Raw genomic sequence first — 53964 nt, 5'->3', positions numbered from 1 at the left:
TTCCACAGTCGTTTTATCAATCCCGGATCTGGCAGGACGACTTTTCCTGTGTGGTGAGTCGAGAAAACCCCATATTGAATAACTTTACTCTGGACAGTTATCTTCAATCGCAGCATATCTGGGCCAGCAAAACCGGTATGGGTGTTGGTGTCGGGGTTAACCCTGAAGATGTACAGCGACTGGGCTGGGTGGATGAAGCACTGGCTTCTGTTGGCAAAAAACGTAAGATCAGCGTTTTTACACGCCACTACCAGGTGGCAATGCTCCTATCTGCCCAGAACGATCTGATCGCTACACTTCCCAGTCGGCTTGCAGACATTGAGCGCTTCAGTACGCAACTTGCTGTCGTCAGGCCCCCGTTTGACATTCCATCCTTTGATCTATCCATGGCCTGGAGCCCTTTGCTGCATCATGACTCTGCACATCAGTGGTTGAGACAGATTATTAAATCAGTGGCTGAAGAGTGATTATTTGGTTAACCTTCACTCAATCAAACAAATAACATCAAAAGATAACAATTAATACTGTTGTTCTCTGTTTTTGTGTGTTCTAATTTGATTGCTTTCTAGGACTTTCGCATTGACAGGCAGCTGTAAAAATTGCTAGATCAGCAAAAAATAGCGGATGTCGTCGTGCGTAGAAAGATAACAAGACCTACAACAGCTGGGTGTGATTTGCCGAAATATACAGGGTTTCTATTGTGTGAGCCGAAATCAGCAACCTGTACTCGCCTTAGTGAGATCGGAGATATGTCACACCACAGCGTTAACCGTTTTCTACAACGTGAAGACTTTGCTCCCAATGACCTTTTCATGGAAGTAGCCGCAAGGCTGATTCTTGATGGGGGCACGCTATCGGTTGATGATACGGTGCTGGATAAGCCGTACAGTAACTACACGGCATTCATCGGCTATCATTACTCGGGCAAGCATCATAAAGCCGTCAAGGGCATTAATCTCATAACGCTCTATTACACCGATATCAAAGGCTATAGCCTTCCTGTCAATTTCCGTATCTATGACTCTGCGGACGGAAAGTCCAAAAATGATTATTTTCTCGAGATGCTGAAAGAAGTACTTGTATGGGGCTTACGACCTGCATTTGTTACGGGGGATTCCTGGTATAGCAGTGCCGCAAACCTGAAGACTGTGAAAAACAACGGTCTGGGTTTTATGTTTGCCGTTAAAAGCAACCGTACTGTTTCTATCCAAAAGGGTGACTACCAACAAGTGCAGAGCCTGGAGATTCCTGAAGAGGGAATAACCGTTTGGCTACGTAATTTTGGTTCTGTGCGTTTGTACCGGACGCGGCTAAAAAACGAGCTGCGCCATTACGTCGTCTACACACCCCATGCTGGATCAGAGGTATCACCACAGGTAGGCTTTAATGAACTTCACCTGCACCATTGGGCGATCGAAGAGTATCACCGGGCGCTGAAACAACTCTGCAGTATTGAGCGCTTTCAGGTGAGAGGAAAGCAGCAGGTCAGGAACCATATTTTTGCCTCTATCTTTGGGTATGCCTGCCTTCAGGCCAAGAAAGTATCTGAATCTCTCAGTAGCATCTATCGCGTTAAGAATGATGCGCTCAAGGATGCTATTTGGGACTTCATTAAGAGCTTCTCTGATGGTAAAGACTGGCTGAGACCATCTTTTATCAGAGCTGTCAATGCGTAAGTTCTACTTTCGCTGATTTACGCGAAACAGAAGAGGAAATTAAGTCGTTATCCTCCGTTAAAGAAGTACAAAGTCAGTTGGATTACTGGAGAAGAAAATGGATTGGCTGAGTGACCTTGAAGCAGAGCATGCACTGTTTGATGTTGCCGAAGAGTGCAAGGAATTTATGGCCGAGTCATACTACTTGTTAATCTCTGAGCAGCAGCAGGGTGTTGTTCTGGACGACTGATTTGCCCCAGAAATCCCCATCTAAAAAGCCCTTTTCTTTTGGCTAAAAGAAAAGGGCTTTCTTTTATGTCACACAGCCTCTAAACCTTGACCGGGAATAACACTCTAATTTTGCACAATTGTTTTTGCCCACTAGATTTAACGAACACTCAGTGAATTTGGGCAGATAATATGTGTCCTACACTCTCAAAGCTTGAAAAAGTCTGCTCTATTCGCGATTTACAGGCTCTCGCCAGAAAACGTGTACCGAAAATGTTCTATGACTATGTAGACTCGGGGTCCTGGTCTGAAAGTACCTATAAAAGAAATGACTCTGACTTTAACGATCTGCTTTTTCGACAGCGGATTGGGATTGATGTGACCCAAAGGAACACCACCTCACTTATGGCAAAGACTCCAGTAACGATGCCGGTAGCCCTTGCACCTGTTGGTTTGGCAGGCATGCAGTATGCTGATGGTGAGATTCTTGCAGCCAGGGCTGCAGAAACATTTGGTATTCCCTTTACACTGTCTAGCTTGAGTATCTGTTCAATTGAAGATGTTGCTCGCCAGACCAGTCGGCCTTTCTGGTTTCAGTTGTATGTCTTTAAAGATCGTGATTTTACCCGGCAGCTGATGGAAAGAGCCAGAAATGCTGGTTGTAACACGCTGGTGGTAACCATGGATTTGCCCATAATGGGACAAAGGCATAAGGATGTAAAAAACAGGCTATCGGCACCACCCAGGCTGACAGTCTCATCGCTAATGCAGTTCCTTAACCGTCCTGGCTGGTGTTTCAAAATGGCCCGTACAACCCATCGAACTTTCGGGAATATTGTTGGCCATGCAAAGGGAGTCACAAACCTGCGTTCTCTTGCCGTGTGGACGTCAGAGCAGCTGGATGCCTCTTTAAACTGGAAGGACTTAGAGTGGATTCGTGATCAATGGGATGGGTATTTGATCATTAAAGGAGTACTGAACACTGAAGACTTAAATCGCACGATTGATGTGGGCGCTCAGGCCGTGGTTGTCTCTAATCATGGAGGGCGCCAACTGGATGGAGCTCCTTCAACCATCAGAACGCTGGCAGGAATCGTAGAAGCAGCCAATCAGCAAGTCTCAGTATTACTGGATAGTGGGATTCGCAGTGGTCAGGATGTACTTAAAGCAGTTGCGCTGGGCGCTCAGGGTGTTCTTATTGGGCGAGCCTTTGTTTATGGACTGGGTGCCGCAGGTCAGGCAGGTGTAGCAAAGGCCCTCGAGATCATTCATAAAGAGATTGAGTCGACCATGGCACTGGTCGGTGAAACAGAAATCCCCGGTCTGGGCACTCATAATTTGATTATTCCGGGCCATTTTTCGATTTAACAGTCAGAAAACATCATTCATAGAATAAATATCCGTCATTGCAGTAGTTAATTGGAAATACAACCTCGCTTCGATAACATGGAGGATGGAATGGTTGTGCTTGAGAGCGGTTTTATCCGTCTGTGAGGTAAATTCTGCCTGCCCACTCGTTGACTTTTCCCCGTACATAGCTGCAGCATAATGCATACGTCAGTTGTATAATAATGATAATCAGGAAGTGAGGTTAAAATGACTGAACGCGTCCAGAAAGGTGGCCTGCAAATAGCGCGGGTACTCCATGATTTACTGGTGAATGACATAGCTCCGGGAACCGGTGTGGACCCGGAGAAGTTCTGGCTGTCGCTTGAAGCGTTGGTTAATGACCTTGCCCCTGAAAACAAAGCACTTCTGGCTCGCCGGGATGAACTTCAACAGAAGATTGATGCGTGGCACCAGCAAAACCGCTATACCGAGGAGAGTAAGCCTGCGTACAGATCGTTTCTTGAGGATCTCGGATACCTCCTTCCGCAAGGTGACGACTTTTCTATCTCGACCACCAATGTCGACAGTGAAATAGCACGTCAGGCCGGGCCCCAGCTGGTAGTCCCTGTGATGAATGCACGTTTCGCCTTAAATGCAGCCAATGCCCGCTGGGGCAGCCTTTATGATGCGCTTTATGGAACGGATGCTATTTCGGAAAGCGAGGGTGCAGAAAAGGGGAAAGGGTATAACCCGATTCGTGGCAGGAAAGTGATTGAGTTTGGTCGTGAACTGTTGGATACATCGGCTCCATTGGTTTCTGGTAGCCATAAAGAAGCAACCAACTATCAGGTGCTTGAAAACAGTCTGGCCATTTCATTGAAGGATGGTTCAATCACATCCCTGAAAGAGCCTGGAAAGTTCTGTGGCTATACCGGAGCCCCCGAAAAACCTGACTCAATACTTTTGAAAAACAATGAATTACATATTGATATTCAAATTAACTCTGAAGGTGTAATTGGCAGAGACGATGCTGCTGATGTTCAGGATCTGATCGTTGAGGCTGCCATTACCACGATTATGGACTGCGAAGACTCCGTGGCGGCAGTGGATGCAGAAGACAAGACTCAGGTATATCGCAACTGGCTCGGGTTGATGAAAGGCGATCTTAAAGATACTTTCATTAAAGGTGACAAGCCGGTGACGCGAGAGCTGAGTTCTGACCGGGTTTACACGGCGCCAGACGGTGGTGAACTGGTCTTGCCCGGAAGAAGCCTGATGTTTGTACGAAATGTCGGTCACCTGATGACCAATGATGCCATTCTCGATGCCCAGGGTAATGAAATTCCAGAAGGTATTATGGATGGTATGTTCACCTCCCTGATCGCCATTCACGACCTGAAAAAAAAGGCGGGTAGCCAGCAGAACTCCCGAGAAGGCAGCATTTATATTGTGAAGCCGAAGATGCATGGGCCTGAAGAAGTCGCCTTTACCTGCAAACTGTTTTCCCGAATCGAAGCGGCTCTTGATCTTCCTGCCAATACAGTAAAGGTTGGCATTATGGATGAGGAACGCAGAACCTCCTTAAACCTGAAAGCGTGTATCCGCGAGGCCAGAGAACGCATTGTCTTTATCAACACTGGTTTCCTGGATCGTACCGGAGATGAAATACATACCAGCATGGAAGCCGGTCCAGTCATTCCAAAAGGGGAGATGAAACAATCTACCTGGATTCAGGCCTATGAAGATCAAAATGTTGATATTGGTCTGCACACTGGCCTGCCTGGCAAAGCCCAGATTGGTAAGGGTATGTGGGCGATGCCTGATGAAATGGCAAAAATGATGGAACAGAAGGTTGCCCATCCCCTGTCAGGAGCCAACACCGCGTGGGTACCTTCTCCAAATGGCGCTACACTTCACGCCGTTCATTATCACAGGGTCAATGTTCTTGCCCGGCAAGAAGCGTTGGTCAGTCGTCAAAAAGCCAGTGTTGATGACATCCTTCAAATTCCAGTAATGATTGATTCAGGCAAACTATCCGCAGAGTTGATCCAGAAAGAGCTGGATAATAATGCCCAGGGAATTCTTGGCTATGTGGTGCGCTGGATTGATCAGGGCGTTGGATGTTCCAAAGTTCCAGATATCAACGACATTGGCCTGATGGAAGACCGTGCCACGCTTCGAATTTCCAGTCAGCACATTGCCAACTGGCTTCGTCATGGCATCTCTTCAGAAGAGCAGGTAATGGAAACCATGAAGCGCATGGCTGTGATTGTAGATCGGCAGAATGCTGCTGATGCGGCTTATCAGCCCATGGCACCGGACTTTGATAAAAGCATTGCCTTTACTGCAGCCTGTGAGCTTGTATTCAAAGGCTGCGAGCAACCCAATGGCTATACCGAGCCTGTGCTCCATAAGCGCCGGAAAGAGTATAAAGCAGCCAATCCTGCTTAAAGACTGGTTCTGGATCGAGTTGTTCGTTCAAAAAAATACGCTCTCAATCAACCGGTTACAAAGTTGATTGAGAGTATTTCCTTAATTAGACCTACTCTTATCCCTATACTAATCTTCTTCAACATTGTCTTTTAAATCTCTTTGTCAACTATTCCTATCTGACGAAGAGAATCTCCTTTAACCACTTTCCTGGCCTCGAGAATGGATAATGCATCTCCTCATTCAGTGCGAAACTGGATAATCACTGTTGCTGTTCTGCTGATTTTGTTGATCGCCGCTTATTTCTATGTCGAGCACCAGAAAAAATACCCGAACACTAATGATGCTTACGTTCACGGCAATATTATCTATATAGCGCCACAGGTTGGTGGTCGTGTCAGTGTCGTCAATGTAGACAACTATGAGCAGGTGCATGCTGGTGAAATGCTGATTCAGATTGATCCAGCATCTTATGAATCACAACTCAATAAGGCAAAAGCCGCTTATCAGGTGGCTACAGAAGAAAACAAGGCCGCCAGTGAGGGTATATTGGCGGCCAGCAGTAATATTTCCACTGCGGCAGCAAACCTGCGAAAAGTGCAATTGAACTTCAGGCGGACCATGACACTGGTTGCTGAGGGGGTTCTTCCTGAGCAGGAAGCAGATACTGCCAGAGCGGCGCTGACTACCGCTCAGGATGCGCTGGCCGGTGCAAGAGCACACATGGCTCAGCTGGTCGCTGAACAGGGTGCGGAGGGAGAAGAGGCTCCAGCAGTTCAGGAAGCCGCAGCAGCCTTAATGCTGGCCACATTGAATCTCTCTTACACCAATATTTCAGCCCCGGCCGATGGCGAACTGGGTAAAGTCAACGTTCACCCGGGCAGCGTCGTTAATGAGGGGCAGGCCCTGATGCCTTTGGTGGTGGCAGAAAGTTACTGGATCCAGGCCAATTTCAAGGAGGACGATCTCGGTAGAATCCGGCCTGGCATGCCAGCCAGCGTTGAGTTGGATATGTATCCGGATACCACGTTTACAGGAACCGTTGAGTCAATTTCTCCTGCCAGTGGTTCAGCCTTTTCTCTACTTCCTCCCGAAAATGCGACGGGGAACTGGGTAAAGATCACCCAGCGATTTCCAGTAAGTATCCGTTTAAAGGATGCCGATAATCAGCGAGGCAAAGAGCCGCTGAGAGTGGGGGCCAGTGCCACGGTAACGGTGGATACGGTGGCCACTGCTGGTGAACATACCCATGATGAAAAATAGTGTCAGCCGGCAGGCAGTCACAGCAACCATCATTACTTCTTCCCTGATGGTTCTGATTGATATGACGGTGGCAAATGTCGCGCTGCCGGATATGATGGGCTCACTGGGAGCAACCTCGGATCAAATTACCTGGGTATTGACCAGTTTCAGCATGGCTGAAGCCATCTGCATCCCTCTGGCAGGTTTTCTGACTCTGCGCTTTGGTGAGCGCCAGTTACTGATGTACTCCATTGGTGGGTTTGTGGTGATGTCTGCACTTTGTGGACAGGCAGACTCGCTGATGGAGATGATATTCTTCCGGATATTTCAGGGAATATTCGGTGCTGCCGTGATTCCACTGAGCCAGTCAATTCTCATGCAGGTCTATCCTAGGGAAGAGCAGGGTCGTGCCATGGCATTGTTCTCCATCGGGGTCATGGTCGGGCCGGTTCTAGGACCGGTGATTGGTGGAATTCTTACCGAGCATTTGAACTGGCGCTGGGTGTTTTATATCAATCTACCGGTCGGTGCGGTCTGTCTGTTGCTGATCTTCAGAAATATTCAGATCAGTAACCGAGGCAAAACATCCATTGACTGGCTCTTGATATTTACCATGGCGCTGGGAATAGGCCTTCTTCAAATGGTCTTATCTCAGGGTAATGAGAAAAACTGGTTCAGTTCGAACTTTATCCTGTTTTCCACCATTGCCAGTGTGCTCCTTATCATCGCATTTGTTGTTCGCTCTTTTCTCACCAGGGGAGAGATTGCTCCGGTATGGATGCTCAGGGATCGAAATCTGGGAATTTCATGCCTGATCGTCAGCTGCTTTGCTGTTGGCACTTTTGGCGTACTGCAATTGCAACCCATGCTGCTTCAGGAGCTCCTTAATTATCCAGTAGAAACTTCCGGTTTTATCATGGCACCCAGAGGCATCGCCTCTGCCGTGGTTCTGATTATGGCTGCTCCATTGATGGATAAGCTGGATAGCCGGATTCTGATTTTTGTGGGGCTGGTTCTTAATGCATTGGGGTCTGGCAGATGAGCTTGTACTCGCTGGAGATTGATCCATTCTGGATTATTCTGCCTTCAGTGATTCAGGGAGCAGGGTTGGGGCTGGTTTTTGCACCGTTGTCAAAAATTGCATTTTCGACACTCAGTCCTGATCTTATTCCTGGAGGCACAGCAATGTTCAACCTCTGCCGAACCATAGGCTCTTCAATTGGTATCGCGGTCATCAATACCTATTTCAGCTATGTAAAACAGTTAGAGTGGCAGAGTCTGGGAGGGAGTTTATCGCCAGACAACAAGGTGTTGCAGGACTATGCTGAAGCAACCGGTGAGACCATAACAAACGCGGCCTTTATTGAGCAGATTGCGGGTTTGCTCAAGCAGCAATCGACGATGCTGGCATTTATCTATTGTTTCATGCTCATGGTCTTTATCTACCTGACCCTGATGCTGCTGCTTCCACTATTCAGGAAAAAAGAGCAAAGCAGCAGCTCGCCATGAAAGGGTTTAAATAGCCAGAGCCTGTTCTACTGCATTACCAACGTAAGTGGCAGGTGTCAGCGCTTTTAACTCGGCCTTCACATCAGCAGGAAGCTCAAGACCATCAATGAACGTTGCCAGCGTTTCTTTGGTAATGCCTTCCTGACCACGGGTCAATGCCTTGAGCTTTTCGTAAGGCTGTTCGATACCATAGCGGCGCATTACGGTTTGGATGGGCTCTGCCAGAACTTCCCAGGCGTTATCCAGGTCCTGCTCAAGACGGGCAGGGGAGGCCTCCAGCTTGCCGATGCCTTTTAAGGTCGCAGCATAGGCAATCAGGCTCTGCCCCAGTCCAACTCCCATATTACGCAGTACAGTGGAGTCTGTGAGGTCACGCTGCCAGCGAGAAACCGGCAGTTTGGAGGCTAAGTGCTGCATAATGGCGTTAGCTATGCCCAGGTTGCCTTCAGAGTTTTCAAAATCAATCGGATTTACTTTGTGAGGCATTGTTGAAGAGCCTACTTCACCGGCAACCGTCTTCTGTTTGAAATAGCCCAGAGAGATATAACCCCAGACATCCCGGTCAAAGTCGATCAGAATGGTATTGAAACGACAGATGGCATCATAAAGCTCTGCAATGTAGTCGTGAGGTTCGATTTGCGTGGTGTAGGGATTCCACTCCAGACCCAGACTGGTGACGAATTGCTCTGCATGTTCAGCCCAGTTCACCTCAGGGTAGGCCGACAGATGGGCATTGTAGTTACCGACAGCACCATTGATTTTCCCCATTGGGGTAATGCTTTCAATCTGTCTGAGTTGACGTTTCAGGCGGTAAGCCACATTAGCCATCTCTTTACCAAGCGTGGTAGGGGATGCAGTTTGGCCGTGGGTTCTGGATAACATGGGCTGGTGAGCATGTGTCTTGGCCAGACTTTCAATGGCGGAGATGATTTTCCGCATCTCTGGCAATACTGCCTCTTCCATGCCGGTTTTCAGCATCAAGCCATGAGAAAGGTTATTGATATCTTCCGATGTGCAGGCAAAGTGGACAAATTCACTGATCGCTGACAATTCATCATTACCCTGAAAGCGCTCCTTGATCAGGTATTCGACCGCTTTAACATCATGATTTGTGGTGCGTTCAATCTCTTTAACCCGCTCCGCCTCTGCTATCGAGAAACCACTGACCAGACTATCCAGCACCTGGTTAGCTTGTTCTGAAAGTGCAGGAACCTCTGTAACGGCAGAGTGATTGGCCAGAGATTGCAGCCAGCGAACCTCAACCGCAACCCGAAAACGGATCAGTCCATACTCACTGAAAATGGTTCTGAGGGATTGGGTCTTGTCACCATAACGTCCATCAATGGGGGAGACGGCGGTCAGTGCATTCAGCTCCATGTTTTATGCCTTAAGCTCGGGGAAAAGGGCGCATGATAACGGATACCTCTGTCAGATTCTAATCATTGACTGATTGGCCTGGATCAGAGTGTGGGTCACAGGTGGTATCACAGGCGATTTTCCAATGCGGTGGATAAGGGTGGCACCGGGAAGTGCCCTTTAAAATTCAGGTATTACAGTTTCTTGAGACCATCAAGTAGCTTGCTTCTGCTGATAAACAGGTGCCAGCGACTGCCACCACACTGACGCCAGAGGGTAGCAGAACGAATACCTGCCAGCAGAATCGCTCGAATCCGATTAGCATTAACCGGATTCTGAAGGTAGCGCATATCTCCAGCCACCTGTATTCGAGTTTTGAAGGTGCTGATCGTATCCAGGTAGATGCTGGCCAGATTTGAAATCACATTTTCGTGAAGCATGCCAAAATGCTCGACCTGCTCTTTGGTTCTATTGAGTCGCTCTCCTATGGTATTCAGCATTTTTGGGTTACGACTCAGCTTTTTCTCTATGTGAATCAGTGCCAGCGCATAGCGGATAACATCCCCCTGAATGGCCGAGCTGTCCCTGCTTAGTACGGACTCAAGGGTTTTTCTCCCCATGGCCAGACTGTCAAAACCACCATAAACCTCTGACACGTCATTGGGGGAGGTTACAAAAATACTGTGGATGGACGGGGTCAGAGCCTGTTCACTCAATTGCCCGGTCCTTGCCAGTTTATCTACCAACTCTGCGGCCTGGAACACACCAGATAATGCAGCCGCCTGATCCTTTGTAGAATATCGCACCAATCTTCTTCTCTGGGATTTCCGTTGTTGTTGATAAAGTTTCCAGTTTCGTTAAAGTCAAGCCTGGGCTTGCGTCCGTGTTTCAATAACCCCGCCGCCAAGGCACACCTTCTCGTTATGAAGGTCATCATAAAAGACCACCGACTGGCCCGGGGTAACGGCTCTCTGGGGCTGATCAAAGATAACCCGGTAATCACCATTGGCTTCACGGGTCAGGGTACAGCCCTGATCCTGCTGACGATATCGCACTTTCGCCTTGAGCTTGCAGGGCATCTCCGGCGCGTTTCCTGATACCCAGTCAATATGGGAACAGGTCAGCGTGTCTGAAAAGAGCAGGGGGTGATCCTTACCCTGGCCGGCAATCAGTACATTTCTTTCGAGGTCCTTATACAGGACATACCATGGGGCTTCGCCTGCATCTTTCAGTCCGCCAATTCCCAGACCCTGCCTCTGGCCAATGGTGTGGTACATCAATCCCGAGTGTTCACCAATCACCTGGCCATCTTCCGTTTCAATCGCGCCAGGTTGTGCAGGCAGGTACTGTTGTAAAAAGTCCTTGAATCGACGTTCACCGATAAAACAGATGCCCGTGCTGTCTTTTTTGTTGTGTGTGATAAGCCCGTGTTCTTCGGCAATGCGTCGGACCTCAGTTTTCTCCAGATCACCAACAGGAAAGAGGGTGCGGGCAATCTGATCTTCGCTTACCGCATGAAGGAAATAGGTTTGATCCTTATTATTATCAATCCCTTTAACCAGGTAGCTGTGACCAGCTCTATCGACGCGACGGCAGTAATGCCCCATGGCGATGTAATCACTGCCCAAGGTTAACGCATAATCCAGAAAGGCTTTAAATTTGATCTCTTTATTGCACAGGATATCCGGGTTTGGAGTTCTGCCATTTTTGTATTCATTGAGAAAATGTTCAAAGACATTGTCCCAGTACTCAGCCGCAAAGTTTGCTTTGTGTAAATGAATGCCAAGCTTGTCACAGACTGCCTGAGCATCGGCCAGGTCAGTCATTGCTGTGCAGTATTCAGACCCATCATCTTCCTCCCAGTTTTTCATAAAAAGGCCTTCCACCTGGTAGCCCTGCTGCTGCAGAAGTAAAGCGGATACGGACGAGTCAACACCGCCGGACATGCCAACAATCACTTTGGTTTGGGAAGGATGCTTTATCACTGAGGTATACTGCCACCTGTCAAAAAATAGCTGGGCATTTTACCTTTCCTGGAAAATAAGCGCCATACTGCTGGAAATTTATAGTGGTAAATCCAGATGGCTGTTTCGTTTTCGTAACAAAACTTCATTTATTCCTGGCTAAGGATGGTATATGGTATACGCGTTTTTGTGCGGGCAGCTACCCTGTTGTCGGCAAGGGTTTGATCTTGCTGGCATTGCTGTTGGACTTGGCTGCGTGCTTTAAATAACGACAAGAAGCGTTGAACCAGTCTTTCATCTGGCCAAACCGATGATTAGAGAACGGAGTTGATAATGGGATACCAAAAGATCAAGGTGCCTGCCAACGGTGACAAAATCACTGTCAACGAGGACCTCTCCCTGAATGTTCCCGATACCCCAGTTATTCCTTATATTGAAGGCGATGGTATTGGTGCTGACGTTTCACCAGCGATGCTGAAAGTTGTTGATGCTGCGGTAGAAAAAGCATACGAAGGGAAACGTAAAATTGAGTGGATGGAAGTCTTCTGTGGTGAGAAAGCTACTCAAGTCTATGACGAAAATACCTGGATGCCGGAAGAAACGCTTGAAGCTCTTAAAGAGTATGTTGTCAGTATTAAAGGACCACTGACTACACCCGTTGGTGGCGGTATCCGCTCACTGAATGTTGCGCTTCGTCAAGAGCTGGACCTGTTTGCCTGTATTCGTCCTGTTCGCTGGTTTAAAGGCGTGCCAAGCCCTGTTAAAGAGCCCGAAAAAACTGACATGGTTATCTTCCGTGAAAACTCGGAAGACATCTATGCGGGTATTGAGTGGCAGGCTGGCAGTGCAGAAGCCGATAAGTTGATCAGTTTCCTGCGCAATGAAATGGGCGTTACCAAAATCCGTTTTGAGAAAGACTGTGGCATTGGTGTCAAACCTGTATCAAAAGAAGGCACCGAGCGTTTGGTGAAGCAGGCGATTCAGTTTGCTATCGATAACAACCGTAAATCCGTAACCTTGGTTCACAAGGGAAACATCATGAAGTTTACGGAAGGGTCCTTCAAGGACTGGGGTTACCAGACAGCTGTTGAATACTTCGGTGGCCAGCCTCTTGACGGTGGCCCATGGCATACCGTCAAAAACCCGAATACCGGTGAAGAGATTGTCATCAAAGACGTTATTGCTGACGCTTTCCTGCAACAAATTCTTCTCCGTCCAGCAGAATATGATGTCATTGCGACCCTCAACCTGAATGGTGACTACATCTCTGATGCGCTTGCAGCTCAGGTTGGCGGTATTGGTATTGCTCCCGGTGCCAATATTGGTGCACCAACAGCTGTATTTGAAGCCACTCATGGAACGGCTCCAAAGTATGCAGGGCAGGATAAGGTCAACCCTGGCTCAGTTATTCTTTCTGCAGAGATGATGCTTCGCCATATGGGCTGGAATGAAGCGGCTGATCTCATCATTAAGGGCATGGATGGGGCCATTGGCGCCAAGACGGTTACTTATGACTTTGAGCGTCTGATGGATGGCGCAAAACTGGTTAAGTGCTCTGAGTTTGCTGATGAAATAATTAATCATATGTGATTTTTCAGTTAACTCTTAATAAGTTAAAGCCGGAAATTTATTCCGGCTTTAACTTAGCCCTCATTTTTTTCACAACCCTTCCTCTATTTTTGACCCGTAGCCCAGAGTTGTCTGGTCAATTTGTGATAGTGCATCATTGTGATTTGCTCAAGTATCTTTAGAATGAGAAGAGAAACCCTGACAGATTTGTCAATTTCTTAATATATGTGCACTAATTTATCTTCTGTTATCAAATGTCTGTAAACAGTGCCGATCAGTTATTTGTGCTCGTTGTATTTTATGATTGGCAGTGGTAGAAGCTTTCAGCACCCCGATTTTTGAAGTAGGTGCTGCTTACCAGACAGTTAAGTTGGAATTTGAAGGTTGGCAGTCATAAAACCATGAGTAATCTCGAACTGTTTCGTCTAAGCTTGGAAAAAGAGGGAGAGGAACAGGAAGGTGATCTGGACGTTGCAGTCGTTCCGGAAAAAACTAGACTGGCCCCCCCTCCCATGTATCAGGTCTTGCTCCTGAATGATGATTTTACACCAATGGATTTTGTTGTTGAGGTACTGGAGAAGTTTTTCAGTATGCCAGAGGGGAAGGCGACACAAATTATGCTGATGGTACATACCCAAGGAAAAGCCGTCTGTGGTGTATTCAGCAAGGATGTCGCGGAAACCAAGGCTCAGCAGGTAAATGAATATTCCAGAGAAAACGACCATCCCCTGCTGTGCAAGACAGAAAAGGCCGATTAGCGTTTTCAAGGTTACACCATATGCTCAACAAAGACCTCGAAGCAACACTGAATAATGCATTTAAAGATGCACGTGACAACCGCCATGAATTTATGACGGTGGAGCATCTATTACTTGCCTTGCTTGATAATGAGTCTGCAGCAAGAGTCCTGGTTTCTTGTGGCATTGACCTCAATAAACTTCGCCAGGATCTCACCGAGTTTGTCAGCTCTACAACACCTCTGATTCCTGATGATGACAGTGAGCGTGAAACCCAGCCAACGCTTGGGTTTCAGCGTGTTCTTCAGCGTGCTGTATTTCATGTTCAAAGCTCAGGGAAGAAAGAAGTTACGGGTGCTAATGTGCTTGTTGCCATCTTCAGTGAACAGGAAAGTCAGGCCGTATATTTCCTGAAGCAGCAGGATGTTGCCCGTATAGATGTTGTTAATTTTATTGCTCATGGTATATCCAAGACGCCAGGTCAAGAGCTTGAAGAGCTTGGTCATGATCTGGCCGATGATATGGAGCCGGAGAGCAGCAGTGGCGGCAGCAGTAAGAACCCCCTCAAACTGTATGCAACCGATCTGAATGATCAGGCGCGCCTGGGTAGAATTGACCCTCTCGTTGGCCGGGCTGAAGAAGTTGAACGTGTCTGCCAGATTCTCACTCGTCGCCGGAAGAACAACCCATTACTGGTTGGTGAGGCTGGGGTAGGGAAAACGGCGATTGCTGAAGGTCTTGCTCGACGAATTGTTGATGGTGACGTACCTGAGGTTTTATCCAAGGCTGTTGTTTACTCTCTGGACTTGGGATCACTTCTAGCTGGAACCAAGTATCGCGGCGATTTTGAGAAGCGATTCAAGCAGTTACTTGGCGAACTTAAGAAGCTAGATCATGCGATTCTCTTCATAGATGAAATTCATACCATCATCGGTGCAGGTGCTGCATCCGGTGGAGTCATGGATGCGTCAAACCTTCTGAAGCCGATGCTGACTTCCGGAGAACTGCGTTGCATTGGCTCTACTACGTTTCAGGAATTTCGTGGGATCTTTGAAAAAGATCGGGCGCTGGCAAGAAGATTCCAGAAAGTCGACATCATCGAACCTAACGTTGAAGATACCTTCCAGATCCTTCTCGGGTTGAAAAAGAAGTTCGAAGAGCATCATGCTATTGAATACCAGGATGAAGCCCTGAAAGCAGCAGCTGAGTTGGCAGATCGCTACATCAATGATCGTCATATGCCCGATAAGGCTATTGATGTTATTGATGAAGCCGGTGCGTATCAGAGACTTCAACCTGAGTCTGAACGAAAGAAAGTTATTGATGTCGATGATGTAGAAAGTATTGTCGCCAAGATGGCCAGGATTCCTCCAAAATCTGTCTCTTCCTCTGATAAGGAGCTGCTCGGTAAGCTTGAGCGTAATCTTAAGATGGTCGTGTTCGGACAGGATGAGGCGATCACATCACTCTCCACGGCTATCAAGCTTTCAAGAGCAGGCCTCAAAGCACCTGAAAAACCTGTTGGTTCCTTCCTGTTTTCAGGTCCTACTGGAGTAGGTAAGACAGAGGTCTGTCGCCAGCTGGCAAAAGCCCTGGGAATTGAGTTGGTCCGCTTTGACATGTCTGAGTACATGGAAGCTCATACTGTATCACGCCTGATAGGTGCACCTCCGGGTTATGTTGGGTTTGATCAGGGCGGACTTTTGACAGAGGCTATCAATAAGACTCCACACTGTGTGCTATTGCTTGATGAAATCGAGAAAGGGCATTCCGATGTATTTAACCTGTTATTGCAGGTTATGGATCATGGAACCCTGACCGACAACAATGGTCGTAAAGCTGATTTCCGTAATGTGATTCTGATCATGACCACCAACGCGGGTGCTGAAAATATGACCAGAAGTTCCATCGGCTTTCTTGAGCAGGATCATACGACAGACGGCAATGAGGCGATCAAGAAAACCTTTACGCCTGAGTTCAGAAATCGTCTGGATGCGATTATTCCCTTTGCCTCACTCAATGATGAGATTATCAAACATGTGGTTGATAAGTTCCTCACTGAGCTTCAGGCTCAGCTCGATGAAAAGCGTGTTCAGTTGGATGTTGATGATAAGGCTCGCAGCTGGCTGGCTGAAAAAGGATTTGACCGACAAATGGGTGCAAGGCCAATGGGTCGTGTTATTCAAGAGCACTTGAAAAAGCCCATGGCTGAGCAAATCTTGTTTGGAAAGCTTGCCGAGAGTGGCGGCAATGTAAAAGTTACGGTTCGCAAGGGTGAGTTGCACCTCAAGTTTGAGGCAACAAAAAGCAGAGCTTCGGATCTTGAGGCTGTTGATGGTGGGGCAGGCTAGAAGTTTGGAGGAGGTGCTCAGGAGTGAGCACCCCTGTTAGCGAGAACGGTAAGTAATACGGCCTTTAGTGAGGTCGTATGGAGTCAGTTCTACCTTTACCCGGTCGCCGGTCAGAATTCGGATGTAGTTTTTGCGCATCTTCCCGGAGATGTGCGCTGTAACAACATGGCCATTTTCCAGTTCTACACGAAACATAGTATTAGGAAGGGTGTCAATTACGACACCCTCCATTTCCAGACTCTCTTCTTTTGCCATTAAATAACTACCTCAGAGGGGTTGGTACGGCTTGGTTAAATTTGTTGGGCATTCTGCCTGAAAACAATTTGTAAAGCAAAGCACCCTTTACTGCCAGTCACATTATTTCAACTGTCTCCATTCCTGACTCATATAGAGTTCCACTGGTCGGTATTCAATTTTATAATTCATTTTCTGGCAATTTCGAATCCAGTATCCCAAGTGGAGATAGGATAATCCCAGTTTTTTGGCTTCTGCTATCAGCCATAAAATACAGTACCGGCCAAGACTTCGTTGCAAGTAATCTGGGTCGTAAAAGGTATAAATCGCAGACAGGCTGCTTTGCAAGTGATCTACAACCGATACTGCAAGCAGCTCCCCATGCAAACGAAATTCATAAAATGACGTAAATTCGGTGCTTTCAACCAGGAAAGAGGTGTACTGCTCAATGGTCGCAGGATACATATCACCATCCTGGTGGCATTGATTGATATACTTTGCATAAAGCAGGTAATGCTCATCTTGAAAATCTGCAGGCAGTCTGGAAACCATAACTGATGCATTTTTATTCCAGGTTTTTCTCTGCGTCCTTCTCATTTGGAATGAATCAACGGGTATTCTTGCCGGGATACAGGCCCGACATCGGCTACAGTGTGGACGATAAATATGTCGGCCGCTTCTTCGAAATCCGACTTCAGCAAGGTCACTGCACAATTGCTTATTCAGCAAAACTTCCGGATCCATAAATAATGTTGTTGCCTGCTCCTCTGGCAGATAGCTGCATTCATGGGGTTGGGTAGCATAAAACCTGAGGTTCTTGTACTGGCTCATTATCGAAGGTCATTCCATTGCCATTCCTGCTTCCAGTTTGCACAGGAAGAGGTCAGTGAGCAATACCGTTTAAGGTAATCATGAAACATGGCTCTTGAGATTTGCCGGGCTCCAAGAGAGTCCAGATGGTCTGAATAGACTTGGCAATCAATCAGTTTAAACTGCCAGGCCAAGAGTTGCTCTGAAAGGGCGGTCATGGCAATTTTAGAGGTATTACTTTCGCTGCTGAACATTGATTCCGCAAAAAAAACTCGTCCCTGGGCCACTCCGTAAAGCCCCCCAACCAGCTTACCCTCTCGCCAGACCTCGATGGAGTGTGCATATCCAGCATTGTGTAATGCAGTATATGCAGTAATCATCTCATCGGTGATCCAGGTTCCTTCTGAGCTCCTGCGACTGTTTGCGCAAGCATTTATTACCGCAGGAAAGTCATGATCAAAAGTAACCTGATAACGATTTTTACGAAGCAGCTTTTGTAATGAGCGGGACAAATGCAAATGGCCTGGCACCAATACCATTCTTGGGGATGGTGACCACCACAGAATGGGATCGCCTTCATTGAACCATGGAAAAATACCTCTTTGATAAGCCATCAGAAGGGTATCAACCTTAAGGTTGCCTCCAATAGCTAAAAGCCCATCTGGCTGTTCAAGTGCATGTTCGATAGGCGGGAACCCAGTAACATGGTCTGGCAAAAGTGTTATTGTGTCTGGCATTGTCTAAAGTGCTTTTTACCTAACTTTAAGTACTATGGTATATTTAATCTTAACTTATTGATTTTATCAGACTAACCCTGCAATCCGGTCTTGGTGTGTACCTCTGAACGTTAGACTGAATTTCGTGCAATTCAGGTAAACAAGATTCTTTAAACTTGACCGCTACCCGCTTATTTTTTCAGATAGTCCTTTCCTTATCCTTATTTATGTATTAGAATCCGCCACCTAGTCTACTGATATTCTGCTTTTTACCAGCCGCTTAATGAAGAATAACTCATATCTTCTTAATTTTTCTCTCGCTTCGGTGCGTAATTTTCGCGCTGGTAGAAGCTTTTTATTATTTCCTATCTTATAAAACTCCCCGGAGGTAATCGAATCTATGGGTACCCTGAGCATGGGCGGAAGCATTGATACAAGCAATGAAATGGATATCATTGAACAGCAACGCCTGGCAGCTCTTATTGAAATTACAGAGCAGCACAACCGGGAAGTAAGCCAGCTCAAATCTCGTCTGGAAACTGCTGAGAAGAAAGCTGAAAAAGCTGCTGCCCAGCTGAAAAACATGGAAAATGAACTGAAAGACCTGAGAGCCAGCAACCCTGATCGAATGAAGAAGCAGATCAAGCGTCTTCAGGAGCAAAATCGTACACTCACTGGTGAAAACAGCGGACTGAAGAGTAAGCAAAAGCAACTGACGCAGCAACTGAACACTGCAACACAAGAGCTTGAGCAACTGAAGTCAGAAGAAACTGAAGCAGAAACTGAGAAGGCGTGATACTAAACGCTGAATTACTAACCCCAAATCTTGACTCTTAGCAGTTCAGTAGGCATCCGGTGACTGCTCACCCCATGCATTGGGTTGTTACCGGTAAGCGAACTGCGGGGCATCTTTGGTTATTGATTGCCTTGTATGGATTAAATAATTTTATTTGAGCACGATCAGATATTCTCCATACCTGCATTTCTGATGCGATCTCCGTATATTTGAATTAGACTGAATTTCGGTTTTTATTTAACAGGAGTGCAAGTATGAATGATTGGGTATCCTGTCAATATGACAATATTGATCATATTGAAAAGTCCTTTTTATTTAAAAAATACTCTCGAGCATTAGCGTTCTGCAATGCTGTTGCATGCTTGGCCGAGGCGCATGTCCATCACCCCCGAATTGTCATTGAATGGGGAAAGGTTACTGTTGCCTGGGGAACTCACCAGTCAGACCAGGGAAGTGGTGTGTTAGCCATCGATCGAGCGCTGTCACAACGCTGTGATGCTTTGTATGAGCAGATTAATACACCAGTTTCCTGATATTTTCTGCAAACCGAAGCATGGCTTGCCTTGAGGTAAGCCCCTGATCATATTCAAGTCTCCGCACAAAATCCTTTCTCTGACTGACCTCTACGCTTGAAACCAGTCTTCCAGACCTCCCTTAGGGTAGAATTTTGTCTTTCTGCTTGAAATTATGCTTTGAGAAAAAGTGTGAATGATAAGGAGGGGGGCAAAATACACTTCTTTGAAATAGTCTTAATATTATAAAAATGTCTTAATATTCAATGGACGTATTCTGATTCTGAAGCATACTTATGATGCTGGTTTGATCGACTTCCCCCTACGATCAAATCAGCCTAGGTCAGTAATGGCCTTGGTACTTGGATTGTGTACCTATGTTTCACTCCTAATGGTCTTAGCCCGTGTATTCTTCCCCCAGAATCGCGGGTTTCTTTTTTTGTTCACCCAATTTTAACTCCCCTTACACCTCACCTTTTTTGGACTGCTTTGATGATTCTTTCGAAACCGTTAAGGCTGCGAATGGTATTTCAGAGGTGTCGGTTAATGGGTTGAAATAGAGCCGCTCTCATCGCTGTTTTTATCATCGGGCAACAAGAAATCTGGCTCTTCTAAAACCTCATGGTAAACAGAGCTTTCTTTCTGCAATTGTTGAATTTGCTGAGAAGACATATAAAAATCCGCTTCCCGACCTTCCAATACACCTTGGCCATGCCAGGGGAGTAAGCGGTAGTCAGCGTGATGACTGTAATCCAGAAATGGGTACTTGATAATTTGAAAGTAAGGGGAGTAGTCAAAGTCACTGGGGGTGCAAAGCTTTGGATTTCTCTGGAACAGTTGTACGCCAGAATCTCCATCGTGTTTAACCAGAGGTAGGATGGGAAAATGAATAAAGCTGAAAGCCTCTGCAATCATGGTAGAACAGACGGTTTTTGTTTCCTGGCCTGGGGAGTGCTGAAACAACGAAGAGCCAAGCCTTCTGGGAAGAAAAGAATAGGGAAAGAAAAACCTGGCCAGATCAAGAATCTGTCTTACGTTGTAATCCATGCCCAGCCGACTGACTGCATAATGTATGACCTTCTGACTGTCGCTATAACTCAACCCTTTAGGGCGACATATACGCAAATGCTCCCCTTCATAGTTTTTCAGCGGTTGTATGGCTGTGCCGATTCCTAATTCACTCTCAATAATCAGCTGCTCATCTGGGGAGCCGCCGTAGGATTTACTGACCACCTGACGAATTCTGTCATCCTCAATATCATGAAGTCGGCCGATGTAAAGCATCGCGTGCGACCAAGGGCTTTGAGTGGTTTGCTTAATGACTTGGCTAACCCTGGACCGACCTTCAACCAATAGAACATCACAGGGCTTAATCTCATGCCTGATGCGTTCAAAATCACACAGAGGGCTTTCTTTTTCCTGAATGTTGCGACTCAGCCAGTCAGTAAGGCATCCCGCTACCATTTTAAAGAGATCCATGCTCCAGTCCTGAGTCATTACTTATTTCTTTATGTTAGCATTTGTTATTTTTTAAATTATAAATAGAGATAAAATTGACATTTTTGCCATGAGATCATCCATTTGAATTCCAATACTCTAAGAAGCATCAAAAATTTGTTATTTCCGGAGAAGGCGGAATAATGGACTGAATAGCCAAAAAGCGTGGGAGAATAGCTTTGTGAGCAATCGATCTAGACCAGAAAATATCGCTTCAAATCTGGAGTTTTTGAAAAAAAAGAAGGGCTTGCCACCTGTGCATAATTGGAATCCGCCATTTTGTGGCGATATTGACATGCGAATCAGCCGGGATGGGCGTTGGCATTACAATGGTTCCCCCATTGGCAGGGAGTCGATGGTAAAACTATTTGCTTCAGTTCTAAGGCATGATGATGATGGTCATTACTATCTGGTCACTCCTGTAGAAAAAGTAAGAATTCAGGTTGATGACGCGCCGTTTGTTGCTATTTCTGCCGAGGTGCGCGATGGAGAGAATGGGCCTGAGTATGTATTCAGTACCAATGTGGGTGATGAAGTGGTGTTGGATAAAGAGCACCCTCTGGTAATAAAGAAGTATAAAGATACTGGTGAGTCTGTGCCGTACATCAGAGTCAGGGATCGATTGAATGCGTTAGTGAACCGAAATGTCTTTTATCAATTAGTTGAAGATGCTTCAGCAGTAGATGTGGAAGGTGGGGTTGAGCTAACAATCAGCAGCCAGGGAAGAGAATATTCGTTGGGAGTTGTAGAGGGCGATTGATCCGCCCTCACTCATGATGATTACATATTAGGGTAGTTCGGACCGCCAGCGCCTTCTGGCGCAACCCAGGTTATATTCTGGGCTGGATCTTTAATATCGCATGTCTTGCAATGAACGCAGTTCTGACTGTTTATCTGGAACCGGTTTTCACCGCTGTCTTCATCAACAACAATCTCATAAACCCCAGCAGGGCAGTACCTTTGCGCAGGCTCATCATAAAGCGGAAGGTTCTGCTTTAGTGGAATCGTTGCATCCGCAAGCTTCAGATGGCATGGCTGGTCTTCTTCGTGGTTGGTATTTGAGAGGAAGACAGAACTCAAACGATCAAAGGTGATAACCCCATCCGGTTTCGGATAGTTAATGGGACTAGACTCAGCAACTGGCTTAAGCTGTGCGTGATCCGGAGTTGTATCGTGCAGTGTGAATGGCAATTTGCCATTGAAAATATTGAGGTCTGCAAAGGCAAAGGCGGCACCAAAGATGTTGCCAAACTTATGCATGGCAGGACCAAAATTCCTCTGCTGATGCAGTTCTTTATAAAGCCAGGAAGCTTTGAATGCCTCATCAAACGATTCCAGCTTGTTGCCGCCTTCAGAACCTGCGCTGACCGCCCTGAAAACTTCTTCAGCCGCAATCATCCCTGACTTCATCGCAGTATGGGAGCCTTTTATTTTTGCCCCATTCATGGTTCCGGCATCACAACCAATCAATACCCCTCCTGGGAACGTCATTTCTGGTAATGACTGCGGACCACCTTTAGCCAGTGCTCTTGCTCCATAAGAAACCCGTTTTCCACCTTCCAGGTATTGTTTGATAACTGGACTCTTTTTGAATCGCTGGAACTCTTCAAAGGGGCTTAGGTGTGGATTTGAATAACTCAAATCGGTAATCAGGCCCAATACCACCTGGTTATTCTCGAGATGGTAGAGGAATCCGCCACCGGTAGAGCCGCTTTCAGCCAATGGCCAGCCAGCAGTATGAACGACCAGGCCCTGTTGGTGCTTGTCTGGTGCAATGTCCCACAGCTCTTTAATACCAATGCCGTAATGTTGAGGATCGCGACCCTCATCAAGGTTAAAGTGACTGATGAGCTCCTTGCCTAAATGCCCACGGCACCCTTCGGAAAAGAGGGTATATTTGGCATGTAGCTCCATACCAGGCATGAAACTGTCTTTCTCTTCACCGGAGGCTGAAATCCCCATGTCTCCAGTTGCTATACCCTTTACGCTGCCATCGTCATTAAAGAGTACTTCCTGAGCGGCAAATCCCGGAAAAATTTCCACCCCAAGAGACTCGGCCTGCTCAGCCAGCCAGCGGGTGAGATTACCAAGACTGATAATGTAATTACCTTCGTTGTGCATGGTTTTAGGCACAAAGAGGTTGGGTACTTTTATCGATTTTTCTTCAGAACGAAGCACATAGATATCATCGGATGATACTGGTGTATTTAATGGTGCGCCCAACTCTTTCCAGTTGGGAAACAGCTCATTAAGAGCAGTGGGTTCAAAAACTGCACCTGAGAGGATATGAGCTCCAACTTCAGAACCTTTCTCAACAACGCAGACGCTAAGCTCTTTATCCTGCTCCTGAGACAATTGCATCAGACGACAAGCGGCCGACAAACCGGAAGGGCCTGCACCCACGATAACGACATCAAATGCCATGGATTCGCGTTCCATGATGAGCTTCCTCCCTGTCGGAGTGTTATTTTTCAGAATGACATTCAAACAACTGTTTGAATTTGCTTGGCATTATACTCAGTGTTTCCCTGAATGGACAACACGTCATTAGTTATTAATACCTACGCACAGAAAATTTACGACTGCTAGGCAGCTGCTATCTTGTTCACACCACCTTCCTGCAGCCAGCAGAAATAGGTGTATTCCAAGTAGAGCATAGTAACAGACATGTGTCTTAAAGGAGATCGTTTGTATGAACTAGTTGGAACATACGTTTGAACCCTTATTGACGTGCTGGTAGACTGCGCTTGCGCAGATGTGTGAACACAGGTTGCTGAATGATAATAAAATCTGTCTGGTTCCCAAAAACCGGTTGTTCGTTATCTGTTCGATAATTCAAGATCAAGCCAATAACGAGAAGGGAAGGCTGCGAACTCATGAAAATATTAGTAGCCGTCAAAAGAGTCATTGACTATAACGTCAAGGTTCGAGTGAAGGCGGATAACACTGACGTCGACCTCACCAACGTCAAAATGGCAATCAACCCTTTCTGTGAAATTGCTGTTGAAGAAGCAGTAAGACTCAAAGAGAAAGGTGTCGCTACAGAAATCGTTGCAGTATCCCTTGGTGCCAAAGAGTGCCAGGAGCAGATACGAACAGCGCTGGCTCTTGGTGCAGACCGAGGTATTCAGGTTCAGACTGACCAACCCCTGGGTTCTCTGGCAGTTGCCAAGCTGCTAAAAGCCATTGTGGATGAAGAGAAGCCTGACCTTGTTCTTCTGGGTAAACAATCCATTGACAGTGACAACGGCCAGACTGGTCAGATGCTTGCTGCACTTGCTGGCATGTCTCAGGCAACTTATGCCTCAGAAGTCAATGTTGAGGGTGATAACGTTAATGTTACCCGTGAAGTGGATGGTGGTTTGCAGACATTAAGTCTAAAGCTCCCTGCAGTGATTACGACGGATCTGCGTCTTAACGAGCCACGCTATGCATCACTGCCCAATATTATGAAAGCCAAGCGTAAGCCTCTGGATGTTAAATCCCCAGAAGATCTGGGCGTAGCAGTGTCGTCTACTTTAACCACCATAAAAGTAGAGCCACCTGCGGAGCGACAGGCAGGTATCAAGGTGGCCAGCGTGGATGAGCTGGTAGAAAAATTAAAAAATGAGGCAAAGGTGATCTAATGGCCATACTAGTCGTTGCTGATCATGATAACAGCACTCTCGGAGCGGGAACTCTGAATACAGTAGCGGCTGCTACTGCGATCGGAGGAGAGATTCACCTGCTGGTTGCAGGTTCCGGGTGCAGTGCCGTTGCAGAGCAGGCTTCTGCAGTATCAGGGGTTTCAAAAGTTCTGTTAGCTGAAAATCCGGCACTGGAACACAGACTGGCTGAAAATGTGAGCTTGCTGGTCGCTGAGCTGGGAAAAGAGTATTCCCACATATTGGCTTCAACTTCAACGGATGCTAGAAACATGATGCCTCGTGTGGCCGCGATGCTTGATGTTGACCAGGTGTCAGACATTATCCGTGTTGAGAGCGAGGATACATTTGCTCGTCCTATTTATGCCGGTAATGCCATTGCTACGGTTCAATCCAGTGCTTCAATCAAAGTGATTACCGTTCGGGGCACAGGTTTTGACCCAGTTTCTCCTGAAGGTGGCTCTGCAACTGTTGAAACGGTTGCCAGTAGTCATGATGCGGGGATATCCAGTTTTGTCAGCGAGGAACTGGCTCAGTCTGACCGCCCAGAGCTGACAGCTGCCGATATTATCGTTTCTGGTGGCCGTGGCATGGGTAACGGTGAAAACTTCGAGCTGCTTTATAAGGTTGCAGATAAGCTGGGTGCAGCAGTTGGTGCTTCACGAGCTGCCGTTGATGCCGGTTATGTACCCAATGATATGCAGGTCGGTCAAACCGGTAAGATAGTAGCTCCTAACCTGTATGTTGCTGTCGGTATTTCTGGTGCTATTCAACACCTGGCTGGAATGAAGGACAGTAAAGTCATTGTTGCTATCAACAAAGATGAGGAAGCTCCTATATTCCAGGTTGCGGACTATGGCCTCGTAGCTGACCTGTTTGAAGCGGTTCCAGAGCTCGAAGGCAAACTCTGACCTAAAGAGACAGCGCCTGCTTAATGACAACGAGATACCACTTCCACGTGAAGTGGTTTTTTTTACGCCACAAAATAATGAGTTATTATTTACCCGTCTTCTGTCTTTTTTTTCATTTGGGGTTTCATGATTCATTAACTCTGTGCATAATCGTTCACAGTAAAACAATAAGAAACGTACCGGAGTAGATTGTGATACGAGTTCTGGTTGCGGATGATCATGATTTAGTGAGAACTGGAATCTCACGCATGTTGGCCGATGTGGATGGCATTGAGATTGTTGCTCAGGCTGTCAGCGGAGAAGAGGCCATTAATCTCTATCGTGAACATACTCCTGACGTTACATTGATGGATGTCAGAATGCCGGGCATCGGCGGTCTTGAAGCGACCCGGAAAATTTGTCAGATCAATCCTCACGCCAAAGTCATTGCTGTAACCGTCTGCATGGATGACCCATTTCCAACTAAGCTGATAGAAGCAGGAGCTTCTGGCTATGTCACCAAAAGTTCAAACATTACTGAAATGGTGACTGCTATTCGAACCGTCTTTACAGGGAAAAAATACATTTCCCCGGAAATTGCCCAGCAAATGGCATTGAAAGCCATTGAGCCTGATAGCGCTTCACCATTCAGCCAGCTCTCTCATCGGGAAATGCAAATAGCCTTGATGATTGTGAATTGTGAAAAAGTGCAGACAATATCGGACAAGCTCTGTCTCAGCCCCAAAACTGTAAACAGTTATCGCTACCGGATGTTCGAAAAACTGAATATCAACAGCGATGTTGAGCTGACACACCTTGCTATCCGGCATGATTTGATTGATACCGTTCAGTGATCTGCTGATTTTTAAAGGCTCATATGAGCCTCCCTTCATTTGTTTATTGCATTCATCATTGTTGTTCGTTTCTATTGCCATCAGCAGATATAATATTTTTACGACTAAATTGATCGCATTTGGTGGTACATGGCGGGCAGTGAAGAGAGTAATGAATTTGATCATAAGGCGTTTCTGGAAAAGGTTTCAACTCGACCGGGCGTCTATGACATGCGAGATCAGAAAGGTAAAACGCTTTATATTGGTAAAGCGAAAAACCTGAAAAACCGCCTGTCCAGCTACTTCAGAGCGACAGGCCTTACTACCAAAACCATGGCATTGGTGAGTAAGATTGCCGATATACAACTCACCATTACTCATACTGAAACTGAGGCCCTTCTGCTGGAGCAAAACCTCATTAAAGACAGGAGGCCTCCTTACAACATATTGCTGCGAGACGACAAGTCATATCCCTATATCTATATTTCTGGGGATGATGAATTCCCTAGAATGGATTCATGCCGCGGGCGAAAACGGCAGAAAGGCCATTATTATGGACCTTACCCAAGTAGCGGAGCTGTTAGAGAAAGTCTTCACCTTCTGCAGAAGATATTTAAAATACGCCAGTGTACTAATACCTATTTTAGAAACCGAACCAGACCTTGTCTCCAATATCAAATCAATCGCTGCAAGGCTCCTTGTGTTGGCCTGGTCTCAAAAGAAGAATATCTTCAGGATCTTGAGGACACACGACAATTCCTTGCAGGCAAAGACCAGCAGTTAATCCGCTCCTTGATAAAACGCATGGAGCTTGCTGCTGAATCACTGGATTTTGAGGAAGCGGCAGCAACAAGAGACAAAATCAACCATCTTAGGGCCGTTCAGGAGCAGCAGACGGTGACCAAGTCGGCTGGTGATATTGATGTGATTGGGTTTGCTCACATTGCCGGAAATACCTGTTTTGATGTTCTTTTTGTTCGTGCGGGGAGGGTACTGGGTCACAAGTATTATTTTCCTGATTTCAAGCTGGAAGCAGGGCAGGCTGATTATCTCGAAGATTTTATGGCTCAGTTCTATGTCAGACTGTTTGGCAGTCGTGATCTTCCCGAGGAGATCGTCGTTCCTTTTGAGCTATCTGGTGCTGAAACGATAGAGAATGCCATCAAATCCGTTTCCGGCAAGAGAGTCAAAATTAAGAGCAAGGTTCGCTCGGAACGACATGACTGGCTCAATCTGGCCAACAAAAATGCACTGCAAAATCTTGAGAGTTATCTGGCCAGTAAAAGTCATCTGAACCAAAGATACCTCCAACTTAAGGACTTATTGAGGATTGATAAACCTATTTTGCGTATGGAATGCTTCGATATCAGTCATACAATGGGGGAAGCTACCGTCGCATCCTGTGTGGTATTTGGCACAGAGGGGCCAATGAACAGTGAATACAGACGCTATAACATAACCGGGATAGAGCCCGGTGATGATTATGCCGCTATGGCGATTGCTCTTGATAAGCGCTACAAAAAGCTTGCCGAGACAAACAAAGGGGAGGGGGCAGAGCCAGACCTTATCATTATTGATGGAGGAAAAGGGCAGCTAGGAAAAGCCTCTGAAGTGATTAATGCTCTCAACCTCGAGATTCCATTACTTGGTGTCGCAAAGGGAGTGACTCGGAAGCCAGGACTTGAAACACTGATTTACAATGGCCAGGAGCTTAACCCTGAAGGCGCAGAAGCAGCGTTATTATTGATCCAGCAGATCAGGGATGAGGCACACCGTTTTGCCATCACTGGTCATAGACAGCGCAGACAAAAGGCAAGAAATCGCTCTGTCTTGGAAGATATTCCGGGTATTGGCAGCAAAAGACGATCCGCACTACTAAAGTTCTTTGGCGGTCGTGAGGGCGTGAGCAATGCAACCGTTGAGGAAATAAAGAAAGTCGAAGGCATTAGCCTGAGGCTGGCGCAGCAAATACACGATTATTTGCATAATGACTAGCACCGGGGGGCAGTACTGTGTACCGTATGCCCCTTAGAACTCCCTGCTTTGATTTCTGGCTTTATATGAACATCCCGAATTTTCTAACACTAACACGAATTGTTCTGGTTCCATTTCTCGTCATCATTTTTTATCTCCCATTTGAGTGGAGCTATCTTGCCTGTGCGGGTATTTTCGCCTTTGCTGCCGCGACTGACTGGTTTGACGGTTATCTCGCTCGTAGACTCAATCAGACGACCCCTTTTGGTGCATTTTTTGACCCGGTGGCAGACAAAATAATGGTTGCAACTGCGCTTTGCCTGTTGATTGATGAATTTCGAGCATTCTGGGTAACCGTACCTGCATTAATTATTATTGGCCGTGAGATCGTAATCTCTGCTCTTAGAGAATGGATGGCTGAACTGGGCAAGCGTACAAGTGTGGCGGTCAGTATGATTGGCAAGGCTAAAACCATGGCTCAAATGGCAGCAATTACTTTACTGCTACTATCTCCTGTGCCCGTGGACTCCTGGATTGGTTTTCTCGGTATTCTCCTGCTGTACTTGTCAGCCATTCTGACACTATGGTCTATGTATATTTACCTCAAGGCTGCCTGGCCAGACCTTTCTCCATTCAACAAGCCTGACTGATGTGACGGAAAGCGGTTGACATCAAAACAAAAAAACCTACAATACGCTTCGTGTTCGGGCGCTGACAGGCAGTTAGCCCAAGTCGTCTAGCACGAGATTGCGGGAATAGCTCAGTTGGTAGAGCGCAACCTTGCCAAGGTTGAGGTCGCGAGTTCGAACCTCGTTTCCCGCTCCAAATTCTGGCGAGTTAGCAAAGCGGTTATGCAGTGGACTGCAACTCCATTTAGACCGGTTCGACTCCGGTACTCGCCTCCAGAATAAAATTGCAGGCAAAAGCCTGTTTTTTTATGACTTGAATCTGTAGTATTCAAGTTATGCCCGAGTGGTGAAATTGGTAGACACAAGGGACTTAAAATCCCTCGATCGCAAGATCGTGCCGGTTCGAGTCCGGCCTCGGGCACCATCCTTTAAATTGAACTGTTTATCTAAAAACAGGGCGAGTTAGCAAAGCGGTTATGCAGTGGACTGCAACTCCATTTAGACCGGTTCGACTCCGGTACTCGCCTCCATTTTTTATAATCCTGCCTTTACAACTCAATCACCATCCCGTAGAAATGTCAGCCTCTAAAGACTAATTTGATCGTTACCATCGGTTTGGCATTCTGGTCATTGCAAGTCGCAATAAGGTAGAATGCTATCTGCGAAAAACAGGTTAATACCTATTGCTTGCACTAATTGTTTCGACACCAGTCAATAAAGGAAAATAATAATGCTTGACCTGGTTGCAATAGAAGAAATAAAACAGCTGAAGTCGCGTTATTTTCGCTTCCTGGATACCGCAGATATTGACGGACTAAAGACCGTTTTTACCGAGAACGCAGGGATACACTACAGAAGCCCCAGTTATGAATTTAAAAAAAATGGCTGGAATGAACTGGCCGATTTCTTCCTTGAATGTTTTACTAAAACTAAGTTTGGAATTCATACAGGACATCACCCGGAAATCTCTGTGGATGGCGATCGAGCCAGAGGAATCTGGTACCTTCATGATAAATTTGTGAACTTGGATGAAGGCATCACCTTTGAAGGGAGTGCTATCTATCAAGACCGGTATACTCGCGAAAATGGCGAATGGAAGATCTCTTTTTCAGAATATGATCGCCTTTTTGAGGAGGTTACCAAGCGAAATGAAAATATGATTATTACATCCAGGCCTATTAATAAAAAAATAAATATTGACTCATAAGTCGTATTGAGCTTTGCCGCTTAAAGTAGTGGAGTGCATATTGATGAGCTCCACTCAGTTTTTCTCTCTGAGTATTAGCCATAGAAGAAAAACGAGCTAAGCCGGTTCGGAAATTTTTTCTTTTCCTTGATGAATTCAAGTAGTGACTTTAAAGGCATATAATTCAGAGAATCTCTGGCCTCCCTGAATCCTTCGCCATAAATTGGATCCGGGCTGAGCTCTATTTGCTTGCGTCGATATTCCGCATCTTTGGTGTCAAGGTTTTTCAACCAAATATACTCCATGAGAACACACATGCCTTCTTCAACTTTTAATGGAAGATTTTCGAAGTAATTGTAAAAAAACCAGGCATGGGTGAGCTCATGAATCATTACTGTACGGAAATGCTCTTCTGGTAAGTTGATCTGGATTAAAATGCAGTCAAAGTTCCTTGCCAGTAATCGCCCTTTCTGGTGAGTTGTGGTGGTTCGAGTCACACCTAAAATAGGGTGATTATCATGAAAATTATGGTGACTGGCTCCATTGAGCTCATCTCTACCGCAGAGCCTAACTGGTGTTTGAGTGGAGTTAAGCTTCAATCCAACAGATGCCAATGCAGAACGCATTTCTTCAGATATTTTATCAGCTCTCTCTTGCGATGAAATACCATTCAGGCTGCATAAGTTGCATATCACAACCCCATCAGGGTACTGCATGCCACCATCCGTCAGATTGTCACAAACCAGTCTACCGCAGCTAGAGCACTCGGGGTGTCCTGAATGATTATTGCAAAATGAATTCCCCCAAAAATCGACAAAGTAATTTGCAGTTAATGGATTAAGGCAGACCGAACAGAGTGGCGCTGTCTGTTTTTCTGCGCATGCAGGATGCCAGGGCATCTCCTCATATTCAACATAACTTCCTCTTATAGGCTTTCTGCAACCCGGGCATTTCAAGCAGTCTGGATGAAATGCCTGGTTCCTGAAAACAACAAACGACTCACCGGCAAACGCTTCCTTACAGCCTTTACACCTAAAGCAGCTCTCATGCCATCTTGCTCCCATGGCTTTAACATAGCGCCCTTTAACAGCCTTTTTGCAACCTTGGCAACGGTTCATGATCTTCCCTGAAGTGTAAAAAATAAGACCCCATACCACTCTGTAATATTTCTCCTTTAACTGCGATCATAAACTTTCATGGGTACAAGGCCTTCTTTTTGATTTATCAGATATGATGATCGGCGGCCATCATTTTCAATCGAGCAGCCTCAGCATGGTAGTACTGACTTGTTGTATTAATCGAGTCATGGCCGGCAAAAATGGCAAGATCCTCAATATCCATTTTTTGGGCCAGATGTGTAAGTGCGGTATGGCGAACTGCATGAAAAGGTAGGCACTGCAGGCGATCCCTCATAGCTGGTTCAGCTTTTTCTTGGCAATATGTCATAAACGACTTCCACCAGTACCTGAGCCCACGGGAGGATAAAGTATCGATAGTGTTGCCTACCTTTCGTACCTTTGGGGCCAGGGGAAAATTATCACCGTAAAGGCCTGAGTATCCCAACGTTTGTCGATACTGAATGATCTTCTCCTGAATATTAGCATTTATCGGGATTTTTCTTCTTTTTCTCCCTTTTCCAAGAACATTTAAGTAGTAACCATTATCATTGTCAGGATGGATATCAGAACAACTGTGCCCAGTGAGCTCTGACTCTCTTAGCGCTAGCCCATAGCTTAATGAAAATATATATCGGGTTCTATTGGCTTCCAAACGTTCTTTCTTTGTGTCGCAAGGTAAATTGTCTAGGCATTCCCTGAGAAAAAGCCATTCATTCTCATAAAAATAGCGAATAATTGAATTACCTCTGGCAATTTTTTCTCCTGAACGAACCAAGGAGGATGCTGGGTTACCCAAGATATAGCGATTTTTATCAAGAAAGGAGAAAAAAGATGAAATGACATCGATGATTTGATCGGTGCTTTTGCCTGGGCTGATAGCTGAGCGAAACATTACTCTGTCTGGTTGACCTGGAAGTATGCCTTTACTTAACCAATGGTTAGGTAAATTTTGAACAAAGTGGAGATAGCTCTGAAGGTGCTTTAGTCTGACGTCTTTGTAGCCAACCCCTAGCTCAATGTATAGAAAGGCTGTTAAACGGGTAATTTCACGCTCGTAGCGTCTAAGAGTTTCCTCGGACCGAGCACCCGATTTATTCAGGAACAAGGTCATGGCATCACCGTCATTTCGGGCCCCCATTAAGTTGTCGTGTCTGCCGCCCACTTCGATGAAATATTGAGGTAGCATTTTTAAGCTGGCAGGAAGGGCTGACTGGCTCATATTTTGGATACCTCAACATTTCCAGATAACGTTTTTTCCAAAGCCTCTGCAATACCTCGCGCTCTTTCAAGTTCAAGTTCTATTTCACTGAATCTACTGACTCTTTTCTCCATCTCAGACAGTCGCGCCTCAAGCTTTTCATTGGTACTTCTTTCTGCTTGATATTGTTGGTTAATGATTAGAGCATCTTTTGAGTCCCCTTGAAGAGCGCGAACACTTTTCAGGATATCTTTTTGTTCGCAATCAAGCAGAATTTCAAGCTGCTGAGATAGCTCAATCGTCTTCACTGCCTTTTGACTTTCCAGTGAAAGCTGGTTTCTTTCCTCGCAAGCTTGAATGTAAGCCTTTGATTTGATGTCAAGGCGGCCCTGAATATCAATATTTACCCTCGCTAACTCTTCCTGCTTTTCCCTCAGTTTTGCTATATTCTTTTCCAATCCCTGCTTGAGCCGACGTTCATCATCAACAACGCTTAGCCAATGGTTCAATTGTTCCTGGTGTCGCTGGTCCAATTGCTTCTCAAGATTATTCATTGACTGCTGGTGAGCCTGCTTCTGTTCTTTCAAAGTAGCTTTAAGGAATACCACCTGCTTTTGCTCTGACTGCAAAAGTGACTCTAAGTCGTGCTTCTGTAGCTCCTTGTCCTGAACCTCCATTTTCATGGAGTCTAATTCAGACTGCATTTGCTCATTTTGACGCACAAGATTGCTGTTCTTTTTTGTTAATTCGTCATTTTTATCGGTAATTAGCTTCAAGGTTGCCTTTAGTTCATCAATTTCCTGGTTTGCAGTCTCTTCAAAAGATCGCTGCTCTTCGGCCAGCTGATATTTCCATTTTGCGATCCCCCTTTTTAGCCCTGTTATCACTTCATCAGGGATCTCAAGGTTTTGCTCTTCTCCAAGAGTTCCTAGAAAGCGCCATTCGTTGTAATAGGGCAGCACGGTTTGCTTGCCCATTTTACCGATGCGCGCGACTTTGTCGGCATTAATTCTTTCCCCTCTCTCTTTAAGCTCATCAAGGATCCTAAATACGTGCTGTCTTCGCAAATTTTCCTGGTTGCCTTCATTCATCAATCTTAAACCCAAAAAATAGAACCAATAATACTGGTATTATAATACCAGTATTATTGGTATCAAGATATAATCAATTACTGCCGGTAACTGAACTTACCGGCAGTAATAGCCAGAATTTCATAGTATTCAGGCATACATAGCCTGACATACCAAGGTACAAAGAGGGGGAGGGGAGAGAAATGTCAACTAGCTACTAGGTAACCAGTTTATGAGTTCACAAAACTATCGAAGAGCAAGAAAGTGAATGGAGCGGGAAAACACAATATTAAAAGAGGTTAGGGCCCTGTGGAGTAACTTCGAACTGTACTCCAACAACTGGGCAGAGCCCCTAAGATGCAGACTAGGTTGCTCACTTCAGGTAACGAGCTTTCTGCTTGATTTTTTCAACCAGCTTTTTGCCTTTTGCAGTAAGAGTCAGCTTGAAATAGCGGCCATCATCTTCATGCTGTACCTTTTTAATAAGACCGAGACCAGGCCTGTCATGCCTTCCTTCACCTAGACGCTTAACACTCACAGCAATATCACTAGGGGTACCACAGGTAAGCTTTTCTGCATTAACAAGATCTGTGATGGTTTCACCAGGGTTTTCAGCAACCACAAGGAGAATTTGCCATTGGATAACGGTCAGCGGTTGTTCCTGCATTAGCTGGGTTAATTTAATAAGACCTTTCAAAGTCATTGGCAGTTACCTTTCTCTAGTTAGTTATGAGGTTTGTTGTGGACTAGTAGCGTCGTTTACTTTCCATGCTATTAGGCTTCAGCCTAGTCTGTACAACTGTTACGGCGACTGCTATACCAGAATAAATGTTAGACAGTTTTCTACTGTTATAGCAAGTTTCTGATCACAGTCGTTAAATATTTCGGCAATGGGTAACAAAACTGTTACGTTAAGAAACAGTCAATCAATTCCGATTCCATTCACTTTATAGATTCGCCCAGGTCTGCAGTTAGCTCAGGTAATTACGACTGAGGGTAGATAGGACACGATGACGTCTATTGATTAAGCCTCCTGAATTCATGAAGCATTGGACAACTAGTTTTTGAAAAAATTCTCTAAAAAATAACATTACGCATATATTGTCGTGAACAAACATCTTGACAGGTGTTTTTTTTCCTAAGAGATCGAAATAATCTCGACGATATTATTATTCGCATAATATATATTATTGTTAAATTAGAGACTTCTAATGCAACAAGAAAAGCCAGTAATAACAGGGGATTAGGGTGAGATCAGAAAAAAGAAGGCGTATAGACCAAATACGCCCGTAGAGAATCGTTTATATAACGAGGGGTTTTATAAGATAGGAGGGAAGTGAGAAAAAAACAAACATAAACAAGCGCTTATCGCTAAACCGGTAGTGGCGTATAGCTGTGCTGTCTCTGCAAACGATCTGGCAACGTCGTGTTCGCCGTCATTCTCGGCTTCTTCAGCCATTATATTGTAAGCAACCCAACTCAAGTCAGCGTCCAATAACCTTGCAACAGTAATCATTACGGAGGCTTTCTTAATAGTATCACCGGATAAATAACGGTCTATTGAGCGTCTATTTTCTCCCATGAGTTTGCAAAGGGCATAGGTAGATTGAAGGTTATGTTTGGCCTTTATCCTCAATAAAAGGTCTTTTGTGGTGACTATTTCAGCGGCTGGTTTATCCATTTTGCGACCAAGCTCAATTAATATTTTCTATTAATAGCTAGCTTAGAGGATAGGGGTATTTTGTAAATAGTAACTATTTGCCACCAGTGGCAAAATGTTACTATAGTTAAATCACCTGTTGCGAGGTTGGGAGGGTTGCTCCTCCCGTTTTACTTCCGCAACGACTCGCACATAAGACAGGTGATATAAGAACATGGATACCGCTCATAAAGTGGTCGCTCTGGACAGTGCCAGACAGCAAGAACCACAAAACACTTCAGACCTATTTGGTCAGGTGTGGCAAAAAGCCCAAGCCGACGCCATTGACTCCGACATTGAACAACAAGCTGATTTATTGAAAACCGTTCAATTGGCGTACAAGTCACTTCGAAAAGAAAAAGCCAAATTTATTGTTGCTCTGTTAAATCCCTTCTTTTTCCAACAAGCCTTAGAAAGCATCGAAGGCGCCCAAAAAGCCGTGTTGAATTACTGGGCGTTGGGTGATGGCTTGTTTTTCTATCGCCACTTTCTGGGCTGCCAGATTGGCAAATACGATCAGAAGATTCTGTTTAAAGATGAGCTAAGCGAAGGTGAGCTGTTGAACCTCGGTTTAAAACTGAATTCCTCCGTTAAGTGGGCGGAAACCGAACTGCAAGGAGCACGGGTTAAATGAAAAAACAAGCATCGCTTTTACTGTTATTGAAAATGGAATTAGCCCGCTTGGAGTCCACGGCTAAAAACGCTTACCAACAACAAAAAGAATACAGCCTGATGGGATTGGATTTGGATTCACCGTCCATGGCTTATGAAATTGGTTTGGAGAATGGCTGTAACGATGGGGTTAGCGTTCTTCGAGCTGCCATTCAATTAGTCGAGCATGAGGGTTAATAAAATGCCTCCCTTCATTATCAAGGACGATAAGAAACCCAAATCCCTAAAGCCCATGTATCGTTTCTCCCAATCCATTGTAGAAGTCATGGTGCTAGGTTACTTCCTAGGGGTGGCGATCAGTTCCGGAATGAATGGATTAGTTTGATCGATGAAAAACAAAAACGCGATTCAAGCAAATAATGATCTGCACCCCGAAGTCTATCAACAATACGTCTAGCCCCATCAGGGGTTCGAGGGGTTGATACTGGCGCATTACCAGAAAGTTAAAAAGCGTAAGGGCAGATCAGAAGCTATCCAGTTTTTAATTGCCACTCATAAAAAACTGAACTGGAATTTTCCGGGGCTTAAACTCTCCAGTAGTGACGATTGCTTAAAATCGGCGGCAAAGCTCAAGGCCGAATCCCTAGAGGAAAAGGTTAAATACGCAGTACAGGACAGCGATATTCTAACCCTGAAAAACCTAGCAGAAACCTACCTGAAAACCTACGGGCTCGAACTCCCGTTACCTAAGCGCGTACGGCGTGAACCTAGCAAAACCGAAATACTCCAGGCGATTGCCCAAGCCTGCAACCCGTCATGGTGGCGGCGGCAGCTTAGGGTCAAGCAGTCTAGGGAATTGGAGCAGTTTCTTAGGGAGTTGGGGCAGGTGTCCGCCGATCATGGCGGTTATGTATCCGGTCATACCCTGAAGCGTAGGGAAAAACAGCGGGTCAGGAATCGCGAAAACCTAGAGCTGATGGAAGCCGTTAACCAGTACGGCGAATCCTTTGTACTGGCAGAGTTGGCGGATAAGAACGTATCCAATCCAGCCATTAGAAGAAATGAGCTAATTGTCAGGACGAAAGGACTGCAGGAGCAGGCGGCGGCGCTAGAGTTTGTCGGCGTATTCATTACCCAGACAGCCCCCTCACGCTTTCATACCATGAAAAAACGCAGTGGTGGTTGTTATGCCAACCCTAGCTATGAGCTAGGTCTAACCCCTAGGGATGCACAGGCGCAAATGATGGGATGCTGGCAGCGTACCCGCGCCGAATGGGACAGGCAGGGCGTTCGGGTTTTCGGTTTCTGCATGGTCGAACCCCATCACGATGGAACGCCACACTGGCATTCAATTCTATTCGTTCATCCTGAACAGTTGCGCGATATGGTCAGGATTTATCGGGAATACGTCTGTGAAGAAAACCCCGAAGATTTAAAGCCAAGGATGGTTACTCATAAATACAAAGGCGGTTGGGCAAGTAATGGCAAGAAATCCAAGGTGGAATTAAAAACAGCCGGTATTCAGCCCCGTTTTGACTGGAAGCTCATGAGAGGGAAAGACGGTAAGCCAGGGGGCGCGGTTGAATACGTTTTGAAGTACATCTGCAAAAACCTTGATGGGGCAGGCATCAAGGGCGAGAAGAGCGACGAAACCGGCGGCAAGATTGCTGATTCAGTATTGCGGGTTGAAGCGTGGAAGGCGGTCTGGGGAATAAGACAGTTCCGCCAGGTCGGCGCGGCTCCGGTGGGGGTGTATCGGGAACTGCGAAAAATCAGTGAAGACGATTTCGACAATATACAGGACAGCCTTGCACCAGAAAGCAGGCTGCAAGAAAACGAGCAGAAGCAGGAACGAAGCGAGTTTTTAAGAATTCGAGAGGCAGCGGATAAGGGCGACTTTGGGAAGTATGTCGAATTGCAGGGCGGGGCAACACTCAGGAGGAAATATCAGAAGTATAAGAACTGGACAGTAAGAAAAAATACCAGCAACGAAACCGAAAACCGCATGCTGACCTTGTTCGGCCTGATTATGCAGGAAGGACAGAAGGTGGTTAAAGGCATTAAAGCCAGCGGTAAGAACGTCATGAGCCGTTTTTATGACTGGACGGTTCGCTTTAAAGAAGCCGCGACAGCGGCTAATCAAAAAGATGCGGGAACCGCATCGTCTTGGACTTGTGTAAATAACTGTACGGGGTCGATTCAGGCCGGGGCAGGGTAGGGGGAACCATGGAAAATTTTTCATTGGATGAAATGGTAAGGATTGCAAAAGAGACCGAAACGGAAGTGAAAATAGCAAAGCTCAACCCGCTGATACCGAGCGATTACAAACGCCGTTTGCTGCGTGCATCAGAACTATTAACTCTATTGGTCAACAAAGAGGTGGCAGGGAATGCCAAAAGTGAATAATCCAAAACTGGGTAGCATCGCCTGTGACCTTTGCGGGAATCCAGCCAGCGTTAAGCAGAACGCCAAGCAGTACCTGTATGTCGGTTGTCAGGATTGCGGGGTGGATATGCGCAAGGGGGCAAAACTTCAAACCCGGCTCTATAGGGAGTCACAATGGTTAGACGGTGTGACGCCAAAACTGCCCCCTAATCTGATCATGGATGAAGAAAACTCTAGGGATAACTCTAGGGATAATCCTAGAGATGACTCTAGGGATAATCCTAGGGATGACTCTAGGGATGACGCTAGAGAAAACCCTATAGGTTCGCCTAGGGAAGGAACTCATAAAAAAGGCGGGCTGGCCATTCTTGCCGGTATCGCTGCACTGATCCTATTACCGTTAAAAGGGGGCATGTAATGAGTCAGGAGACCTTAGACAATCTGGACATTCTCGACAGCATCGAAGCCAAAGAAAGTGCCGAGTTGCTTCAGGCGGTGGAAGCCGAAACCCAGCAGGAACAACAAAGCGAGGCGGCCGATCTGGCCGCTCAGCAAGGGGCGGCCTTTGCCGTGGGCATGGTTGAATCGCTGGTAAAACTGAAATGGGCATTCGTGCAGATCGACGAGGGCACCAAACAGGCCATTACTGAAAAGGCGGTACCCGTATTTCGTAAGTACGGCGGTGACCTGCCGTCATGGCTGCAACCCTATAGGGAAGAGATCGAATTAGGGGTCGTGGTGGCTGTAGCCGGTTTCGGTATCTACAGTCAGGTCAAAGCCAAGGAAGCCGAGGAACAACAGGAAAAGAACAATGACTCTGAAGCCGATCAACCCCAATACTCAGCATAAGAACGAGCACACGCTCTATCTGGGTGGCTCCGGTGCCGGTAAATCTCAGGCGGTGATCAACAATCCCGCCATTCCCAAAAAGGGGCGTATTATCCTCTGGGACGCTTCTGGTGATCATGCCGGGATTCATACCGAGGATAAGCGGGAGTTTCTCAAGCTGTTAAAGGCAGGCATCAAGCGCGGCTCGTTCCGGGTCGCTTACGCTGGCTCCACTGTGGAGGATTACGAGTGGTTCTGCGGTGTGGTCTGGGCGGTGCTCGATGGCAACCATAAAACCCACGTCATCGCCGAAGAACTGAGCCAGGTCTGTAAGCATGCTGGCAAAGCCTCCAATAACGCCGCCGTACTGTTAAATCAGGGCAGGAAGTACGGGCTGGTTTTTCATGGGGTCAGCCAGAAGCCCCAAGAGATCAGCAAAACCTACTTTGACCAGTGCGAGCGCAAATACATCGGCGTTTTCAGGGGTAAAAATGCCAGCCTGATGGCGGATTATCTGGCCAGCGATCTTACGGGGGCGGATATATCTGCCTTACAGCCATTGCAGTTCTATTACGACGACGGTCAGGCAACCAGTCAGCCAGTGTTGAAAAAAATGAAGTACAAAGCACCTAAAGGTGTGAAATGGCTCTGACACATAAAAGACATTAGATGTCTATAATGAATCTGCATGTTAACTTATCAATGACAGAGGTTGTATTATGAGTAATAGTCATAACTTCAAGATTGGTGATGTTGTGTCGCTGAATACTTGTGAAGGCCCATATATGACAGTTAGCGAATTTAAAATGACTAATGCAGAGGAAAACTATTTACTTTATTGTCAGTGGTTTATTAATAATAATCTTATTACTGAAGAATTTGATGCTCGTGTGCTTATTACAAGAAAAGAACGTGAGGAACGTGAGGAACGTGAATCTCAAGCTATCAATGAAAAGTTGCAGGTATACAAAGAGTATGATGTTTTTGATGATTAAAATTTAGAAAATTCGAGTGTAGTATTTTGGTTCTCTATATTAATTTTAACGTAATGATATTGTAAATAATCCCTAGGGTTTCCTAGGGATGCCCCCTTGACAGTTCCCTAGAACCCCCGTGTTAAACCTTCTCCCAGTGACACCAAAAAACCACAGGGAGAAAACCCACATGTTCAGCAAACTCACTGATCCAAAATTCATTGTTCCGGTTATGTTGGTTGCCTTAGGTACGATCTACCTGAGCAATAAAAGCGCCGCTGTTAAAAAAATCACTGGCTCTAACTGAGAGGGGACTCGACCATGTCTTTTGTTCGTCCCCTGCGACTGCCCAATGTTTCTAACGTGGGCAGTGACCAGACCGCTACTATCGGTATGCCCGTCGGCAATCACACCTACGAGAGTGTGAACCTGAAGCTGACCGACATCACCAAGGATAAAGTCACCAACATTGACGTACTGGCCAACGGTAAACCGATCCAGTCCTACAAGTCGGTGGCCGATCTGGAAGCGATCAGCGCCTATTACGGCTATCACATCGAAGCGGATGAGGTGGAAATTCCGTTTTACCGTGAGCATTTCACCAATTCCGGTCAGGCCAGAATGTTTAACTTCGGGGTAAACGACGTCTCTACCGCGGAAGTGCGTTTTGATATCGGCACGGTGGCCGGATCGCCAGCGGTTCAGGCCATGGCACCACGGTATAGCCATGTCGGCACTCAAGCGGCACGGGCTAACGGTCTGGGCGCCATCACCAAGATTCGTAATTTCGTCCATGCCACCAGTGTGGCCGGTCGTTTCGAAATCTCCGATCTTCCGAGGGAAGCGTTCCTTCAGGCACTGCACCTGAAAAGCGCCAATATCGACGAGGTTCGTCTGGAAATCGACGGTCAGGTAGTGTGGGAGATGACCAAGGCACGGATGGCTGCGTTCCTTCAGCGCAAAGGCCGTACGCCACAAACCGGTTGGTATCACCTCGACTGGATGACTACTAATGAGATCGGTAACCAGCTCTCATTAGAAGGCAAGCAAGATTTCCGTTTGATCATCGAGATGAGCGCCGCCGACTCCATCATTCTTTACCCAGAGTACTGGAGCGGTCTCGGAGGGATTTAACATGGCTGATTTTCTGGATATTGGCCTGTCGGACATTCTCGGCGCGTACGTCAGCGTCGAGTCCGAGAAGGCGCAGAACAGTCTGGATTCCTTTAAGCAGGGACAGGCACAGGCGGCCGCCATGCTGGAAGCCGAAAAGGTCAGCCAGACCACCGAAACCAAAGACGTACTGGACGACATCCGCGCGCCATCGCTCTTTGGTGGCATGGATCAGCGGTTGCTGTACGTCGGTGGCGGGCTGTTGCTGTTGGGCATCGGCTATGCGGTCATGAAGAAATAGGGAAGGGGGCAGGGTATGTTGCCAGACATTGGCAGTCTGACCACCGGGGACATCCCCGGCAATATCGGCAACGGGGGACCGTCTCAGGCAGGCGGTTCGGCCTCCGCCAGTAACGCACTGGCGGGCATCAACTTCGGCGGCATGAACACCGAGGACTACCTGTTGATTGGGGTATTGGCCTTGGTGGGGTTGGTGATATGGAAAAAAGGCTGACCTTCAAACGACTGAAGCGACTCACGGGGACAGCGCGCCGACGCTTTCGCACGGTCATGGACTGGTGCCCGGATGAGGAGATCAAGGCCGCTAAAGCTCAGCTCTGGTCGGTGAATCGAAACGCCCTGTTGTTATTGACCCGTATTGAAAAAAAAGAGCTGGTCATTGTCTGCGCTGTGGGGCGTGAATTGATCGACGCCTGCGTCTACCTGCTGGCCGCCGCCAAGATGCAGGGATTGCACAGCATCCGCTTTCATACCCTGAAACCGGCCTTCGTTCGACTGATTCAACGGCACTTCCCCTTTCAGCTGATCGACATCAAGCAGGGCGGGGAACGGGTGCTAAGGATGGTGATTCATGGGTAAGGGCAGTTCAAGTTCCAGCAGTAGCAACACCACTCACAACACCAATTCGAGCATTGGTGTAGATGGAAGTAACGAGGGGCTACTGCTCTCCAACGTCAGCGGCTCCACCATTGAGGTGACCGACAAGGGTGCCATTGATGCCGCCTTTACACTGGCCGGTGAAACGCTGGAGCTGATCAACCAAAACCAGAGCGACAGTTATCAGGCCATTGAGGACAATCTGGCGCAGTCGCTGGCCTTTGTGGAAACCCAGAACCTGCCGGACAACGGCCAGAGTGAGCGGCTGATCAAGCCCATCGTGTACGGCTCGGCATTGGTCACGCTGGCTTATTTAGCACTGAGGAGATAAAGGAATGATCCAGCAGGGCTTTAACATTTCATCGCTCAACGTCAGGGTTAAACCCGGCGAAGAGGAAAACCTGAAAATCTCGGCGCGGCTGGTCTACGTCCAGTCCGCTAACATGGGCTTTCGCATTGCCACCGATGCCGGTTCACGCTCGGACATGATTGCCGGGCGCAAGCTGCAACTGGGGGATTCCACGGCCAACTTACGAGTCATCAATACCGGCACGGGTGATCTGGTGGCGACACTGGTCTACGGCTGGGGGGATATTGAAGACTCGGCGGTGACCGGTGAGATTGCCATCAAAAACGCCAGTTCATTAAATCCCATCGCACCGGTAGCACTGAGTGACGCTCAGGTGCACACCATCGCCGCCAACAATGCCCGCCAGAAACTCACCTTATACGCCGATGCGGCCAATACCGGAAAAATCTGGCTGGCAGGGGCTAAAAATCTCGGTCTGCCCCTGATGGCAGGGCACGCCCACGACATTACCGAATTCTCCGGGGCGGTGCAGCTGTGTGGCGACGGGGCAGGGACGCAGACGGTCTATCTGATGGAGGTCAACGAATGAGACTGATGGACATTCAGTGGCCGTTGATTAACGGCAAGCCCGATCTGGATTACGCCCTGCTGGATTTTGGCACGGTTTACAGTAATAGCCGCTACGTTCAGGCCAGTCCGTTTGGCAATAACACGCCGGTCATCTGTTGGGTGGAGATTCTGGTCAATGGCCGCTGGTTTGCGACGGGCAATTTATCGGATATGACTAGCCATTCCATTACACGGTTTGTGGTATCGGGTTATGTCGAGTCTGAAGGCGTTGTAGTGCAGACGGGTAAAACATCACTGCATGGTGGAACTAACGTGGGCGACTTGTACAATCCGGGAACTTTAGTTACGTCTGCTCCCTGTCGTGTCCACGTCTGGAGGTTGGTCGCATGAAGATTTATGCCAAGGTCGGCGAGTCCTTCCAGCAGATCGGCGGCGAGTGCCCCGATGGCTGCATTGAAATGACATCCCCAAGGCCGGGTGAGTTCTATAAAGCAACCCCTACCGGTGACTGGGAAAAAGACATGATGGCCGAATTCAAGGCCAGCCGTCCTGAAGCGGTCAACAACATCAAAGTCACTATTGACGGCCTGACTTTCGACGGTGACGAGATAAGCCAGACCCGAATGGCCAGAGCCATTACTGCCAGCAGCGGCGACACGGAAACCACGCTGTGGATTCTGGTGGACGACAGCAAGGCCACCGTCACCATTGAGCAACTGAAGCGGGCACTGAGGGCGGCGGGTGAGGAACAGACACGGCTATGGATACCGGCGCAAAACTAACTTTACTGGCACTGGTGGCAGGAGGCTTCCTGATGTTCAGCAACAAAACCGCACGATTAGCGGATCAGCCAAGAGGCATCCGCAACCACAACCCCGGCAATATCCGACACGGGGACAACTGGCAGGGCATGGCGGATAACCAGCGTGACCCGTCGTTCATTACCTTTATCCAGCCAGAATACGGCATCCGTGCCATGGCCAGAATCCTGAAAAGCTACAAAAGACGGGGCGTGGATACCGTAGCCGAGATCATCGCTACCTGGGCACCACCCATTGAGAACGACACCCACGCCTACATCAATCATGTGGCGCATAAGCTCAACGTCCATCCGGATACACCGATTGAACAGGGGCGTTATCCAGAACTGATTGCCGCCATTATTCACCATGAGAACGGGGTACAACCCTACAGTTATTCCGTAATCAGTGCCGGGGTAGCGATGGCATGAGTGTACTGAATGACAAACAGTTTTTTATCGTCCTGGGTATTGGGGCGCTCGGTGCCTACGTCCTGTACAAAGGCGCCGAGAAAACCGCCGCCGCCATCAATCCAACAGATGAGAACAACCTCTTCAACCAAGGGGCGATTGGTTTAGGGGAAGCCATTACCGGTAATCCCAAGGCAACTCAGAACCTGTTTAACCGCCTCTACGGCGGGTTAGACCTGATCAACCCATGGGCGCCAGAGTATCGAAAACAGTATGCGAGGCAGGTATGGGGGCTACAGTGATTGCCAGCTTGCTGGGCGGTGCCCTGTCGTGGTGGCGGGAGCGCTCACAGCATAAAGCGAAACTCAAAGAGATCGACCAGCAGGCACAGATTAACCAGCGGCAGGCAAGGGCAGAAGCGGCGGGCAAGCTGGATCACCAGAGCCGGGACAACATCACGTGGGAAGACGGCTATTTAATCCTGCTGTTTACCCTGCCCCTGCTCTTATTGTTCTTTGCCCCATTACTGACCTTGATCTGGCCAGAAGCGCAGCAGATCACTCAAGCGGTCATGGCCGGCTTTGAAGCCCTGAAAGCAACGCCCGTTGCTTATCAAGGGGCGATCGGTCTGATCTTTGTTTACGTGTTCGGCTTCCGTCGTCTGCTGCATCGGTTATTGGATAACTGGGCGGGCTGGAAAACACGGGGAGGATAACATGGGGTGGCTTATGGAGCAGGGGAAAAACCAAGGCCCGATGTACGTACTGATGATTCTGTTACTGGGGGGTAGCGGGCTGAACCTGAATAAGAGTGACGCCATTAACCAGAAACTCAGTGACCTGAACGCATGGCGGGGGATTACGGAATACCGCATTAACCAACTGGAGCAACGGGAGGACTGACCATGGCTCGCAAAAGCGTCTCTAAAAAGACCGGCACCAAGGGCAAGGGAAAACTGAAAAAAGGCTTTAAATACATCAAGGGAGGGCGGATAGTTAAAGCCAAAAACAAAAAATAATCCCTAAGCCTGTGTTCGCGCAGGCTTTTTTATTACTTATGTTTCTTTTAGTGACATCTGCAAGTAACCATTACTCATATATAAAGATTCTGTCAATCACCCAGTTAGGCGCAATCCCTTGGTACGACTGAAAATAACCAACGTTGGCACGTAAAGTGGTTATGTATAGGTGCAAGGATGCAAAAGGATACACCGGCCAAGGATGGCCACCCAAGGAAGGGATAATAACAACAAGGACACCGGCTACGGATAGCCTCAGGGAACTAAGAATAACAACAGGGGAGCAAGGCTAAGGATAGCCTGAAGGAAATAACAATAATAAGAAACGCAGCAGGCCAAGGATCGGCCTACCACGGAAGAAAAATAATAATAAGGAAAGGAGCTGCTGGCTAAGGATAGCCTTTCCATACAATAACAACAATAAGGATTCATAGTCCCGCTAGTCGGGGCTTTTTTTATGATTGATTTTTTATATAGAAGCCCGTATTCAACAAGAACACGGGCTTTGGTTTATTTCACCAGTCGTAAGGTGGGTTTTGAACGAACCGGCCTTTCTTTAGTCTCCTGTTCCTTGAATGTCGCTTTGTAGGCTTCCAGTAATGCTCTAAGGCGCTGATTTTCTGCCCAATAATGACCGCGCTCCTGAATCTCGGCGAAGCTGTGACTGTGTCCTACGGTATCAATCATCTTGCCGTCGTCCATAATCCTGAAGCCTTCGAAGGATTCCCAAGGCAGCACACCGGCTACGTAAATAGCGAGTAACTGGGCAGCGACCTTATCGGGGATGGTTTTATTATTCAGCCATTGTTTGATGGTGCGTTCATCCTGATCGCACCATATGGCCGCTTCATCAATAGAACAGGTACCAGAGCGTAAACCGTATCGAGTGGTCACCATGATACAGATTGGCTTTTCGTGGCTGGCAGTCTTTGAAATGGCGATGTCATGGTGGGAAATAACCGGCTTTTTATACTTCTTAGGCATAATAAAAACTCCATTGCCTTTATATATGGTTATTAAAACCCTCAAAAAAGGGCGAACCATGCTGTTGGCAATCGAGTCTTTTTTGCAATTCAGGGGTTAAAATCGGGTTTAACGATAGATAAAATCTATTGAAGTGGTATTCATTTTTCCTTTGCATTTGACATTTATCAATTTCCAATAGTGAGAATACTGATAGTTTTTATCTATCAAAAAATAAAGTCCAATGAATTATAGCCTAATTTCGCATAATATATATTACGCGTTAAATTAGACAAAGCTAATATAAGGCAGGAAAAGCAAACAAAAACAAGCAGTTATGGCAATTCCGATAGGGGCGTATTGTTGTGCAGTTTGCACAAACGACTGTGCAACGTCCTGTTCACCGTCCTTTTCGGCTTCCTCGGCCAAAATGTTGTAAATCACGTAGCTTAAGTCAACGTCCAATAGCTCTGAAACCTTTACCATTATTGAGGCATGCTTAATAATTTCTCCTTCCTTAAAGCGTTTAACTGTATTTCTAGAGACACCTAATAACTGAGCCATTTTATACGTCGTTGGTGCGTTATATTTATCCTCAATTAGCTTAATAAAGTCCTTGGTTCGTACGATTTCAGGTGCTGTTTTTTTCATGATCGACCCATTCTTGATTGAAATTTCCTATCGAAACTTGCTTGACTGTTAAATATATTTTAGAACTTACGGCGATCATGTACATATGACTGACATAGACATATGGCTATGTTAGTCACATACTTACATTACCTGTTGCGAGGTTGGGAGGGTTGCTCCTCCCGTTTTACTTCCGCAACGACTCGCAAATAAGACAGGTGATATAAGAACATGGATACCGCTCATAACGTGGTTGCTCTGGACAGTGCCAGACAGCCAGAACCACAAAACACTTCAGACCTGTTTGATCAGGTGTGGCAAAAAGCCCAAGCCGACGCCATTGACTCCGATATTGAACAGCAAGCCGATTTATTAAAAACCGTTCAATTGGCGTATAAGTCCCTTCGAAAAGAAAAAGCCAAGTTCATTGTTGCTTTATTAAATCCCTTCTTTTTCCAGCAAGCCTTAGAAAGCGTCGAAGGCGCCCAAAAAGCCGTGTTGAATTACTGGGCGTTGGGTGATGGCTTGTTTTTCTATCGCCACTTTCTGGGCTGCCAGATTGGCAAATACGATCAGAAGATTCTGTTTAAAGATGAGCTAAGTGAGGGTGAGCTGTTGAACCTCGGTTTAAAACTGAATTCGTCCGTGAAATGGGCGGAAACCGAACTGCAAGGAGCGCGGGTCAAATGAAAAAACAAGCATCGCTTTTACTGTTATTGAAAATGGAATTAGCCCGCTTGGAGTCCACGGCTAAAAACGCTTACCAACAACAAAAAGAATACAGCCTGATGGGATTGGATTTGGATTCACCGTCCATGGCTTATGAAATTGGTTTGGAGAATGGCTGTAACGATGGGGTTAGCGTTCTTCGAGCTGCCATTCAATTAGTCGAGCATGAGGGTTAATCAAATGCCTCCCTACATTATCAAGGACGATAAGAAAGCCAAATCCCTAAAGCCCCTTTTACGTTTCTCCCAATCCATTGTAGAAGTCATGGTTCTAGGGTATTTCCTAGGGGTGGCGATCAGTTCCGGAATGAATGGATTCATTTAATATGCGTTTTGTTGATCCTGCCAGCTCCATTAAATCCCTAGGTACGCCCGATTGTGATCAGTTCCGGCGTACCATTTTTAACCGCTATCGTCCTATCGCCTCGGCCTTGTCCCACGACTATTCCGCCACCTGTAAGCGACTGGGGTACGTGGAAGCCAATCGCCGTCTGTTGGAGCTGGATAAACAGATGACCATTGGCGACAAACACAATCCCATCGCAGCCAGTGCTCCGGATAAGCAGGTTAAAGAGTGGGCAGAAGATCGGGCGCACCATTGTGGTTTGTTAGTGGACGCCTATTTGAACGACGGCTGTGAGATCAGCGTCAGACGCCCGGTAGAGATGTACGTCAACGAGCAGGGGGTAGCCTTCCCACTGCATCTTAAGCAGAACATGACCGAGACTGAAGAGCGCCAAGCGTGGCTTAGGGCTTTGGCTAGGGTCTGCGATGCCAAATGGTGGCGTCGTCAGGTGCGTAAAACCCTAAGCCGCAACCTAGAGACCGTGGCTAGAGATATCCGGTTAGTGTCCGCAGAGAAAGGGCTCTACTGCTCAGACATTCGTTTAGCCAACCGTAAGCGCCAGAAGCAACGCAACCAAGAATTGCTAGAGAACCTAGAGGCTGAGAACCAGCACGGCGATGTGTACACCCTAGCAGAACTGGCGGAATGTGGCCTAGCGAATCCTAGGAACCGCTTTGCAGAACTGATTACCCGCTCTAAAGGCTTTGATCTGGTCGCCCAACAGCTAGGGCATGTGGGCTGGTTCTTTACTCTGACGACCCCTAGCCGGTTTCACCGGATGAGCAAGGGTAAAAACCATTGCTACGCCAACAGTCAATGGAGTGGGGCAACCCCTAGGGATGCCCAAGACTGGTTATGCAAAGTCTGGGCGCAAGTCAGGGCAAAGTGGGAGCGTGAAGGCATCAAAGCCTACGGTCTTCGAGTCTCTGAACCCCATCATGATGGCTGCCCCCATTGGCACATGTCGCTGTTTTTCAATCCCGATCAGTCCGAGCAGGCCAAAGCCATTTTCAGGGAGTACGCCCTGAAAGATTCACCGGACGAAAAGGGCGCTAAAGAGCGTCGCCTCGATGCCATGCCATTAGACCCAGAGAAGGGCGCTACCGGTTATCTGGTCAAATACCTCACGAAAAACATTGATGGCGCCCAAGGCATGGAAGCAGAGCTCGACTTAGAGAGCGAAGGTCAGCAGGAATTATTGATCAAAGAAGGGCAGAGCCGGGTCGAGGCGTGGGCTACCTGCTGGGGCATTCGTCAGTTTCAGTTTATTGGTGGTCCATCGGTGTCGGTCTGGCGTGAGCTGCGACGGGTGGATGATGAGCAGATCGAACAGATGCAAAGCCTGTTGCCAGAATCCGAGACCATGGACGACAGCGAGAAAACCTGTTTCCAGCAGATCAAGGCCGCCGCCGATGCTGCGGACTGGGCGGCGTTTGTCATGGCCATGGGTGGCCCTACCCTGAAACGCTCTGAATACCCCATGCAGTCGTGGCGGGTGCCCAATGTTGAGATCAACGATTACTACGAATTACTGGAATCCGTGAAAGGGGTCGTGCTGTCTGGTGTTGAGGAAGAGAAAAACATCATGACCCGTTTCTTGGTGTGGACGGTTCGCCCGGTACGGGCGACTGAACAGGAGGCGCACAGCGCCGACTCTTGGACTTGTGTAAATAACTGTACGGAAGCTGAAAGGGGGTGGGCTTATGGATAATGTGGAATTAGTGACATTACTGAATGAAGTTTCAATAGGAGCAGCCAAGGCACAAAAAAGCGTAATGTTACCGGCAGAGGTTAAAGGACTGCTGTTGAGGTCGGCGCGTATTTTAACGGAATTGGTGGAAAGGGAGGTTTCCAGAAATGCCGAAAGCCAATAATCCAAAACTGGGTACCATCGCCTGTGACCTTTGCGGGAATCCAGCCACCGTGAAGCAGAATGCCAAGCAGTACCTGTATGTCGGTTGTCAGGATTGCGGGGTGGATATGCGCAAGGGGGCAAGACTGCAAACCCGGCTCTATAGGGAGACGGTGTGGTTAGACGGTGTGACGCCAAAACTGCCCCCCAATCTGATCATGGATGAAGAAAACCCTAGGGATAGCGCTAGGGATAATCCTAGGGACGACTCTAGGGAAAACCCTAGGGATGGTTCTAGGATTATCCCTAGGGATGACGCTAGGGAAAACCCTATAGGTTCGCCTAGGGAAGGCACTCATAAAAAAGGCGGGCTGGCCATTCTTGCCGGTATCGCTGCACTGATCCTATTACCGTTAAAAGGGGGCATGTAATGAGTCAGGAGACATTAGACAATCTGGATATTCTCGACAGCATCGAAGCGAAAGAGAGCGCCGAGTTGCTTCAGGCGGTGGAGGCCGAAACCCAGCAGGAACAGCAAAGCGAGGCGGCCGACATGGCCGCTCAGCAGGGGGCGGCCTTTGCCGTGGGCATGGTTGAATCGCTGGTGAAACTGAAATGGGCATTCGTTGAGATTGATGACGGCACCAAACAGGCCATTACCGAAAAGGCGGTACCCGTATTTCGTAAGTACGGCGGCGATCTTCCATCATGGCTGCAACCCTATAGGGAAGAGATCGAATTAGGGGTCGTGGTGGCTGTGGCCGGTTTCGGTATCTACAGTCAGGTCAAAGCCAAGGAAGCCGCTGAACAACAGGAAAAAAACAATGAATCTGAAGCCGATCAACCCCAATACTCAGCATAAGAACGAGCACACGCTCTATCTGGGTGGCTCCGGTGCCGGTAAATCTCAGGCGGTGATCAGCAATCCCGCCATTCCCAAAAAGGGGCGTATTATCCTCTGGGACGCTTCTGGTGATCATGCCGGGATTCATACCGAGGATAAGCGGGAGTTTCTCAAGCTGTTAAAGGCAGGGATTAAGCGCGGCTCATTCCGGGTCGCCTTCGCTGGCTCCACTGTGGAGGATTACGAATGGTTCTGTGGTGTGATCTGGGCGGTACTCGATGGCAACCATAAAACCCACGTCATCGCCGAGGAGCTGAGCCAAGTCTGTAAGCATGCCGGTAAAGCCTCCAACAATGCCGCCGTGCTGTTGAATCAGGGCAGAAAGTACGGGCTGGTCTTTCACGGGGTGAGCCAGAAGCCCCAAGAGATCAGCAAAACCTACTTTGACCAGTGTGAGCGCAAATACATCGGCGTTTTCAGGGGTAAAAATGCCAACCTGATGGCGGATTATCTGGCCAGTGATCTGGCGGCAGCTGATATTTCTGCCTTGCAGCCATTGCAGTTCTATTACGACGATGGTCAGGCAACCAGTCAGCCGGTGCTCAAAAAACTGAGGTATAAACAACCAAAGGGGGTGAAGTGGATTTGATACATAAAAGTCATTAGTAGTCTAAAATAAGTCTGCTATTGATATTCCTTTATGATGAGGCGTCTCTGCATGAGTAATCCTATTGATGGTGATGTCGTCTGTCTTCTGGGTGTAGGAAAACCTAAAATGACTGTTAAAAATAAAGTTAATGATACTGAATGTGAATGTGAATGGTTTGATATCATTAAAAAAATTCAACATGAAAAGTTCCAAAATACTGAGCTAGACATTATAGAAGAGTACCCTAAGCCTTCAGAGAACGTAGATCCTAATAATCCTTCAGGTTTTAAAATCGGTGATTCTGTTCATCTTCGTAGTGATATCAATCAAACATTAGTTGTCAGAGAAATAGACGGTAATGATGTAACTTGCATTTGGTTTGATGAAAAACATCGTTTTCAAAAGCATACATTTTTATTTCCTCAGCTTAGTGATGAGTGAGATTATGAAAATGAAATAGTAGAGGTTCTTTATGAGTAAAGATTATCAGTTAGATCTTGGCCATGTTGTACAACATATTTCTGGTAAAGGTCCATATATGGCAGTAGCGGAATTGAATGTACAAGTGTCACCCCAATGCAATAGTCAAGGTACTAACCCCCGTAGAACAAGTGGTGATGGTGTATTATGTTCATGGTTTGACGGCAATGATCCTAAATTTCATATATTTCATAAATGTGAGCTTATGCAAAAAAAAGACTCTGAGGAATTATGTTTTCAGAATTAGTAAGTATTTTGTAAATAATCCCTAGGGTTTCCTAGGGATGACCCCCTTGACAGTTCCCTAGACCCCCCGTGTTAAACCTTCTCCCAGTGACACCAAAAAACCACAGGGAGAAAACCCACATGTTCAGCAAACTCACTGATCTTAAATTCGTCGGCTCCGTAGCCGTTGTTGCGCTGGTAACCATTTACCTGAACAACAAAAGCGCCGCTGTTAAAAAAATCACTGGCTCTAACTGAGAGGGGACTCGACCATGTCTTTTGTTCGTCCCCTGCGACTGCCCAATGTTTCTAACGTGGGCAGTGACCAGACCGCCACCATTGGTATGCCCGTCGGCAATCACACCTATGAGAGTGTGAACCTGAAGCTGACCGACATCACCAAGGATAAAGTCACCAACATTGACGTACTGGCCAACGGTAAGCCGATCCAGTCCTACAAGTCGGTGGCCGATCTGGAAGCGATCAGCGCCTATTACGGCTATCACATCGAAGCGGATGAAGTGGAGATTCCGTTTTACCGTGAGCATTTCACCAATTCCGGTCAAGCCAGAATGTTCAACTTCGGGGTGAATGACGTATCCACCGCGGAAGTGCGTTTTGATATCGGCACGGTGACCGGTTCGCCAGCGGTTCAGGCCATGGCACCACGCTATAGCCATGTCGGCACTCAAGCGGCACGGGCTAACGGTCTGGGCGCCATCACCAAGATTCGTAATTTCGTCCATGCCACCAGTGTGGCCGGTCGTTTCGAAATTTCTGATCTTCCCCGTGAAGCCTTCCTTCAGGCACTGCACCTGAAAAGCGCCAACATCGACGAAGTCCGTCTGGAAATCGACGGTCAGGTGGTGTGGGAGATGACCAAGGCACGGATGGCCGCCTTCCTTCAGCGCAAAGGCCGTACGCCTCAGACTGGTTGGTACCACCTCGACTGGATGACCACCAATGAGATTGGTAACCAGCTCTCCTTAGAAGGTAAGCAGGATTTCCGTCTGATCATCGAGATGAGCGCCGCCGACTCCATCATTCTCTACCCAGAGTACTGGAGCGGTCTCGGAGGGATTTAACATGGCTGATTTTCTGGATATTGGCCTGTCGGACATTCTCGGCGCGTACGTCAGCGTCGAGTCCGAGAAGGCGCAGAACAGTCTGGATTCCTTTAAGCAGGGGCAGGCACAGGCGGCCGCCATGCTGGAAGCCGAAAAGGTCAGCCAGACCACCGAAACCAAAGACGTACTGGACGATATCCGCGCTCCCTCGCTTTTTAGTGGCATGGATCAGCGGTTGTTGTATGTCGGTGGCGGTCTGTTGCTGTTGGGCATTGGCTATGCGGTCATGAAGAAATAGGGAAGGGAGCAGGGTATGTTGCCAGACATTGGCAGTCTGACCACCGGGGATATCCCCGGCAATATCGGCAACGGGGGACCGTCTCAAGCAGGCGGTTCGGCCTCCGCCAGTAACGCACTGGCGGGCATCAACTTCGGTGGCATGAACACCGAGGACTACCTGTTGATCGGGGTATTGGTCTTGGTGGGGTTGGTGATATGGAAAAAAGGCTGACCTTCAAACGACTGAAGCGACTCACGGGGACAGCGCGCCGCCGGTTTAGAACGGTGATGGACTGGTGCCCGGATGAGGAGATCAAGGCCGCTAAAGCTCAGCTCTGGTCGGTGAATAGAAACGCCCTGTTGTTATTGACCCGTATTGAAAAAAAAGAGCTGGTCATTGTCTGCGCTGTGGGGCGTGAATTGATTGACGCCTGCGTCTACCTGCTGGCCGCCGCCAAGATGCAGGGATTGCAAAGCATTCGCTTTCATACCCTGAAACCGGCCTTCGTTCGACTGATTCAACGGCACTTTCCCTTTCAACTGATCGACATCAAGCAGGGCGGGGAACGGGTGCTAAGGATGGTGATTCATGGGTAAGGGCAGTTCAAGTTCCAGCAGTAGCAACACCACTCAAAACACCAATTCGAGTATTGGTGTGGATGGGGACAACCAAGGGCTACTGCTCTCCAACGTCAGCGGCTCCACCATTGAAGTGACCGACAAGGGCGCCATTGATGCAGCTTTTACGCTGGCCGGTGAAACGCTGGAGCTGATCAACCGAAACCAGAGCGACAGCTATCAGGCCATT

Annotated in this window: 69 protein-coding genes and 4 tRNA genes (2 of these 73 only partly in view); 58 read left to right on the top strand and 15 right to left on the bottom strand. The window is 47.3% G+C overall.

All coding sequences use genetic code 11. The features are described from left to right. From ACOCLE_RS07875 to ACOCLE_RS07840, 8 genes are all read left to right on the top strand, one after another. Positions 1–467, top strand: the 3' portion of a protein-coding gene (locus ACOCLE_RS07875; protein ID WP_419536238.1) for a LysR family transcriptional regulator. The gene continues 466 nt to the left of window position 1, outside the view; the window shows 467 of its 933 coding nt (coding positions 467–933); the start codon falls outside the window, past its left edge; it ends in the stop codon at positions 465–467. Positions 468–632: 165 nt separating this feature from the next. Beyond that, positions 633–1676 (top strand): transposase, encoded by a 1044-nt coding sequence (locus ACOCLE_RS07870; protein ID WP_419533005.1) that lies wholly within the window; start codon positions 633–635, stop codon positions 1674–1676. A gap of 97 nt (positions 1677–1773) precedes the next feature. Beyond that, a complete protein-coding gene (locus ACOCLE_RS07865; RefSeq protein ID WP_274520519.1) occupies positions 1774–1905 on the top strand; it encodes a hypothetical protein in 132 nt (43 codons plus the stop codon). Positions 1906–2075: 170 nt separating this feature from the next. Continuing rightward, positions 2076–3251: an alpha-hydroxy acid oxidase gene (locus tag ACOCLE_RS07860; RefSeq protein WP_419536237.1), complete on the top strand. Its 1176-nt coding sequence runs from the start codon at positions 2076–2078 to the stop codon at positions 3249–3251. Positions 3252–3479: 228 nt separating this feature from the next. Continuing rightward, entirely contained in the window at positions 3480–5663 is a 2184-nt protein-coding gene (locus ACOCLE_RS07855; RefSeq protein WP_419536236.1) for a malate synthase G, read from the top strand. Between the two features lie 201 nt (positions 5664–5864). Continuing rightward, positions 5865–6905, top strand: a complete 1041-nt coding sequence (locus tag ACOCLE_RS07850) for an efflux RND transporter periplasmic adaptor subunit (RefSeq protein WP_419536235.1) — start codon at positions 5865–5867, stop codon at positions 6903–6905. Further along, positions 6892–7926 carry a DHA2 family efflux MFS transporter permease subunit gene (locus ACOCLE_RS07845; protein ID WP_419536234.1) on the top strand — a complete coding sequence of 345 codons (1035 nt, stop codon included), beginning with the start codon at positions 6892–6894 and terminating at the stop codon, positions 7924–7926. Before ACOCLE_RS07850 ends, ACOCLE_RS07845 begins: the two co-directional genes overlap by 14 nt. Then, positions 7923–8393 (top strand): hypothetical protein, encoded by a 471-nt coding sequence (locus ACOCLE_RS07840; RefSeq protein WP_419536233.1) that lies wholly within the window; start codon positions 7923–7925, stop codon positions 8391–8393. Before ACOCLE_RS07845 ends, ACOCLE_RS07840 begins: the two co-directional genes overlap by 4 nt. Positions 8394–8399: 6 nt before the next feature. Here ACOCLE_RS07840 and purB read toward each other — a convergent pair whose 3' ends face one another. From purB to mnmA, 3 genes are all read right to left on the bottom strand, one after another. After that, a complete protein-coding gene (gene purB / locus ACOCLE_RS07835) occupies positions 8400–9770 on the bottom strand; it encodes an adenylosuccinate lyase (RefSeq protein ID WP_419536232.1) in 1371 nt (456 codons plus the stop codon). 173 nt (positions 9771–9943) lie between these two features. Beyond that, on the bottom strand, positions 9944–10555 hold the full coding sequence (gene hflD / locus ACOCLE_RS07830) for a high frequency lysogenization protein HflD (RefSeq protein ID WP_066016593.1): 612 nt from the start codon (positions 10553–10555) through the stop codon (positions 9944–9946). 57 nt (positions 10556–10612) lie between these two features. Then, on the bottom strand, positions 10613–11695 hold the full coding sequence (gene mnmA, locus ACOCLE_RS07825) for a tRNA 2-thiouridine(34) synthase MnmA (protein ID WP_419537176.1): 1083 nt from the start codon (positions 11693–11695) through the stop codon (positions 10613–10615). Positions 11696–12046: 351 nt separating this feature from the next. Here mnmA and icd point away from each other — a divergent pair, with 351 nt between their 5' ends. The 3 genes from icd (at position 12047) to clpA (ending at position 16370) form a co-directional block, all read left to right on the top strand. Further along, on the top strand, positions 12047–13303 hold the full coding sequence (gene icd / locus ACOCLE_RS07820) for an NADP-dependent isocitrate dehydrogenase (protein ID WP_419536231.1): 1257 nt from the start codon (positions 12047–12049) through the stop codon (positions 13301–13303). Positions 13304–13683: 380 nt separating this feature from the next. Continuing rightward, positions 13684–14040, top strand: a complete 357-nt coding sequence (gene clpS / locus ACOCLE_RS07815; protein ID WP_419536230.1) for an ATP-dependent Clp protease adapter ClpS — start codon at positions 13684–13686, stop codon at positions 14038–14040. 20 nt (positions 14041–14060) lie between these two features. Beyond that, positions 14061–16370, top strand: coding sequence for an ATP-dependent Clp protease ATP-binding subunit ClpA (gene clpA, locus ACOCLE_RS07810; protein ID WP_419536229.1), 2310 nt, complete (start codon positions 14061–14063; stop codon positions 16368–16370). A 36-nt stretch (positions 16371–16406) separates the two neighbouring features. Here the strand turns inward: clpA and infA are convergent, their stop codons facing one another. From infA to aat, 3 genes are all read right to left on the bottom strand, one after another. Then, a complete protein-coding gene (gene infA / locus ACOCLE_RS07805; protein ID WP_020583463.1) occupies positions 16407–16625 on the bottom strand; it encodes a translation initiation factor IF-1 in 219 nt (72 codons plus the stop codon). A 102-nt stretch (positions 16626–16727) separates the two neighbouring features. Next, entirely contained in the window at positions 16728–17435 is a 708-nt protein-coding gene (locus ACOCLE_RS07800) for an arginyltransferase (RefSeq protein WP_419536228.1), read from the bottom strand. After that, complete coding sequence (gene aat / locus ACOCLE_RS07795) at positions 17435–18130, bottom strand: leucyl/phenylalanyl-tRNA--protein transferase (protein WP_419536227.1); 696 nt, start codon at positions 18128–18130, stop codon at positions 17435–17437. Before aat ends, ACOCLE_RS07800 begins: the two co-directional genes overlap by 1 nt. A 400-nt stretch (positions 18131–18530) precedes the next feature. Between aat and ACOCLE_RS07790 the strand changes: the two genes are divergently transcribed. Further along, positions 18531–18926 carry a hypothetical protein gene (locus ACOCLE_RS07790; RefSeq protein ID WP_419536226.1) on the top strand — a complete coding sequence of 132 codons (396 nt, stop codon included), beginning with the start codon at positions 18531–18533 and terminating at the stop codon, positions 18924–18926. A gap of 254 nt (positions 18927–19180) precedes the next feature. After that, positions 19181–19459, top strand: coding sequence for a 4a-hydroxytetrahydrobiopterin dehydratase (locus ACOCLE_RS07785; protein WP_419536225.1), 279 nt, complete (start codon positions 19181–19183; stop codon positions 19457–19459). Between the two features lie 522 nt (positions 19460–19981). Here ACOCLE_RS07785 and ACOCLE_RS07780 read toward each other — a convergent pair. Then, the gene (locus ACOCLE_RS07780) at positions 19982–20917 is read right to left on the bottom strand and encodes a YiiX/YebB-like N1pC/P60 family cysteine hydrolase (RefSeq protein WP_419536224.1); all 936 of its coding nucleotides are present in this window, start codon (positions 20915–20917) and stop codon (positions 19982–19984) included. 199 nt (positions 20918–21116) lie between these two features. Here ACOCLE_RS07780 and ACOCLE_RS07775 point away from each other — a divergent pair, with 199 nt between their 5' ends. After that, complete coding sequence (locus tag ACOCLE_RS07775; protein ID WP_419536223.1) at positions 21117–21695, top strand: DUF1285 domain-containing protein; 579 nt, start codon at positions 21117–21119, stop codon at positions 21693–21695. Between the two features lie 20 nt (positions 21696–21715). On the opposite strand, the gene ACOCLE_RS07770 is transcribed toward ACOCLE_RS07775, so the two are convergent. Next, positions 21716–23374, bottom strand: a complete 1659-nt coding sequence (locus ACOCLE_RS07770) for an electron transfer flavoprotein-ubiquinone oxidoreductase (RefSeq protein WP_419537175.1) — start codon at positions 23372–23374, stop codon at positions 21716–21718. A gap of 437 nt (positions 23375–23811) precedes the next feature. Between ACOCLE_RS07770 and ACOCLE_RS07765 the strand changes: the two genes are divergently transcribed. The 10 genes from ACOCLE_RS07765 (at position 23812) to ACOCLE_RS07720 (ending at position 30112) form a co-directional block, all read left to right on the top strand. Further along, positions 23812–24561, top strand: a complete 750-nt coding sequence (locus tag ACOCLE_RS07765; protein WP_419536222.1) for an electron transfer flavoprotein subunit beta/FixA family protein — start codon at positions 23812–23814, stop codon at positions 24559–24561. Beyond that, positions 24561–25490 carry an electron transfer flavoprotein subunit alpha/FixB family protein gene (locus ACOCLE_RS07760; protein ID WP_419536221.1) on the top strand — a complete coding sequence of 310 codons (930 nt, stop codon included), beginning with the start codon at positions 24561–24563 and terminating at the stop codon, positions 25488–25490. The genes ACOCLE_RS07765 and ACOCLE_RS07760 overlap by 1 nt, the downstream gene beginning before the upstream one ends. Positions 25491–25681: 191 nt before the next feature. After that, positions 25682–26323, top strand: coding sequence for a UvrY/SirA/GacA family response regulator transcription factor (gene uvrY, locus ACOCLE_RS07755; RefSeq protein WP_419536220.1), 642 nt, complete (start codon positions 25682–25684; stop codon positions 26321–26323). A 129-nt stretch (positions 26324–26452) separates the two neighbouring features. Then, positions 26453–28297, top strand: a complete 1845-nt coding sequence (gene uvrC, locus ACOCLE_RS07750; protein ID WP_419536219.1) for an excinuclease ABC subunit UvrC — start codon at positions 26453–26455, stop codon at positions 28295–28297. Between the two features lie 65 nt (positions 28298–28362). Continuing rightward, positions 28363–28926, top strand: a complete 564-nt coding sequence (gene pgsA / locus ACOCLE_RS07745) for a CDP-diacylglycerol--glycerol-3-phosphate 3-phosphatidyltransferase (RefSeq protein ID WP_419537174.1) — start codon at positions 28363–28365, stop codon at positions 28924–28926. Positions 28927–29025: 99 nt separating this feature from the next. Beyond that, positions 29026–29101 (top strand) — tRNA-Gly (locus tag ACOCLE_RS07740). A gap of 6 nt (positions 29102–29107) precedes the next feature. After that, positions 29108–29181 (top strand) — tRNA-Cys (locus ACOCLE_RS07735). Positions 29182–29242: 61 nt separating this feature from the next. Further along, positions 29243–29329, top strand: a tRNA-Leu gene (locus ACOCLE_RS07730). A gap of 32 nt (positions 29330–29361) precedes the next feature. Beyond that, positions 29362–29435, top strand: a tRNA-Cys gene (locus tag ACOCLE_RS07725). A 200-nt stretch (positions 29436–29635) separates the two neighbouring features. Then, positions 29636–30112: a nuclear transport factor 2 family protein gene (locus tag ACOCLE_RS07720; RefSeq protein WP_419536218.1), complete on the top strand. Its 477-nt coding sequence runs from the start codon at positions 29636–29638 to the stop codon at positions 30110–30112. A gap of 74 nt (positions 30113–30186) precedes the next feature. Here ACOCLE_RS07720 and ACOCLE_RS07715 read toward each other — a convergent pair whose 3' ends face one another. The 5 genes from ACOCLE_RS07715 to ACOCLE_RS07695 form a co-directional block, all read right to left on the bottom strand. Further along, positions 30187–31209, bottom strand: coding sequence for a protein DA1 (locus tag ACOCLE_RS07715; RefSeq protein WP_419536217.1), 1023 nt, complete (start codon positions 31207–31209; stop codon positions 30187–30189). Positions 31210–31315: 106 nt separating this feature from the next. Continuing rightward, positions 31316–32428: a tyrosine-type recombinase/integrase gene (locus ACOCLE_RS07710; protein ID WP_419536216.1), complete on the bottom strand. Its 1113-nt coding sequence runs from the start codon at positions 32426–32428 to the stop codon at positions 31316–31318. Continuing rightward, complete coding sequence (locus tag ACOCLE_RS07705) at positions 32425–33498, bottom strand: hypothetical protein (RefSeq protein WP_419536215.1); 1074 nt, start codon at positions 33496–33498, stop codon at positions 32425–32427. Before ACOCLE_RS07705 ends, ACOCLE_RS07710 begins: the two co-directional genes overlap by 4 nt. A gap of 352 nt (positions 33499–33850) precedes the next feature. Further along, entirely contained in the window at positions 33851–34180 is a 330-nt protein-coding gene (locus tag ACOCLE_RS07700; RefSeq protein WP_020583484.1) for a MarR family winged helix-turn-helix transcriptional regulator, read from the bottom strand. A 615-nt stretch (positions 34181–34795) separates the two neighbouring features. Next, positions 34796–35158: a hypothetical protein gene (locus ACOCLE_RS07695; RefSeq protein ID WP_419536214.1), complete on the bottom strand. Its 363-nt coding sequence runs from the start codon at positions 35156–35158 to the stop codon at positions 34796–34798. 193 nt (positions 35159–35351) lie between these two features. Between ACOCLE_RS07695 and ACOCLE_RS07690 the strand changes: the two genes are divergently transcribed. The 20 genes from ACOCLE_RS07690 (at position 35352) to ACOCLE_RS07595 (ending at position 44977) form a co-directional block, all read left to right on the top strand. After that, on the top strand, positions 35352–35810 hold the full coding sequence (locus ACOCLE_RS07690) for a hypothetical protein (protein ID WP_419536213.1): 459 nt from the start codon (positions 35352–35354) through the stop codon (positions 35808–35810). After that, positions 35807–36025, top strand: coding sequence for a hypothetical protein (locus ACOCLE_RS07685; RefSeq protein ID WP_419536194.1), 219 nt, complete (start codon positions 35807–35809; stop codon positions 36023–36025). The genes ACOCLE_RS07690 and ACOCLE_RS07685 overlap by 4 nt, the downstream gene beginning before the upstream one ends. A 241-nt stretch (positions 36026–36266) precedes the next feature. Beyond that, positions 36267–38006, top strand: a complete 1740-nt coding sequence (locus ACOCLE_RS07680; RefSeq protein ID WP_419536212.1) for a replication endonuclease — start codon at positions 36267–36269, stop codon at positions 38004–38006. A gap of 8 nt (positions 38007–38014) precedes the next feature. Continuing rightward, positions 38015–38194, top strand: coding sequence for a hypothetical protein (locus tag ACOCLE_RS07675; protein ID WP_066014343.1), 180 nt, complete (start codon positions 38015–38017; stop codon positions 38192–38194). Next, positions 38178–38591, top strand: coding sequence for a hypothetical protein (locus tag ACOCLE_RS07670; RefSeq protein ID WP_419536211.1), 414 nt, complete (start codon positions 38178–38180; stop codon positions 38589–38591). Before ACOCLE_RS07675 ends, ACOCLE_RS07670 begins: the two co-directional genes overlap by 17 nt. Beyond that, positions 38591–39022 (top strand): hypothetical protein, encoded by a 432-nt coding sequence (locus tag ACOCLE_RS07665; protein WP_419536210.1) that lies wholly within the window; start codon positions 38591–38593, stop codon positions 39020–39022. Before ACOCLE_RS07670 ends, ACOCLE_RS07665 begins: the two co-directional genes overlap by 1 nt. Next, positions 38985–39653: a hypothetical protein gene (locus ACOCLE_RS07660; protein ID WP_419536209.1), complete on the top strand. Its 669-nt coding sequence runs from the start codon at positions 38985–38987 to the stop codon at positions 39651–39653. The genes ACOCLE_RS07665 and ACOCLE_RS07660 overlap by 38 nt, the downstream gene beginning before the upstream one ends. Positions 39654–39720: 67 nt before the next feature. Continuing rightward, on the top strand, positions 39721–39996 hold the full coding sequence (locus ACOCLE_RS07655) for a DUF2158 domain-containing protein (RefSeq protein WP_419536208.1): 276 nt from the start codon (positions 39721–39723) through the stop codon (positions 39994–39996). 300 nt (positions 39997–40296) lie between these two features. Beyond that, positions 40297–41109 (top strand): major capsid protein P2, encoded by an 813-nt coding sequence (locus ACOCLE_RS07650; RefSeq protein WP_419536207.1) that lies wholly within the window; start codon positions 40297–40299, stop codon positions 41107–41109. A gap of 1 nt (position 41110) precedes the next feature. Continuing rightward, positions 41111–41389: a hypothetical protein gene (locus ACOCLE_RS07645; protein WP_419536206.1), complete on the top strand. Its 279-nt coding sequence runs from the start codon at positions 41111–41113 to the stop codon at positions 41387–41389. 15 nt (positions 41390–41404) lie between these two features. Next, positions 41405–41602, top strand: coding sequence for a hypothetical protein (locus tag ACOCLE_RS07640; RefSeq protein ID WP_419536205.1), 198 nt, complete (start codon positions 41405–41407; stop codon positions 41600–41602). Then, positions 41587–41967 (top strand): hypothetical protein, encoded by a 381-nt coding sequence (locus ACOCLE_RS07635; protein WP_419536204.1) that lies wholly within the window; start codon positions 41587–41589, stop codon positions 41965–41967. The genes ACOCLE_RS07640 and ACOCLE_RS07635 overlap by 16 nt, the downstream gene beginning before the upstream one ends. Further along, a complete protein-coding gene (locus ACOCLE_RS07630) occupies positions 41960–42316 on the top strand; it encodes a hypothetical protein (RefSeq protein WP_419536203.1) in 357 nt (118 codons plus the stop codon). Before ACOCLE_RS07635 ends, ACOCLE_RS07630 begins: the two co-directional genes overlap by 8 nt. Positions 42317–42320: 4 nt before the next feature. After that, positions 42321–42884 carry a hypothetical protein gene (locus ACOCLE_RS07625; protein WP_419536202.1) on the top strand — a complete coding sequence of 188 codons (564 nt, stop codon included), beginning with the start codon at positions 42321–42323 and terminating at the stop codon, positions 42882–42884. Positions 42885–42889: 5 nt separating this feature from the next. After that, entirely contained in the window at positions 42890–43255 is a 366-nt protein-coding gene (locus ACOCLE_RS07620; RefSeq protein WP_419536201.1) for a hypothetical protein, read from the top strand. Further along, positions 43252–43647, top strand: a complete 396-nt coding sequence (locus tag ACOCLE_RS07615) for a hypothetical protein (protein WP_419536200.1) — start codon at positions 43252–43254, stop codon at positions 43645–43647. The genes ACOCLE_RS07620 and ACOCLE_RS07615 overlap by 4 nt, the downstream gene beginning before the upstream one ends. Continuing rightward, positions 43626–44096 (top strand): structural protein, encoded by a 471-nt coding sequence (locus ACOCLE_RS07610; RefSeq protein WP_419536178.1) that lies wholly within the window; start codon positions 43626–43628, stop codon positions 44094–44096. The genes ACOCLE_RS07615 and ACOCLE_RS07610 overlap by 22 nt, the downstream gene beginning before the upstream one ends. Then, positions 44093–44377, top strand: a complete 285-nt coding sequence (locus tag ACOCLE_RS07605) for a hypothetical protein (protein WP_419536199.1) — start codon at positions 44093–44095, stop codon at positions 44375–44377. Before ACOCLE_RS07610 ends, ACOCLE_RS07605 begins: the two co-directional genes overlap by 4 nt. After that, complete coding sequence (locus tag ACOCLE_RS07600) at positions 44374–44790, top strand: hypothetical protein (RefSeq protein ID WP_419536198.1); 417 nt, start codon at positions 44374–44376, stop codon at positions 44788–44790. The genes ACOCLE_RS07605 and ACOCLE_RS07600 overlap by 4 nt, the downstream gene beginning before the upstream one ends. Before the next feature lies 1 nt (position 44791). Continuing rightward, a complete protein-coding gene (locus ACOCLE_RS07595; RefSeq protein ID WP_419536175.1) occupies positions 44792–44977 on the top strand; it encodes a hypothetical protein in 186 nt (61 codons plus the stop codon). Positions 44978–45603: 626 nt separating this feature from the next. On the opposite strand, the gene ACOCLE_RS07590 is transcribed toward ACOCLE_RS07595, so the two are convergent. Together ACOCLE_RS07590 and ACOCLE_RS07585 are read right to left on the bottom strand one after the other, a co-directional pair. Next, complete coding sequence (locus tag ACOCLE_RS07590) at positions 45604–46077, bottom strand: hypothetical protein (RefSeq protein WP_419536197.1); 474 nt, start codon at positions 46075–46077, stop codon at positions 45604–45606. Positions 46078–46344: 267 nt separating this feature from the next. After that, positions 46345–46707 carry a helix-turn-helix domain-containing protein gene (locus ACOCLE_RS07585; protein ID WP_419536196.1) on the bottom strand — a complete coding sequence of 121 codons (363 nt, stop codon included), beginning with the start codon at positions 46705–46707 and terminating at the stop codon, positions 46345–46347. A gap of 210 nt (positions 46708–46917) precedes the next feature. Between ACOCLE_RS07585 and ACOCLE_RS07580 the strand changes: the two genes are divergently transcribed. From ACOCLE_RS07580 to ACOCLE_RS07515, 14 genes are all read left to right on the top strand, one after another. Further along, positions 46918–47376 carry a hypothetical protein gene (locus ACOCLE_RS07580; RefSeq protein ID WP_419536195.1) on the top strand — a complete coding sequence of 153 codons (459 nt, stop codon included), beginning with the start codon at positions 46918–46920 and terminating at the stop codon, positions 47374–47376. Beyond that, the gene (locus ACOCLE_RS07575; protein WP_419536194.1) at positions 47373–47591 is read left to right on the top strand and encodes a hypothetical protein; all 219 of its coding nucleotides are present in this window, start codon (positions 47373–47375) and stop codon (positions 47589–47591) included. Before ACOCLE_RS07580 ends, ACOCLE_RS07575 begins: the two co-directional genes overlap by 4 nt. A gap of 149 nt (positions 47592–47740) precedes the next feature. Further along, positions 47741–49471 carry a replication endonuclease gene (locus ACOCLE_RS07570; RefSeq protein WP_419536193.1) on the top strand — a complete coding sequence of 577 codons (1731 nt, stop codon included), beginning with the start codon at positions 47741–47743 and terminating at the stop codon, positions 49469–49471. Then, a complete protein-coding gene (locus tag ACOCLE_RS07565; protein WP_419536192.1) occupies positions 49464–49634 on the top strand; it encodes a hypothetical protein in 171 nt (56 codons plus the stop codon). Before ACOCLE_RS07570 ends, ACOCLE_RS07565 begins: the two co-directional genes overlap by 8 nt. Continuing rightward, positions 49618–50043, top strand: coding sequence for a hypothetical protein (locus ACOCLE_RS07560; RefSeq protein WP_419536191.1), 426 nt, complete (start codon positions 49618–49620; stop codon positions 50041–50043). Before ACOCLE_RS07565 ends, ACOCLE_RS07560 begins: the two co-directional genes overlap by 17 nt. Further along, positions 50043–50474 (top strand): hypothetical protein, encoded by a 432-nt coding sequence (locus ACOCLE_RS07555; RefSeq protein ID WP_419536190.1) that lies wholly within the window; start codon positions 50043–50045, stop codon positions 50472–50474. The genes ACOCLE_RS07560 and ACOCLE_RS07555 overlap by 1 nt, the downstream gene beginning before the upstream one ends. Beyond that, positions 50437–51105 (top strand): hypothetical protein, encoded by a 669-nt coding sequence (locus ACOCLE_RS07550; RefSeq protein ID WP_419536189.1) that lies wholly within the window; start codon positions 50437–50439, stop codon positions 51103–51105. The genes ACOCLE_RS07555 and ACOCLE_RS07550 overlap by 38 nt, the downstream gene beginning before the upstream one ends. 69 nt (positions 51106–51174) lie before the next feature. Beyond that, entirely contained in the window at positions 51175–51546 is a 372-nt protein-coding gene (locus ACOCLE_RS07545) for a hypothetical protein (protein WP_419536188.1), read from the top strand. A gap of 31 nt (positions 51547–51577) precedes the next feature. Then, on the top strand, positions 51578–51832 hold the full coding sequence (locus ACOCLE_RS07540; protein WP_419536187.1) for a hypothetical protein: 255 nt from the start codon (positions 51578–51580) through the stop codon (positions 51830–51832). Between the two features lie 250 nt (positions 51833–52082). Beyond that, positions 52083–52895 carry a major capsid protein P2 gene (locus ACOCLE_RS07535; protein ID WP_419536186.1) on the top strand — a complete coding sequence of 271 codons (813 nt, stop codon included), beginning with the start codon at positions 52083–52085 and terminating at the stop codon, positions 52893–52895. Between the two features lies 1 nt (position 52896). Next, positions 52897–53175: a hypothetical protein gene (locus ACOCLE_RS07530; protein WP_419536185.1), complete on the top strand. Its 279-nt coding sequence runs from the start codon at positions 52897–52899 to the stop codon at positions 53173–53175. A gap of 15 nt (positions 53176–53190) precedes the next feature. Continuing rightward, positions 53191–53388 carry a hypothetical protein gene (locus ACOCLE_RS07525; protein WP_419536184.1) on the top strand — a complete coding sequence of 66 codons (198 nt, stop codon included), beginning with the start codon at positions 53191–53193 and terminating at the stop codon, positions 53386–53388. Beyond that, positions 53373–53753: a hypothetical protein gene (locus ACOCLE_RS07520; RefSeq protein WP_419536183.1), complete on the top strand. Its 381-nt coding sequence runs from the start codon at positions 53373–53375 to the stop codon at positions 53751–53753. Before ACOCLE_RS07525 ends, ACOCLE_RS07520 begins: the two co-directional genes overlap by 16 nt. After that, positions 53746–53964, top strand: the 5' portion of a protein-coding gene (locus ACOCLE_RS07515) for a hypothetical protein (protein ID WP_419536182.1). Its footprint extends 138 nt past the window's final position; only the first 219 of its 357 coding nucleotides appear in the window; the start codon lies at positions 53746–53748; its stop codon lies beyond the right edge, outside the window. Before ACOCLE_RS07520 ends, ACOCLE_RS07515 begins: the two co-directional genes overlap by 8 nt.

It is taken from the genome of Endozoicomonas sp., from assembly GCF_965196975.1.
GTDB lineage: Bacteria > Pseudomonadota > Gammaproteobacteria > Pseudomonadales > Endozoicomonadaceae > Endozoicomonas.
This window is presented reverse-complemented; position numbering and strand designations above follow the sequence as displayed.

Coding starts and splice junctions, on each gene's coding strand:
- ACOCLE_RS07865 (WP_274520519.1), top strand. CDS start 1,774: ATGGATTGGCTGAGTGACCTTGAAGCAGAGCATGCACTGTTTGATGTT.
- ACOCLE_RS07860 (WP_419536237.1), top strand. CDS start 2,076: ATGTGTCCTACACTCTCAAAGCTTGAAAAAGTCTGCTCTATTCGCGAT.
- ACOCLE_RS07855 (WP_419536236.1), top strand. CDS start 3,480: ATGACTGAACGCGTCCAGAAAGGTGGCCTGCAAATAGCGCGGGTACTC.
- ACOCLE_RS07850 (WP_419536235.1), top strand. CDS start 5,865: ATGGATAATGCATCTCCTCATTCAGTGCGAAACTGGATAATCACTGTT.
- ACOCLE_RS07845 (WP_419536234.1), top strand. CDS start 6,892: ATGATGAAAAATAGTGTCAGCCGGCAGGCAGTCACAGCAACCATCATT.
- ACOCLE_RS07840 (WP_419536233.1), top strand. CDS start 7,923: ATGAGCTTGTACTCGCTGGAGATTGATCCATTCTGGATTATTCTGCCT.
- purB (WP_419536232.1), bottom strand. CDS start 9,770: ATGGAGCTGAATGCACTGACCGCCGTCTCCCCCATTGATGGACGTTAT.
- mnmA (WP_419537176.1), bottom strand. CDS start 11,695: ATGTCCGGCGGTGTTGACTCGTCCGTATCCGCTTTACTTCTGCAGCAG.
- icd (WP_419536231.1), top strand. CDS start 12,047: ATGGGATACCAAAAGATCAAGGTGCCTGCCAACGGTGACAAAATCACT.
- clpS (WP_419536230.1), top strand. CDS start 13,684: ATGAGTAATCTCGAACTGTTTCGTCTAAGCTTGGAAAAAGAGGGAGAG.
- clpA (WP_419536229.1), top strand. CDS start 14,061: ATGCTCAACAAAGACCTCGAAGCAACACTGAATAATGCATTTAAAGAT.
- infA (WP_020583463.1), bottom strand. CDS start 16,625: ATGGCAAAAGAAGAGAGTCTGGAAATGGAGGGTGTCGTAATTGACACC.
- ACOCLE_RS07800 (WP_419536228.1), bottom strand. CDS start 17,435: ATGAGCCAGTACAAGAACCTCAGGTTTTATGCTACCCAACCCCATGAA.
- ACOCLE_RS07790 (WP_419536226.1), top strand. CDS start 18,531: ATGGGTACCCTGAGCATGGGCGGAAGCATTGATACAAGCAATGAAATG.
- ACOCLE_RS07785 (WP_419536225.1), top strand. CDS start 19,181: ATGAATGATTGGGTATCCTGTCAATATGACAATATTGATCATATTGAA.
- ACOCLE_RS07780 (WP_419536224.1), bottom strand. CDS start 20,917: ATGGATCTCTTTAAAATGGTAGCGGGATGCCTTACTGACTGGCTGAGT.
- ACOCLE_RS07770 (WP_419537175.1), bottom strand. CDS start 23,374: ATGGAACGCGAATCCATGGCATTTGATGTCGTTATCGTGGGTGCAGGC.
- ACOCLE_RS07765 (WP_419536222.1), top strand. CDS start 23,812: ATGAAAATATTAGTAGCCGTCAAAAGAGTCATTGACTATAACGTCAAG.
- ACOCLE_RS07760 (WP_419536221.1), top strand. CDS start 24,561: ATGGCCATACTAGTCGTTGCTGATCATGATAACAGCACTCTCGGAGCG.
- uvrC (WP_419536219.1), top strand. CDS start 26,453: ATGGCGGGCAGTGAAGAGAGTAATGAATTTGATCATAAGGCGTTTCTG.
- pgsA (WP_419537174.1), top strand. CDS start 28,363: ATGAACATCCCGAATTTTCTAACACTAACACGAATTGTTCTGGTTCCA.
- ACOCLE_RS07720 (WP_419536218.1), top strand. CDS start 29,636: ATGCTTGACCTGGTTGCAATAGAAGAAATAAAACAGCTGAAGTCGCGT.
- ACOCLE_RS07715 (WP_419536217.1), bottom strand. CDS start 31,209: ATGAACCGTTGCCAAGGTTGCAAAAAGGCTGTTAAAGGGCGCTATGTT.
- ACOCLE_RS07710 (WP_419536216.1), bottom strand. CDS start 32,428: ATGAGCCAGTCAGCCCTTCCTGCCAGCTTAAAAATGCTACCTCAATAT.
- ACOCLE_RS07705 (WP_419536215.1), bottom strand. CDS start 33,498: ATGAATGAAGGCAACCAGGAAAATTTGCGAAGACAGCACGTATTTAGG.
- ACOCLE_RS07700 (WP_020583484.1), bottom strand. CDS start 34,180: ATGACTTTGAAAGGTCTTATTAAATTAACCCAGCTAATGCAGGAACAA.
- ACOCLE_RS07695 (WP_419536214.1), bottom strand. CDS start 35,158: ATGGATAAACCAGCCGCTGAAATAGTCACCACAAAAGACCTTTTATTG.
- ACOCLE_RS07690 (WP_419536213.1), top strand. CDS start 35,352: ATGGATACCGCTCATAAAGTGGTCGCTCTGGACAGTGCCAGACAGCAA.
- ACOCLE_RS07685 (WP_419536194.1), top strand. CDS start 35,807: ATGAAAAAACAAGCATCGCTTTTACTGTTATTGAAAATGGAATTAGCC.
- ACOCLE_RS07675 (WP_066014343.1), top strand. CDS start 38,015: ATGGAAAATTTTTCATTGGATGAAATGGTAAGGATTGCAAAAGAGACC.
- ACOCLE_RS07670 (WP_419536211.1), top strand. CDS start 38,178: ATGCCAAAAGTGAATAATCCAAAACTGGGTAGCATCGCCTGTGACCTT.
- ACOCLE_RS07665 (WP_419536210.1), top strand. CDS start 38,591: ATGAGTCAGGAGACCTTAGACAATCTGGACATTCTCGACAGCATCGAA.
- ACOCLE_RS07660 (WP_419536209.1), top strand. CDS start 38,985: ATGACTCTGAAGCCGATCAACCCCAATACTCAGCATAAGAACGAGCAC.
- ACOCLE_RS07655 (WP_419536208.1), top strand. CDS start 39,721: ATGAGTAATAGTCATAACTTCAAGATTGGTGATGTTGTGTCGCTGAAT.
- ACOCLE_RS07650 (WP_419536207.1), top strand. CDS start 40,297: ATGTCTTTTGTTCGTCCCCTGCGACTGCCCAATGTTTCTAACGTGGGC.
- ACOCLE_RS07645 (WP_419536206.1), top strand. CDS start 41,111: ATGGCTGATTTTCTGGATATTGGCCTGTCGGACATTCTCGGCGCGTAC.
- ACOCLE_RS07640 (WP_419536205.1), top strand. CDS start 41,405: ATGTTGCCAGACATTGGCAGTCTGACCACCGGGGACATCCCCGGCAAT.
- ACOCLE_RS07635 (WP_419536204.1), top strand. CDS start 41,587: ATGGAAAAAAGGCTGACCTTCAAACGACTGAAGCGACTCACGGGGACA.
- ACOCLE_RS07630 (WP_419536203.1), top strand. CDS start 41,960: ATGGGTAAGGGCAGTTCAAGTTCCAGCAGTAGCAACACCACTCACAAC.
- ACOCLE_RS07625 (WP_419536202.1), top strand. CDS start 42,321: ATGATCCAGCAGGGCTTTAACATTTCATCGCTCAACGTCAGGGTTAAA.
- ACOCLE_RS07620 (WP_419536201.1), top strand. CDS start 42,890: ATGGACATTCAGTGGCCGTTGATTAACGGCAAGCCCGATCTGGATTAC.
- ACOCLE_RS07615 (WP_419536200.1), top strand. CDS start 43,252: ATGAAGATTTATGCCAAGGTCGGCGAGTCCTTCCAGCAGATCGGCGGC.
- ACOCLE_RS07610 (WP_419536178.1), top strand. CDS start 43,626: ATGGATACCGGCGCAAAACTAACTTTACTGGCACTGGTGGCAGGAGGC.
- ACOCLE_RS07605 (WP_419536199.1), top strand. CDS start 44,093: ATGAGTGTACTGAATGACAAACAGTTTTTTATCGTCCTGGGTATTGGG.
- ACOCLE_RS07595 (WP_419536175.1), top strand. CDS start 44,792: ATGGGGTGGCTTATGGAGCAGGGGAAAAACCAAGGCCCGATGTACGTA.
- ACOCLE_RS07590 (WP_419536197.1), bottom strand. CDS start 46,077: ATGCCTAAGAAGTATAAAAAGCCGGTTATTTCCCACCATGACATCGCC.
- ACOCLE_RS07585 (WP_419536196.1), bottom strand. CDS start 46,707: ATGAAAAAAACAGCACCTGAAATCGTACGAACCAAGGACTTTATTAAG.
- ACOCLE_RS07580 (WP_419536195.1), top strand. CDS start 46,918: ATGGATACCGCTCATAACGTGGTTGCTCTGGACAGTGCCAGACAGCCA.
- ACOCLE_RS07575 (WP_419536194.1), top strand. CDS start 47,373: ATGAAAAAACAAGCATCGCTTTTACTGTTATTGAAAATGGAATTAGCC.
- ACOCLE_RS07570 (WP_419536193.1), top strand. CDS start 47,741: ATGCGTTTTGTTGATCCTGCCAGCTCCATTAAATCCCTAGGTACGCCC.
- ACOCLE_RS07565 (WP_419536192.1), top strand. CDS start 49,464: ATGGATAATGTGGAATTAGTGACATTACTGAATGAAGTTTCAATAGGA.
- ACOCLE_RS07560 (WP_419536191.1), top strand. CDS start 49,618: ATGCCGAAAGCCAATAATCCAAAACTGGGTACCATCGCCTGTGACCTT.
- ACOCLE_RS07555 (WP_419536190.1), top strand. CDS start 50,043: ATGAGTCAGGAGACATTAGACAATCTGGATATTCTCGACAGCATCGAA.
- ACOCLE_RS07550 (WP_419536189.1), top strand. CDS start 50,437: ATGAATCTGAAGCCGATCAACCCCAATACTCAGCATAAGAACGAGCAC.
- ACOCLE_RS07545 (WP_419536188.1), top strand. CDS start 51,175: ATGAGTAATCCTATTGATGGTGATGTCGTCTGTCTTCTGGGTGTAGGA.
- ACOCLE_RS07540 (WP_419536187.1), top strand. CDS start 51,578: ATGAGTAAAGATTATCAGTTAGATCTTGGCCATGTTGTACAACATATT.
- ACOCLE_RS07535 (WP_419536186.1), top strand. CDS start 52,083: ATGTCTTTTGTTCGTCCCCTGCGACTGCCCAATGTTTCTAACGTGGGC.
- ACOCLE_RS07530 (WP_419536185.1), top strand. CDS start 52,897: ATGGCTGATTTTCTGGATATTGGCCTGTCGGACATTCTCGGCGCGTAC.
- ACOCLE_RS07525 (WP_419536184.1), top strand. CDS start 53,191: ATGTTGCCAGACATTGGCAGTCTGACCACCGGGGATATCCCCGGCAAT.
- ACOCLE_RS07520 (WP_419536183.1), top strand. CDS start 53,373: ATGGAAAAAAGGCTGACCTTCAAACGACTGAAGCGACTCACGGGGACA.